54 protein-coding genes (1 of these 54 only partly in view) are annotated in these 55467 nt (G+C 66.5%); 23 read left to right on the top strand and 31 right to left on the bottom strand.

Going from position 1 to position 55467, the window contains the following annotated elements; all coding sequences use genetic code 11:
- A protein-coding gene (locus ACIPUB_RS05505) for a sodium:solute symporter family protein (RefSeq protein WP_407606448.1) crosses the window boundary here: on the bottom strand, positions 1–548 show its start. Its footprint begins 1135 nt before the window's first position; only the first 548 of its 1683 coding nucleotides appear in the window; the start codon lies at positions 546–548; its stop codon lies off the left edge, out of view.
- A 649-nt stretch (positions 549–1197) separates the two neighbouring features.
- Positions 1198–2058: a PHP domain-containing protein gene (locus ACIPUB_RS05500; RefSeq protein WP_310292857.1), complete on the bottom strand. Its 861-nt coding sequence runs from the start codon at positions 2056–2058 to the stop codon at positions 1198–1200.
- 219 nt (positions 2059–2277) lie between these two features.
- On the opposite strand from ACIPUB_RS05500, the gene ACIPUB_RS05495 reads away from it, so the two are divergent.
- A complete protein-coding gene (locus ACIPUB_RS05495) occupies positions 2278–3828 on the top strand; it encodes an aminopeptidase P family protein (protein WP_407606447.1) in 1551 nt (516 codons plus the stop codon).
- A gap of 122 nt (positions 3829–3950) precedes the next feature.
- On the opposite strand, the gene ACIPUB_RS05490 is transcribed toward ACIPUB_RS05495, so the two are convergent.
- A complete protein-coding gene (locus tag ACIPUB_RS05490; protein ID WP_407606446.1) occupies positions 3951–4835 on the bottom strand; it encodes a general stress protein in 885 nt (294 codons plus the stop codon).
- Between the two features lie 150 nt (positions 4836–4985).
- Here ACIPUB_RS05490 and ACIPUB_RS05485 point away from each other — a divergent pair, with 150 nt between their 5' ends.
- The 3 genes from ACIPUB_RS05485 to ACIPUB_RS05475 are packed head-to-tail and all read left to right on the top strand — an operon-like array spanning position 4986 to position 8048.
- Entirely contained in the window at positions 4986–6320 is a 1335-nt protein-coding gene (locus ACIPUB_RS05485; RefSeq protein WP_407606445.1) for a magnesium transporter MgtE N-terminal domain-containing protein, read from the top strand.
- A complete protein-coding gene (locus ACIPUB_RS05480; RefSeq protein ID WP_407606444.1) occupies positions 6313–6942 on the top strand; it encodes a DUF1003 domain-containing protein in 630 nt (209 codons plus the stop codon). The genes ACIPUB_RS05485 and ACIPUB_RS05480 overlap by 8 nt, the downstream gene beginning before the upstream one ends.
- Positions 6939–8048, top strand: coding sequence for an Mrp/NBP35 family ATP-binding protein (locus ACIPUB_RS05475; protein WP_407606443.1), 1110 nt, complete (start codon positions 6939–6941; stop codon positions 8046–8048). Before ACIPUB_RS05480 ends, ACIPUB_RS05475 begins: the two co-directional genes overlap by 4 nt.
- Positions 8049–8239: 191 nt before the next feature.
- On the opposite strand, the gene ACIPUB_RS05470 is transcribed toward ACIPUB_RS05475, so the two are convergent.
- Genes ACIPUB_RS05470 through sigE form a run of 3 tightly spaced genes read right to left on the bottom strand, consistent with a single transcriptional unit; the run spans position 8240 to position 10171 of the window.
- Entirely contained in the window at positions 8240–8617 is a 378-nt protein-coding gene (locus tag ACIPUB_RS05470; protein ID WP_407606442.1) for a sec-independent translocase, read from the bottom strand.
- 42 nt (positions 8618–8659) lie between these two features.
- Positions 8660–9559, bottom strand: a complete 900-nt coding sequence (locus ACIPUB_RS05465) for a zf-HC2 domain-containing protein (RefSeq protein WP_407606441.1) — start codon at positions 9557–9559, stop codon at positions 8660–8662.
- A gap of 3 nt (positions 9560–9562) precedes the next feature.
- Entirely contained in the window at positions 9563–10171 is a 609-nt protein-coding gene (sigE, locus tag ACIPUB_RS05460) for an RNA polymerase sigma factor SigE (RefSeq protein WP_264270970.1), read from the bottom strand.
- A gap of 232 nt (positions 10172–10403) precedes the next feature.
- Here sigE and ACIPUB_RS05455 point away from each other — a divergent pair, with 232 nt between their 5' ends.
- Positions 10404–11039, top strand: coding sequence for an O-methyltransferase (locus ACIPUB_RS05455; protein WP_407606440.1), 636 nt, complete (start codon positions 10404–10406; stop codon positions 11037–11039).
- Between the two features lie 146 nt (positions 11040–11185).
- On the opposite strand, the gene ACIPUB_RS05450 is transcribed toward ACIPUB_RS05455, so the two are convergent.
- The 3 genes from ACIPUB_RS05450 to ACIPUB_RS05440 all read right to left on the bottom strand — a co-directional run bounded on the left by ACIPUB_RS05450 (position 11186) and on the right by ACIPUB_RS05440 (position 12649).
- Entirely contained in the window at positions 11186–11353 is a 168-nt protein-coding gene (locus ACIPUB_RS05450) for a DUF3117 domain-containing protein (RefSeq protein WP_264270931.1), read from the bottom strand.
- 112 nt (positions 11354–11465) lie between these two features.
- A complete protein-coding gene (locus ACIPUB_RS05445) occupies positions 11466–11813 on the bottom strand; it encodes a DivIVA domain-containing protein (RefSeq protein ID WP_407606483.1) in 348 nt (115 codons plus the stop codon).
- A 47-nt stretch (positions 11814–11860) separates the two neighbouring features.
- Positions 11861–12649, bottom strand: a complete 789-nt coding sequence (locus tag ACIPUB_RS05440) for a TIGR00730 family Rossman fold protein (RefSeq protein WP_407606482.1) — start codon at positions 12647–12649, stop codon at positions 11861–11863.
- Between the two features lie 124 nt (positions 12650–12773).
- Between ACIPUB_RS05440 and ACIPUB_RS05435 the strand changes: the two genes are divergently transcribed.
- From ACIPUB_RS05435 to ACIPUB_RS05420, 4 genes are all read left to right on the top strand, one after another.
- Positions 12774–13550 carry an amino acid ABC transporter ATP-binding protein gene (locus ACIPUB_RS05435; protein ID WP_372342943.1) on the top strand — a complete coding sequence of 259 codons (777 nt, stop codon included), beginning with the start codon at positions 12774–12776 and terminating at the stop codon, positions 13548–13550.
- A 73-nt stretch (positions 13551–13623) separates the two neighbouring features.
- Entirely contained in the window at positions 13624–14451 is an 828-nt protein-coding gene (locus ACIPUB_RS05430; RefSeq protein ID WP_407606439.1) for a glutamate ABC transporter substrate-binding protein, read from the top strand.
- A gap of 85 nt (positions 14452–14536) precedes the next feature.
- Positions 14537–15217: an amino acid ABC transporter permease gene (locus tag ACIPUB_RS05425; protein ID WP_407606438.1), complete on the top strand. Its 681-nt coding sequence runs from the start codon at positions 14537–14539 to the stop codon at positions 15215–15217.
- The gene (locus ACIPUB_RS05420; protein ID WP_407606437.1) at positions 15214–16116 is read left to right on the top strand and encodes an amino acid ABC transporter permease; all 903 of its coding nucleotides are present in this window, start codon (positions 15214–15216) and stop codon (positions 16114–16116) included. Before ACIPUB_RS05425 ends, ACIPUB_RS05420 begins: the two co-directional genes overlap by 4 nt.
- A gap of 137 nt (positions 16117–16253) precedes the next feature.
- Here ACIPUB_RS05420 and dapE read toward each other — a convergent pair whose 3' ends face one another.
- Positions 16254–17393: a succinyl-diaminopimelate desuccinylase gene (gene dapE, locus ACIPUB_RS05415; protein ID WP_407606481.1), complete on the bottom strand. Its 1140-nt coding sequence runs from the start codon at positions 17391–17393 to the stop codon at positions 16254–16256.
- Between the two features lie 37 nt (positions 17394–17430).
- Between dapE and dapD the strand changes: the two genes are divergently transcribed.
- Positions 17431–18393, top strand: coding sequence for a 2,3,4,5-tetrahydropyridine-2,6-dicarboxylate N-succinyltransferase (dapD, locus tag ACIPUB_RS05410; protein ID WP_407606436.1), 963 nt, complete (start codon positions 17431–17433; stop codon positions 18391–18393).
- Positions 18383–19300, top strand: coding sequence for a hypothetical protein (locus tag ACIPUB_RS05405; RefSeq protein ID WP_407606435.1), 918 nt, complete (start codon positions 18383–18385; stop codon positions 19298–19300). Before dapD ends, ACIPUB_RS05405 begins: the two co-directional genes overlap by 11 nt.
- A gap of 13 nt (positions 19301–19313) precedes the next feature.
- Here the strand turns inward: ACIPUB_RS05405 and ACIPUB_RS05400 are convergent, their stop codons facing one another.
- From ACIPUB_RS05400 to fdxA, 4 genes are all read right to left on the bottom strand, one after another.
- Positions 19314–19913 (bottom strand): hypothetical protein, encoded by a 600-nt coding sequence (locus ACIPUB_RS05400; protein WP_407606434.1) that lies wholly within the window; start codon positions 19911–19913, stop codon positions 19314–19316.
- A gap of 226 nt (positions 19914–20139) precedes the next feature.
- Complete coding sequence (locus ACIPUB_RS05395) at positions 20140–21423, bottom strand: citrate synthase (RefSeq protein WP_407606433.1); 1284 nt, start codon at positions 21421–21423, stop codon at positions 20140–20142.
- 103 nt (positions 21424–21526) lie between these two features.
- Positions 21527–22636 carry a succinyldiaminopimelate transaminase gene (gene dapC, locus ACIPUB_RS05390; RefSeq protein ID WP_407606432.1) on the bottom strand — a complete coding sequence of 370 codons (1110 nt, stop codon included), beginning with the start codon at positions 22634–22636 and terminating at the stop codon, positions 21527–21529.
- Positions 22637–22647: 11 nt separating this feature from the next.
- Positions 22648–22971: a ferredoxin gene (gene fdxA, locus ACIPUB_RS05385; RefSeq protein ID WP_264270922.1), complete on the bottom strand. Its 324-nt coding sequence runs from the start codon at positions 22969–22971 to the stop codon at positions 22648–22650.
- Positions 22972–23167: 196 nt separating this feature from the next.
- On the opposite strand from fdxA, the gene ACIPUB_RS05380 reads away from it, so the two are divergent.
- Both ACIPUB_RS05380 and ACIPUB_RS05375 read left to right on the top strand, forming a co-directional pair.
- Positions 23168–23410 (top strand): hypothetical protein, encoded by a 243-nt coding sequence (locus tag ACIPUB_RS05380; protein WP_407606431.1) that lies wholly within the window; start codon positions 23168–23170, stop codon positions 23408–23410.
- Between the two features lie 78 nt (positions 23411–23488).
- On the top strand, positions 23489–24004 hold the full coding sequence (locus ACIPUB_RS05375) for a helix-turn-helix domain-containing protein (RefSeq protein WP_407606430.1): 516 nt from the start codon (positions 23489–23491) through the stop codon (positions 24002–24004).
- 105 nt (positions 24005–24109) lie between these two features.
- Here ACIPUB_RS05375 and ACIPUB_RS05370 read toward each other — a convergent pair whose 3' ends face one another.
- The 3 genes from ACIPUB_RS05370 to ACIPUB_RS05360 form a co-directional block, all read right to left on the bottom strand.
- Entirely contained in the window at positions 24110–24502 is a 393-nt protein-coding gene (locus tag ACIPUB_RS05370; RefSeq protein WP_407606429.1) for a hypothetical protein, read from the bottom strand.
- 28 nt (positions 24503–24530) lie between these two features.
- A complete protein-coding gene (gene typA, locus ACIPUB_RS05365; RefSeq protein ID WP_407606428.1) occupies positions 24531–26441 on the bottom strand; it encodes a translational GTPase TypA in 1911 nt (636 codons plus the stop codon).
- A 335-nt stretch (positions 26442–26776) separates the two neighbouring features.
- Positions 26777–27985: a mechanosensitive ion channel gene (locus ACIPUB_RS05360; protein ID WP_407606427.1), complete on the bottom strand. Its 1209-nt coding sequence runs from the start codon at positions 27983–27985 to the stop codon at positions 26777–26779.
- Between the two features lie 686 nt (positions 27986–28671).
- Here ACIPUB_RS05360 and ACIPUB_RS05355 point away from each other — a divergent pair.
- From ACIPUB_RS05355 to ACIPUB_RS05345, 3 genes are read left to right on the top strand one after another with little or no spacing between them, the layout of a single operon-like run.
- On the top strand, positions 28672–29364 hold the full coding sequence (locus tag ACIPUB_RS05355) for a histidine phosphatase family protein (protein ID WP_407606426.1): 693 nt from the start codon (positions 28672–28674) through the stop codon (positions 29362–29364).
- Between the two features lie 25 nt (positions 29365–29389).
- A complete protein-coding gene (locus tag ACIPUB_RS05350) occupies positions 29390–29950 on the top strand; it encodes a DUF3090 domain-containing protein (protein ID WP_407606425.1) in 561 nt (186 codons plus the stop codon).
- A complete protein-coding gene (locus ACIPUB_RS05345; protein ID WP_407606424.1) occupies positions 29950–30717 on the top strand; it encodes an SCO1664 family protein in 768 nt (255 codons plus the stop codon). The genes ACIPUB_RS05350 and ACIPUB_RS05345 overlap by 1 nt, the downstream gene beginning before the upstream one ends.
- Before the next feature lie 234 nt (positions 30718–30951).
- On the opposite strand, the gene ychF is transcribed toward ACIPUB_RS05345, so the two are convergent.
- Positions 30952–32037 (bottom strand): redox-regulated ATPase YchF, encoded by a 1086-nt coding sequence (gene ychF, locus ACIPUB_RS05340; protein WP_264270913.1) that lies wholly within the window; start codon positions 32035–32037, stop codon positions 30952–30954.
- A 54-nt stretch (positions 32038–32091) separates the two neighbouring features.
- Between ychF and rmuC the strand changes: the two genes are divergently transcribed.
- Positions 32092–33366: a DNA recombination protein RmuC gene (gene rmuC, locus ACIPUB_RS05335; protein ID WP_407606423.1), complete on the top strand. Its 1275-nt coding sequence runs from the start codon at positions 32092–32094 to the stop codon at positions 33364–33366.
- Positions 33367–33499: 133 nt separating this feature from the next.
- On the opposite strand, the gene ACIPUB_RS05330 is transcribed toward rmuC, so the two are convergent.
- Together ACIPUB_RS05330 and ACIPUB_RS05325 are read right to left on the bottom strand one after the other, a co-directional pair.
- Complete coding sequence (locus ACIPUB_RS05330; protein ID WP_407606422.1) at positions 33500–34600, bottom strand: 4-hydroxy-3-methylbut-2-enyl diphosphate reductase; 1101 nt, start codon at positions 34598–34600, stop codon at positions 33500–33502.
- Positions 34601–34654: 54 nt separating this feature from the next.
- Positions 34655–35581 (bottom strand): hypothetical protein, encoded by a 927-nt coding sequence (locus ACIPUB_RS05325; RefSeq protein WP_407606421.1) that lies wholly within the window; start codon positions 35579–35581, stop codon positions 34655–34657.
- Between the two features lie 130 nt (positions 35582–35711).
- On the opposite strand from ACIPUB_RS05325, the gene xseA reads away from it, so the two are divergent.
- Together xseA and ACIPUB_RS05315 are read left to right on the top strand one after the other, a co-directional pair.
- Entirely contained in the window at positions 35712–36983 is a 1272-nt protein-coding gene (xseA, locus tag ACIPUB_RS05320; protein ID WP_310292775.1) for an exodeoxyribonuclease VII large subunit, read from the top strand.
- Positions 36980–37213: an exodeoxyribonuclease VII small subunit gene (locus ACIPUB_RS05315; RefSeq protein WP_310292772.1), complete on the top strand. Its 234-nt coding sequence runs from the start codon at positions 36980–36982 to the stop codon at positions 37211–37213. The genes xseA and ACIPUB_RS05315 overlap by 4 nt, the downstream gene beginning before the upstream one ends.
- 67 nt (positions 37214–37280) lie before the next feature.
- On the opposite strand, the gene ACIPUB_RS05310 is transcribed toward ACIPUB_RS05315, so the two are convergent.
- The 4 genes from ACIPUB_RS05310 to ACIPUB_RS05295 form a co-directional block, all read right to left on the bottom strand.
- Complete coding sequence (locus tag ACIPUB_RS05310) at positions 37281–38156, bottom strand: PPK2 family polyphosphate kinase (protein WP_407606420.1); 876 nt, start codon at positions 38154–38156, stop codon at positions 37281–37283.
- Between the two features lie 196 nt (positions 38157–38352).
- On the bottom strand, positions 38353–39582 hold the full coding sequence (locus ACIPUB_RS05305) for a pyridoxal phosphate-dependent aminotransferase (RefSeq protein WP_407606419.1): 1230 nt from the start codon (positions 39580–39582) through the stop codon (positions 38353–38355).
- A 90-nt stretch (positions 39583–39672) separates the two neighbouring features.
- Positions 39673–40710: a glycine betaine ABC transporter substrate-binding protein gene (locus ACIPUB_RS05300; protein WP_407606418.1), complete on the bottom strand. Its 1038-nt coding sequence runs from the start codon at positions 40708–40710 to the stop codon at positions 39673–39675.
- A complete protein-coding gene (locus ACIPUB_RS05295) occupies positions 40707–41195 on the bottom strand; it encodes an NUDIX hydrolase (RefSeq protein WP_407606417.1) in 489 nt (162 codons plus the stop codon). Before ACIPUB_RS05295 ends, ACIPUB_RS05300 begins: the two co-directional genes overlap by 4 nt.
- Positions 41196–41274: 79 nt before the next feature.
- Here ACIPUB_RS05295 and ACIPUB_RS05290 point away from each other — a divergent pair, with 79 nt between their 5' ends.
- Positions 41275–41778: an Lrp/AsnC family transcriptional regulator gene (locus ACIPUB_RS05290; protein WP_407606416.1), complete on the top strand. Its 504-nt coding sequence runs from the start codon at positions 41275–41277 to the stop codon at positions 41776–41778.
- Positions 41779–41927: 149 nt separating this feature from the next.
- Here ACIPUB_RS05290 and ACIPUB_RS05285 read toward each other — a convergent pair whose 3' ends face one another.
- From ACIPUB_RS05285 to ACIPUB_RS05275, 3 genes are all read right to left on the bottom strand, one after another.
- Positions 41928–43163, bottom strand: coding sequence for a phosphotransferase (locus ACIPUB_RS05285; RefSeq protein ID WP_407606415.1), 1236 nt, complete (start codon positions 43161–43163; stop codon positions 41928–41930).
- Positions 43164–43188: 25 nt separating this feature from the next.
- Positions 43189–44010 carry a hypothetical protein gene (locus ACIPUB_RS05280; protein WP_407606414.1) on the bottom strand — a complete coding sequence of 274 codons (822 nt, stop codon included), beginning with the start codon at positions 44008–44010 and terminating at the stop codon, positions 43189–43191.
- Positions 44011–44353: 343 nt separating this feature from the next.
- Positions 44354–44974 (bottom strand): GNAT family N-acetyltransferase, encoded by a 621-nt coding sequence (locus ACIPUB_RS05275; RefSeq protein WP_407606413.1) that lies wholly within the window; start codon positions 44972–44974, stop codon positions 44354–44356.
- A 229-nt stretch (positions 44975–45203) separates the two neighbouring features.
- Between ACIPUB_RS05275 and ACIPUB_RS05270 the strand changes: the two genes are divergently transcribed.
- From ACIPUB_RS05270 to cpaB, 3 genes are all read left to right on the top strand, one after another.
- Complete coding sequence (locus ACIPUB_RS05270; RefSeq protein ID WP_407606480.1) at positions 45204–45797, top strand: 5-formyltetrahydrofolate cyclo-ligase; 594 nt, start codon at positions 45204–45206, stop codon at positions 45795–45797.
- 151 nt (positions 45798–45948) lie between these two features.
- Entirely contained in the window at positions 45949–46236 is a 288-nt protein-coding gene (locus ACIPUB_RS05265; RefSeq protein ID WP_407606412.1) for an FmdB family zinc ribbon protein, read from the top strand.
- A 161-nt stretch (positions 46237–46397) separates the two neighbouring features.
- Positions 46398–47102 (top strand): Flp pilus assembly protein CpaB, encoded by a 705-nt coding sequence (gene cpaB, locus ACIPUB_RS05260; protein WP_407606411.1) that lies wholly within the window; start codon positions 46398–46400, stop codon positions 47100–47102.
- A 67-nt stretch (positions 47103–47169) separates the two neighbouring features.
- Here cpaB and ACIPUB_RS05255 read toward each other — a convergent pair whose 3' ends face one another.
- From ACIPUB_RS05255 to ACIPUB_RS05240, 4 genes are all read right to left on the bottom strand, one after another.
- Positions 47170–47553 carry a hypothetical protein gene (locus ACIPUB_RS05255; RefSeq protein ID WP_407606410.1) on the bottom strand — a complete coding sequence of 128 codons (384 nt, stop codon included), beginning with the start codon at positions 47551–47553 and terminating at the stop codon, positions 47170–47172.
- Positions 47554–47555: 2 nt separating this feature from the next.
- A complete protein-coding gene (locus tag ACIPUB_RS05250; protein WP_407606409.1) occupies positions 47556–51335 on the bottom strand; it encodes a DNA helicase in 3780 nt (1259 codons plus the stop codon).
- A gap of 388 nt (positions 51336–51723) precedes the next feature.
- Complete coding sequence (guaA, locus tag ACIPUB_RS05245) at positions 51724–53310, bottom strand: glutamine-hydrolyzing GMP synthase (RefSeq protein ID WP_407606408.1); 1587 nt, start codon at positions 53308–53310, stop codon at positions 51724–51726.
- 198 nt (positions 53311–53508) lie between these two features.
- Positions 53509–55311 carry a DUF222 domain-containing protein gene (locus tag ACIPUB_RS05240; RefSeq protein ID WP_407606407.1) on the bottom strand — a complete coding sequence of 601 codons (1803 nt, stop codon included), beginning with the start codon at positions 55309–55311 and terminating at the stop codon, positions 53509–53511.
- Positions 55312–55467 lie beyond the last annotated feature (156 nt).

The following is a 55467-nucleotide window of genomic DNA, read 5'->3' as shown; positions in this document are numbered from 1 at the left end:
AACCCGGACCACAGGGTGTAAAGCAGGATGCCTGCAGCCACCGCGATGATGCCCTGGCGGAAACTAAAGGGAGAGAGCAACGCGATGAGTGCGCCACCGGCAATGAAGTTGGAGGTCAGCGAAATGACGCTACCGAGGATGTTGGATCCGGCCAGCATGAGTTGGCTGGAACGACCATGGCGGGCATACATGACCTCGGCAAGGGTGTGTGCCTTTGGCGCTACCGCACGGATCCTCCGGCCGAAGGGGTAGATGAATAGAATCATCAATGCTCCCCAAAGACCGTAGTGAATCGGCCCGGAAATGCCATAGGTATAGCCCGATGTCGCGGAGGCGTACATCGAGGATGCCCAGATCCATGTGGCGGTCATGCTTGCCGCGGAAACGCCGAAACCAATTTTGTTTCCGGCTGTCATATAACCGTCGGCGTTTTCTTTCTTTTTGCCAATCATAAGGGACATGACAAATGTCCCCCCGTAAAACAGCACCAACAACCCCAGGACAACCCATCCTGCGAGAAGCTGATAATCCCCGTTTTCGAGATCCATATCCATCCTCTCTTCGTAGGAATGCCGCCGGCAACAATTCCTAATTTGCGCGCTGGCCTACAAGGCACAATTAATCGAATTCGCATACACGAATCGAGCAGACATCCGGCGTGGACGCATTCTGAGCGCGCATAACCACCCGGGCTTCATGCCGGATACTTGGACATCGGACTATGGTCGCAGGGAGGTGTTCCTCACCAGTGCACGACACCGATTTACATCCAAATGACGGCTAAGTTCATACCGTCGTGGTTGCGAGTTGCTTCGTGAAACGTTGGAACTAGGCTCAACAAAAACATTTCAAACTGTGAAGCAACTACAACGATAGTAGCAGGTGTCCGGGCGCGCCCACCCCGGAGGACGATTACGCACCGATTCCAAAACCGCAAAATCCGTCCGTTCAGTGGGGCCGTTACGACCATCAACCGAATTATGATTGGCGGAACTCGTAATGTGTTTGCGACTGGATGACCACTTACCGAATAGCTATTGTCCATCCGCCAAACTCAAAATTAATCAACGCGCATAACGAGAAAAAGTACGCGTCTGACCACCACATCGGCAACTCAGGAAAGCCCTCACCGGGCATCAAAAAGGCGCACCGTCAGCGTCCCCTCCGGAACGGCAGCGGTGCGCATGATGGGGAAGGCTAGAACAGGTCGGGCATTCCGACCGGTGCGGAGCCGGTCCCGGCTTCCAGAATCCGCTGCAGCATCTCGGGGCTGGTGGTGTTTTCGCCCAGTCGGTTCGGTTTGCCGGTGCCGTGGTAGTCCGAAGACCCAGTGACGATCAAGTCGTGTTCCAGCGCAAGCGCACGCAGGTATTTGCGCCCCTCTTCGGGGTTGTCCCGGTGCTCGATTTCCAGGCCCAACAAACCAGCCTCGATCATCTGCTCGAAGGTCTCCTCCCCCACCACCCGGCCGCGGGCGGAGGCAACCGGGTGTGCAAACACCGGTACCCCACCGGCATCGCGCACCAGTTTGACCGCGGTCACCGGATCCATGGCGTAGTGGCCCACGTAGTAGCGCGAGCGAGCTGTCAGCACCTCAGCGAACGCCTCGGTGCGGGTCCGGACCACACCGGCCGTGACCAGGGCATCGGCGATGTGGGGTCGGCCGATCGTCCCGCCGGGGATCGAGTGGCGGGCGATCAGGTCCCAATCCACCGGATAATCCTCGGCGAGCAACTCGACCATGCGCCGTGCACGGGTAATGCGCGCGTCGCGGGCCTTTTCGATTTCCTCGATCAGTCCCGCATGCGCAGGGTCGTGCAAGTAGCAGAGCAAGTGGACGCTGACGCCGGCCTCGGTCTTGCAGGAGATCTCCATGCCCGGGACCAACCCCACGCCGATTTCAAGTGCGGCTTCCCCCGCTGCGGCCCACCCGGACGTCTGGTCGTGATCGGTCAGCGCCAGCACGTCAAGGCCCGCGGCCTTGGCCGCTGCCACCAATTCGGCGGGGTGCTCCGTCCCGTCGGAAACATGTGAATGAGCATGAAGGTCGATCCGCATGTCTCTCAGGGTAGCCCCTTGGCAGGACAGCGTCGGCAGTGCCCCGCGGTGTTCTTCCGACAACGAACAGCCGATGCCGCGCGGCACCTCGATGGGCAGCGGCCGTTCACCGCGAAAGCGTGCGGTTTGCGCCAGCCACACAACCAGTCCCCGGCACCGGCACCTAGTTGTTCTTAGGGCGTCTTGGCGTAAGTGTCCGGCCTTTGAGACGATTGGACAATGAGCACTGATGCAACCACCACCACCGGCAGCGACCAGCCCCTCGAAGAGCGCGTGAACAACCGTTCCCAGCGCCCCAACTCCGAGGCCTTCAAGAAGTTCATGGCCTCATCATGGGCCCCGGAAAACTCCACGCTTCCGGACGCGGATCAGGTCGCGCCGTATGCGGCCGCCCGCCGCGCAGCTATCTCGGCCAGATTCCCCGGCGAACGCCTGGTCATTCCCGCCGGGCCGCACAAGGTCAGGTCCAACGACACCGACTACCGCTTCCGTCCGCATTCAGGTTTCGCCCACCTCACCGGGCTGGGCCTTGACCACGAGCCGGAAGCCGTCCTGGTGCTGGAACCCACCGAGACCGGCGCGGGCGACAACGGCTCGAACCACGTTTCCACGCTCTACTTCTCCCCGATGGCGGGGCGCGATTCGGAGGAGTTCTACTCCAACGCCCGCACCGGAGAGTTCTGGATCGGACCCCGCCCGACCCTGCCCCTGCTGCAGGCGCGCCTGGGTCTGCCCACCGCCGACCTGACCGGACTCGAGGTTGCCATCACCAAGGACGCCGGCGTGGTGGAATTCGGCGGCATGCGCATCCGCCTGCTGCGCGAAGTGGACATGAACTGCGACGCGCTCGTCGACACCTCCCGCATCAACACCGGAGTGGACCTGGAGGTCTCGGACTCCCTGGACGGCGAGCTCTCCGAGGCCCTGAGCGAGATCCGCCTGGTCAAGGACGAGTGGGAAATCGCGGAGATGAAGAAGTCGGTGGCGGCCACGGTGAACGGCTTCCACGACGTCGTCCGCTCGCTGGACCGCGCCATGGGCCACGAACGCGGCGAGCGCGTGGTCGAGGGTGCGTTCTTCGCCCGGGCCCGCGAAGAGGGCAACGACCTGGGGTACGACACCATCGCCGCCGCGGGCAACAACGCCACGGTGCTTCACTGGATCAACAACAACGGCACCGTCAATGACGGGGACCTGCTGCTGCTGGATGCCGGCGTCGAGGCCGAGTCGCTGTACACCGCCGACGTGACCCGCACCCTGCCGGTCAACGGCAGCTACACCGAGGTGCAGCGCAAGATCTACCAGGCGGTGCTCGACGCCGCCGACGCCGCATTCGCCGTGGCCAAGCCGGGCACCCGTTTCCGCGACCTGCACACTGCCGCGGTGACGGTGCTGGCACAGAACCTCGACGCCTGGGGCTTGCTGCCGGTGCCACTCGAGGAGGCACTCTCCCCCGAGGGCCAGCAGCACCGCCGCTGGATGCCCCACGGCACCAGCCACCACCTCGGTCTGGACGTGCACGACTGCGCACAGGCCAAGGCAGAGCTGTACCTGGACGGAATCCTCGAGGAGGGCATGGTCTTCACCATCGAGCCCGGCCTGTACTTCAAGAACGAGGACCTCGCCGTACCGGAGGAATACCGCGGCATCGGCGTGCGCATCGAGGACGATGTGCTCATCACCGCCGACGGCTGCGTGAACCTCTCTGCGGCACTGCCGCGCACCCCGGCCGAGGTCGAGGAATGGATGGCACAGGTCCGCAAGGGCTGATCTGACGCACCTGCCACATAACGTGAAGGCGGCCCCCATCCTCGTAGGATGAAGGCCGCCTTCGCGTTTCGTGCTTGTTGGGCTTGCCGCCCGGGGCCGTGCCCCGGGTGCGTGGCCGCTGGCTAGAGGTGCTTGCCGTGTTCCGGGTGTTTCGCATCCTCCGGCGTGGATTCCCCGCTTGCGCTCCCGGCGCCGGTTTCGCGGTCCGCGTCCCCGGTGCCATCTGTCGATTCGGTTTCCTCGGGTGCGGGTGCGGCTGCCGGTGTGTCGGCTGCAGGCGCCGCCGAGGCCTCAGGCACCGGGGCCGCGGCCGGGGGCTGGTTGTCCTGGATCCGGATGCCGAATTGCGGGCGCCCGTCGGGCAAGTCCGAGTAGCTGCCGGAGGTCGGGGCGCTGGCGCCCTGGTCAGCGGGCGCCGCGGGCGCGGCGGCCTGGACCGGGGCCTGTGGCTGCGGCTGCGGCTGCGGCTGCGGCTGCGGGGTGTGTGCGCCCACGCCGTTGTCCGCCGCCATGCGGCTCATGGGCAGGTTGGCCGCCATGGCACGCGCCGCATGTGCGTGCGAGAAAGCCACCACCACGTCGTAGCTGGTGGCCAGCACCTGGGACTGCGAGGCGAAGTCGCGCTTGCCGCGCCGGAACGAGTAGCTCACCACGCCCACCAGCATCCAGATGGCCATGCCGATGCCCACCGAGGACAGGATCTGCGCCAGCGCGTTGGAGCCCGGGCTGAAGATCGTCAGCACCAGCCCCACGAAGACGCCGAACATCGCGCCCTGGGCGGCACCGGCGGCGGCAACCTTCGGGTAGCTGAGCTTCGCGGTGACCCGCTCCACCGACTTGAGGTCGTTGCCCACGATGGTGAGGTTGGCGACGGGGAAGTCGTGGTCGGCCAGGTAGTCAACCACCTTCTGGGCATCCAGGTACGTGCTGTAGCGGCCCAAAAGCTCACCGCGCGGCAAGCCGGGCAGGTTCGGGTTGGACGGGGACGCACCAAGTGGGGATGACATATATCCATTGTGCACGCTGCCGCACCCGAACACCTGGCTTGATCGCTGAAGGTGAAAGCGATGCCGCACACAACCGCGGTTTCACCACGTAGCACTCAACACATGGACCAAACCGCCGAAGGGTGCACCTCAGGCAGTAGCCTAGAGAGCGTGAGCAGCAATTCTACGAAGGTCTTCATCGCACGCCTGCTGGGCCTGGACGTCTTCGACCCGCTGGGCGACCGCCTGGGCCGGTTGCGTGACGTCGTGGTCGTTTCCCGCCTGGCCACCAAGCCCGCCCAGTGCGTCGGCGTGGTCGTCGAGGTGCCCGGCAAGCGACGCGTCTTCGTGCCCATGACCCGCATCCAGGCCATGGAGTCGGGGCAGATCATCTGTTCCGGCCTGGTGAACATGCGTCGCTTCCAGCAGCGCGGCGCGGAGATCCTGGTGGCTGCGGAGCTCTTCGACAGGCGCGTGGTGTTCGAGGACGGCTCCGGCAACGCGGTGGTCGAGGACATCGGCCTGGCCCGGGAACGCAACGGGGACTGGATCATCTCCGACTACTACGTGCGCCGCGGAGAACCCGCCGGCGGTCTGCTGGGCCTGCGCCGGGCGCGCGGCGAGCGGCTGCTGGTGCCCTGGGACGCGATCGTGCATACCGCACTGCACGAACCGCAGGCCGCCAGCACCTACGTCGCTGCCCACGACGAGATGAAGCCCGCCGACTTCGCCGACGCGCTGCACGAGATGAACCAAAAGCGCCGCGTCGAGGTCGCCTCCGAACTCCAGGACGAGCGGCTGGCCGACGTGCTGCAGGAGATGCCCGACGACGAACAGGTGCAGATCATTTCCGCCCTGGACATGGAACGCGCCGCCGACGTGCTGGAGGAAATGGACCCCGACGACGCCGCCGACCTGTTGGGCGAGCTCTCCGAGGACACCAAGCACGCACTGCTGGAATTGATGCAGCCCGAGGAGGCGCGCGACGTGCGCCGCCTGCTCGAGTACGCCGAGGGCACCGCCGGGTCGATGATGACCCCGGTCCCGGTGATCCTCTCCCCCGAGGCCACCGTCGCCGAGGCCCTGGCCTCGGTGCGCCGCGAGGAGCTGAGCCCCGCCCTGGCCTCCACCGTCTTCGTCACCCGGCCCCCGCTGGAGACGCCCACCGGCCGCTACCTGGGCGCCGTGCACATCCAGGCGCTGCTGCGCACCCCGCCGCCGGAGTCCCTGGGCAACATCCTGGATTCCGACGTCGAACCCATCGACGACCAGGCGGGGGTCGCCGACGTCGCGCGCACCCTGGCCAGCTACAACCTCACCTCGCTGGCCGTGGTGAACGACGACGGGCGCCTGGTCGGCGCGGTGACCGTCGATGACGTGCTTGACCACCTGCTGCCCGATGACTGGCGCACCCACGACGACCATCCCGACGACGCCGCACCCGATGCCCCGGCGCCGTCCACCGGCACCGACCTACCACCCCTGAACGGAGGTTCCCATGGCTGAGAAGCGCCAGGCCTCGACAGGCCTCGACACCCCCATGTCCGCCCGCAACCGCTTCTTCCCGCGCTTTGCCCCCAACCCCGACAGGTTTGGGTCCAGCACCGAGAAATTCGCGCGCTTCATGGGCACCCCGCAGTTCCTGTTCTACATGACCATCTTCTGCGTGTTCTGGCTGATCTGGAACACGCTGGCCCCGGAGGGCTGGCGCTTCGACTCCGCGGCCCTGGGCTTCACGGCGCTGACGCTGATGCTCTCGCTGCAGGCCTCCTACGCCGCCCCGCTGCTGCTGCTGGCGCAGAACCGGCAGGACGACCGCGACCGGGTCTCGCTGACAGAGGACCGCGGGCGGGCCGAACGCAACCTCTCCGACACCGAGTACCTCACCCGCGAACTCGCGGCACTGCGCATCGCCCTGCGCGACGTGGCAACCCGCGACTACGTGCGCTCCGAATTGCGCTCGGCCCTCGAGGACTTGCTGGAAACCACCGACGGCGAGGAACTGAACCTCCGCGCCAAGACCACCAAGCGCCGCGACCGCAGCTCGACCAACACCGGGCTCATCCCTCAGGTGCCCCCGCGGGCACCTGAGGGCCGCTCGCGGCCCCGGAGGAACGACACGCCATGACCCTCGAGCCCCGGCTCCTTGAAGCACTCTCCGCCGTCCAGGACCCCGAACTGCGCCGGCCCATCACCGAGCTCGGCATGGTCGAATCCGCCAACCTGTCCGAGGGCACCGCACGGGTCACGGTGCTGCTGACCATCGCCGGCTGCCCGATGCGCTCCACCATCGAAAACGACGTCGCGGCCGCCCTGTCCGCGGTGCCCGGCGTCGGCCACGTCGAGGTCACCCTCGGGGTCATGAGCCCCGAGCAGCGCGCGGCCCTGCGCGAGTCGCTCAAGGGCCGCTCCGTCCCGTTCTCGGACCCGGCCTCGCTGACCCGGGTCATCGCCATCGCCAGCGGCAAGGGCGGGGTCGGCAAGTCCTCGCTGACCGCCAACCTGGCCTGCGCGATGGCCGCCGACGGGCTGCGCGTCGGGCTCATCGACGCCGACGTGCACGGCTTTTCCATCCCCGGGCTGCTGGGCATCCCCGGCGCCAAGCCGACCCGCGTGGATGAGATGATCCTGCCGCCGGTGGCCCACGGGGTGAAGGTGATTTCGATCGGCATGTTCATCGACGACAACAAGCCGGTGATCTGGCGCGGCCCGATGCTGCACCGCGCGCTGGAGCAATTCCTGACCGATGTGCACTTCGGCGACCTGGACGTGCTGCTGCTGGACCTGCCCCCGGGCACCGGGGACATCGCCATCTCCGTTTCCCAGCTTTTGCCCGGTTCCGAGCTGGTGGTGGTCACCACACCGCAGGCGGCCGCGGCCCAGGTCGCCGAGCGCGCCGGGTCGATCGCCGTCCAGACCGGGCAGAAGGTCGTGGGCGTCATCGAGAACATGAGCGCCATGGTGCTGCCCGACGGGTCGCTCCTGGAGATCTTCGGTTCCGGCGGCGGGGCGGAACTCGCGCAGCGTCTGTCGCTGGTACTGGACACCGAGGTCCCGCTGCTGGGCCAGGTCGCACTTGACCCTCTGCTGCGCGTCGGGGGCGATACGGGTCTGCCGCTGGTGCTTTCCCACCCGGATTCCCCCGCCGCCGCACAGATCATCGAGATGGCCCGCAGCCTCACGCACCGCCCGCGCGGCCTGGCAGGACTGAAACTGGGCGTCACCCCGCGCTAGGAGCCCCCGGTCCCCACGACCGGCCCCCGGCAGCCGCAGCCGGCCACTCAGCACTGAGGCGTAACGCATGACCCGTCCCGATGCTTCCTGCCGGCCTCGAGGCCCCGGACAGGTCCCGGACAGCACAAAGGCGGCCTCCCCCGAAGGATGCCGCCTGAAGTGCCTGCCGTGGGTCCGCCGTCGGGCCTCGGCTACGTTGCCTCGTTGTCAAAGGGCGCCGGCTCGTGCGGGGCCAGCGGGGCGACCTTCGCGGTGGCCACCGAGCGTTGCCGCGCGGCCGGGGTTTCCTTCACGGCCGACACCGCGTCCTCGAAGTCCTCGAGTAGCGCCTCCTTGATGATCCTGCGCGGGTCGTATTGGCGCGGGTCAAGCTTGCGCCAGTCCATGTCGGCGATGTCGTCGCCGACTTCCTCGCGCAACTGCTCCTTGGCACCGGTGGCCATGCGGCGCAGTTCCTTGACCAGGCGCGCCAGTTGCGCGGCATACTCCGGCAGTTTCTCGGGTCCCAGAATAACCACCGCGAGCACCGCAAGCACCAGCAGTTCACTGCCATTGATTCCCAAAAACACCCTTGTAGACTACCTGCTTTCGAGCTGCGATGAGGCCATTGCCTATTTGAAGTCCAAAACCATGAGGCGGGAAAAGCCCCGCAGCAGGCGTTGCGATAATTTCTCGGTGGAGGGATCCAGCGACACGATGCGCGTATGTTCAGCGACCACCAGCCGCTGCAGGACCTGTTCCACGTCGGCCTTGGACATGTCGGAGGAAACTTCGTACCTCACGTCTTCCATGTTCAGCGTGGCGGTTCCCCCAGCATACGTGACGGCGGCAGCCGCCTTGGCACCCAAGCGCCGACCCAGTTCGGTCAGCATGCCGGAGGTCGGATCGGTGCTGGCCGACGCGGCCTTGGTGGTCTGCAGCGGCGCCTTCACGGCACTGGACAGGGTGCGGGTCTCGGCCAGCTCCACGGTGTGTTCCTCATCGCTGAGCACCAGCGTCACCGTCGCCTCGCCGCCCACCAGCACCCCGCTGGCCGAGGTAAGGGTGAACCCCGCAGCTTCAATGACCGGGCAGGTCCAACCGGCCTGGCGTAATTGGGTGATGGTATCCGTATCCAGCGTGCGGGCCGTGGCGTTCCAGGACTCCGCCGGATCGCCCTTGGCGGCACCCTGCGCGGCCTGTGCACCCAGGACCCAGGACATCGCCGCGATCGTGCCCACCAGGGCGAAGAGCAGCAGCAACACCACCATGGGCACGAATCCGTTCCTCCGGGAACCCCGCGCACCGCGCTCGTTGGGCAGCGCGTAGTGGGCGCCGAGCAGGGTCTGGGCGTTCAGCGGCACGACGGGAACAGCGGGGGAATTCGGCGCGGAAACAGGGCCGCGCTGCCAGGTGTTCAACGCAGCCGAGCACGCGGCGCAACCCGGGACGTGCTTCTCCAGGGCCTTGGCGCGACGACCGTTCAGCCGGCCGCCCACGTATTCGCCCATCCAGCGTTCATACCGATGCATGCCCTAGCGCACTCCCGGGATCGTCCGCCGGATCTTGGGCAAGGCCCTGGTTGCTGCGGGCCTGGTGGCCGGATTGCGGTGCGCCAGTTTTTCGCGCAGCATCCCACGGCCACGGTGAATGCGGGAGCGAACGGTGCCGAGCTTGACGTTCAGCGCCTCGGAGACCTCTTCGTAGGACAGTCCCTCGAGGTCGCACAGGACCACTGCCGCCCGGAATTCGGGACTCAGCCCGTCGAGTGCGGCCTGGACGTCGATATCCAGGTTGTTGTATTCAAAGCTGCGTTCCGGTCCGGGTGCGGTCCCGGGGATCTTGGCCTCGGCGTCCTCGGCAAGCCCGTCAAAGCGGATGCGGGACTTGCGCCGCGCCTGGTCCAGGAACAAGTTGGTGGTGATGCGGTGCAACCAGCCCCCGATGGTTCCCGGGGTGAAGGTGTGCAGCGAGCGGAAGACCCTCACGAAGGTTTCCTGCGCCAGGTCCTCTGCGTCCTGCCGGTTGCCCGTTAGGCGGTACGCGAGGCGATAGACGCGCGGCGAGTGGTCCTTGACGATCTCGTCCCACGTCGGCACTTCGAGCTCGGCAGGCTCGTCGAGGGAGCGTACGTCGCTGGCCAAGGAGAAATTCGATGCGTTCACGTCCACAAGTCTCGCGCAGGCTCCTGAGCGGAAGCTGAAAGCAACCTGTGCCGCTTCAATGTTTCGGTTTCACCCCTGACAGGGCCCGGTACAAGGATAGGATGGGGGCTGGCGGTGTCAGCTGGGATGCCGTCCCTTGCCACTGTCGCCTCCGGGTCGGGGCAAGGCCACCAGCCCGCAACGCACCACTCGAAGGATTTGCCGCACAACCATGAACCTGGACATCTTTAGCAGCTGGACATACGCGCAGGCCCAGACCCAGGAAGATGCGGTGCTGGAGCGGGCCCGCGAGCGCGGCCGCGAGCTGGGTGTGGAGTCCGTGGGAGCGGCCACGGCCAATTTCCTCTCCGTCCTCGCCGCCATCTCCGGCGCCAGGAACATGGTGGAAATCGGCACCGGCGTCGGGGTCTCGGGCACCAGCCTGCTGCGTGGGGCGGGGAAGCATTCCGCGCTGACGACGATTGACATCGATGTCGACCATCTGGCCGCCGCCCGCGCCGCCTTCCACGATGCGGGGGTCGACGGGTCACGCACCCGCGCCATATCGGGCCGTGCGCAGGCAGTGCTGCCCCGCCTCACCGACGGTGCCTACGACCTGGTCTTCATCGATGCGGACAAGACGCACCTCCTGGAGTACGTCAACCAGGGCATCCGCTTGGTCAAGGTCGGCGGCCTCGTCATCGTGCACGACGCCTTCGACCAGCATCGCGTTCCCAAGCCGGCCGTGCGCCAGCCCAGCACCGTGGCCACGCGCAATGCGACCCGCGTGCTGCGTGAGGATGAGCGCTTTGTCAGCTCTCTGGTGCCCACCGGGCTCGGCCTCCAGCTCGCCGCCCGCATCGGCTAGCGAGCACCCCGCGCTCCGCACCCCGGGAGCGTGCAAAGTGCCACCGGGAGTCCCGGCCTTGGTTTCGGCCGAAGCCCGACACACCAAGGGGCGGGCACCGGCCGTATCGGCCAAATCCCCGCCCCGCAGCATTCCGACACCAAGTCCTACTCGGTGGCACCTACCAAGCAATCGCGCAGCTCGGCGGCCTCGTCGGCATTGAGCTCAACAACCAGACGCCCGCCACCGTCAATCGGTACGCGCATGATCAGGCTACGGCCTTCCTTCGTGACCTCCATCGGACCATCCCCGGTACGTGGTTTCATCGCAGCCATTAGCGCTGTTCCCTTTCATTTGAGGTAAAGGATTTTTTTGGGCCTTCACCCGGTGGTGAGTTAATCGGCGAACCCGGAAATTCTTGATCCGCTTTCAACTTGCTACGTTCCATTATTCCGAAGAATGGCTCGTGTTGCTAATCACAAGCCCTTTTCCGTGTGCCGCGATGACCTCATGCAACCGAGAAATCTCGGCCGAAAGGACATCGAGGACCTCATCAACCTGGTCGCATCGATATCCGCGGAGCCCCAGCGAAAAGCTCACGTTCTCGACATCCTCGGCGCTCGGCCGCTCGGGAAGAAGCACCGGCGGCAGGCTGGCCACCGGTTCGACCAGCCCTTGGATCGGGACGTTGAAGGGCTCAAACCGTCGCCCGTCCTGGCCCGTGCGAGCCCGCCGGACTCCAACACCAAGCAACACTGCGGCACCGAGTATGACGATGGCGACCACCAGCAGCATGTAAACCAACTTGCGCTCCTCAGTAGTTTGCGATCGGCCGTCGGGTCTTAGTCCCCTGCGACAAAGCCATTGGGCCTGGCCGAATTAACAACAATATCCACGGCTTCTTCGACGTCGTCGGTGATGTGAACCAAGTCAAGGTCTGAAACGGAGATGGCACCTTCCACCGCAACGGTGTTTCGCAGCCATTCCAGAAGCGGGCTCCAATATGCGATGCCGACCAAAACAATGGGGAATCCGGTCACCTTTTCGGTTTGCACCAAGGTCAGCGCCTCAAAGAGTTCATCCAATGTTCCATAACCGCCAGGCAAGACGATGAACCCTTGTGAGTACTTGACGAACATTGTTTTTCTTGCGAAGAAGTAGCGGAAGTTGATTCCGAGGTCCACCCACTCGTTGAGTCCGGTTTCGAAGGGCAGCTCAATACCCAGCCCGACCGAGATGCCGCCGGCGGCAACCGCACCTTTGTTTGCTGCCTCCATGGCCCCGGGGCCGCCACCGGTTATCACTGCCACCCCGGCGGCCGCAATGAGCTCGCCGATCTTCTCGGCCTGGTTGTAGCGCTCCGACCCACGCGGTGTGCGGGCGGAACCGAAGACGCTGATCGCCGGCCCCAAGCCGGCAAGGGCACCGAAGCCTTCAACGAATTCACTCTGGATGCGCAAAACCCGCCACGGATCGGAGTGGGTGAAATCCTCATCCTCGCGCGTATCAAGAAGATAGGCATCCGACTGCTCGGTTTTGGCTTGCGAGCGACGCAACACCACCGAGCCTTTTCGGCGTGCCGGATCGGGCAGGGCATCAAAGTTCTTCGATTGCGAATTCTGGCGTTGCATGCCCTCCACTGTAATGGCAATTCCCGGTCCGACTGGCCGCGTCAGGGCCGCTTTAGGCAAAGATTTGGCATCGACTGGCCAAATCATGGTCGTGAAGCGCGTCACTTCGGATAGTGTTCTTGTCATGAGCACTGATTCCCACTCGAATAGCGCTAACCCGGACCTGACTCCCATCGTCAGGCTCTCCGGGGTTAACAAGCACTATGGCCACCTCCATGTTCTACAGAACATCAACCTTGAAGTCAGCAAGGGTGAAGTCGTCGTCGTACTGGGCCCATCCGGTTCGGGGAAGTCGACCCTATGCCGCACCATCAATCGACTCGAAACCATCGATACCGGATCCATCGAAATCGATGGCAAGGTGTTGCCCGAAGAAGGCAAAATGCTGGCCAAGCTGCGTGCAGACGTCGGCATGGTGTTCCAGTCATTTAACCTCTTTGCACACAAAACCATTCTGGAGAATGTCACCCTGGGCCCGATCAAGGCCAAGGGGATGAAGAAGTCGGATGCCGACAAGCTCGCGATGTCCTTGCTGGAACGCGTCGGTGTTGCCAACCAGAAGGACAAGCTCCCCGCACAGCTTTCCGGTGGCCAGCAGCAACGCGTGGCCATTGCCCGCGCACTCGCCATGCGTCCGAAGGTCATGCTCTTTGACGAGCCGACGTCTGCCTTGGACCCCGAAATGATCAACGAAGTCCTTGACACGATGATTGGCCTCGCCAAGGAAGGCATGACGATGATCGTGGTGACCCATGAGATGGGATTCGCCCGAAAGGCCGCCGACCGCGTGATCTTCATGGCCGATGGCCTGATCGTCGAGGAATCCACCCCCGATAAGTTCTTCACCAATCCGGAGAGTGCGCGGGCCAAGGATTTCCTCGGCAAGCTCATCACCAACTAAAGACGTTCAACGACACTCTTACTTCGATGGATGGGAAACTCGCTCTCATCCTTGATCACAACAAGGAGAAACGATGCGTAAGTCTCGCATTTCAGCAGTAGCAGCCATGGCAGCAGCCGGGGCCCTGGCCCTGACCGGTTGTGGCGGATCCGGCGGCGAAACCGCCGATGGTGACACCATCAAGATCGGCATCAAGTTCGACCAGCCAGGTCTCGGCTTCAAGGACGGCGAGGCCTACACAGGTTTCGACGTCGATGTCGCCAAGTACGTTGCCAATGAACTGGGCTTCGCGGAAGACAAGATCGAATGGGTCTCCGCCCCGTCTGCAAACCGCGAAACCCTGCTGGAAACCAAGCAGCTCGACATGATCTTCGCGACCTACTCGATCACCGACACCCGCAAGGAGCGAGTGGCCTTCGCCGGCCCCTACTTCGTCGCCGGCCAGGACCTCTTGGTCCGCCAGGACGACTCCTCCATCACCGGCCCGGAGACCTTGACCGGCAAGAAGCTTTGCTCGGTGACGGGTTCGACTTCGGCCCAGAAGGTCTCCGACTCCTACCCCGGCGTGGCACTGGTTGAACAGGGCGGCTATGCCGACTGCCTCGGCCTGCTGGAAACCGGTGGCATCGACGCAGTCACCACCGATGACATCATCCTGGCCGGCCTTGCAGCCACCGAGGCCAACAAGGGCAAGTTCAAGGTCGTGGGCAACACCTTCTCCGAGGAGAAGTACGGCGTCGGCCTGAGCAAGGACGCCACCACCTGTGCCGACATCAACACCGCCATCGCCAAGATGGTCGAATCCGGCGAATGGGAAAAGGCGCTCCAGGCCAACACCGAGGGCACCGGCTATAAGCCCAACGCCGACATGAACCCCCCGACGCCCGAGGCCTGCGCCTAGTCACTGATCGTTCTCATGGGTCCCATCCGGCGCGTGATCCGCGCCGGATGGGACCTACCTCAATCGCACCCTAAAGGAGTAAGCCATGCAAGGCTACCTTTCCCTATGGGATGAATACGGCGGACAAATGTTGTCCGCCTTCTGGGGCAACCTGCAGCTGACATTTTGGGCAGCCATCGGGTCGTTGGTCCTGGGCACGCTCTTGGCACTGATGCGCATTTCGCCGGTGCCAAGCTTCCGCGCCTTCGGAACCTCTTACGTGAACATCTTCCGAAACACCCCGCTGACCATCATCATGGCCTTTGGCGTGTTGGTTCTCTTTGGCGTGTTCAGGGTCCAGTTCAGCTCGGATTTCAATCTCAACTTCTTCCAGATCGCCATTCTCGGTTTGACGATCTACCACTCCGCCTTCGTGTGTGAAGCCATTCGTTCAGGCGTCAACACCGTGCCGCTGGGCCAGGCCGAGGCGGCCCGCGCCATCGGGCTAAGCTTCTTGCCCGCCGCACGCCTGGTCATCCTGCCGCAGGCCTTCCGCGGGGCCATTGCACCGTTGGGCAACGTGCTGATCGCGTTGATCAAGAACACGACGGTCGCCGTGGCAGGTTCGGTGGCCGAGATCTCGGGCCTCATGAAGACCATGCTTGAGTTCCGCGCCGATGTCGGGATCCTGATCTTCCTCACCATCGCCGTGTTCTTCGTGATCGTCGTGATCCCCGTTGGCTTGCTCACCACGTACCTATCCAAGAAGTTGGCGGTGGCACGATGAAAGTCTCCGAATCCGTTCTGTTCGACGCCCCCGGGCCCAAGGCCCGGCGTCGCGTGCTCATTGTCAACGTCCTCGGCGTACTGCTTGCACTCTTTCTGGTCTATTACCTGTTCAAGGTCATGAACGACGCAGGTCAGCTGGCTGCCGAGAAGTGGTCGGTGTTCGGCGAGGGCTCCATCTGGGAGAACTACATAGTCCCCGGCCTGCTGAACACGCTGAGGGCTGCGGCAGTCGCCATCGTCACCTCGTTGGTCTTCGGGTTCATCTTTGGCATCGGGCGCCTGTCCACCAACAAGGTGGTCAACTGGATCAGCTCCGTTGTCGTGGAGTTCTTCCGTGCGGTGCCGGTGCTGCTGATGATGATCTTCCTCTGGATCATCCTGGCTCGCTCCGGGATCGTGGCCCCGAGCGACTCGCCGTTCGTCGCGGTGGTCGTGGGCCTGACGCTGTACAACGGATCAATCGTTGCCGAGTTGATTCGCTCGGGCGTCTTCGGCCTGCCCAAGGGCCAGCGCGAGGCGGGTATCGCCATTGGCCTGACCCGCGGACAGTCGCTGCGCAACGTGGAGATCCCGCAGGCACTCATCGCGATGCTGCCGGCGCTGATCGGCCAGTTCGTGGTCATCCTGAAGGATTCCGCGTTGGGCTACATCATCAACTTCAACGAGTTGCTCTTCAACGGCAGGCTCATCGGCACGGGCAACGCCAACGTGCTGCAGGCGCTCGTGGTGGTGGCAGCGATCTTCATCCTGATCAACTTCGCGCTCTCGAAGCTGGCCTCCGTGGTCGCGGGCCGGCTCAGCAGCCGCGGCATCAGCGCGGGCAAGCCCCTGGACCCGGCAGTGCCGGTGGTGGTCGCCGACCTGAGCACCAAGGTTCCCGGAGGTCCGGCCACCTAGGCCAAACCCGGACAGGGCACAGCACGGCGAAAAGGGCCGGGCGGCAGTCGGTCTCGTGATCCACGAGACGTCGATTGTCGCCCGGCCCTTTTGCGCCGGTGATGGATCCCGGCGATGCACCGGGGTCCGGGGGGGTGCTATGCGGAGGGGGCTTCGCCGAGCCAGCGGCGCAGTGCGGCCAGGCAGTCGTGGATGGCGGTGCGGGTGACATGTTCGTCGTCCGAATGCGCCAGCAGCGCATCGCCCGGACCGAAGTTCACCGCGGGAATACCCAGCGCCGAGAAGCGGGCGACATCGGTCCACCCGAACTTCGGCTTCGGGGTCTGGCCCACCGCCTCGACGAAGGAGGCTGCTGCAGGATGCCGGAGCCCGGGCCGGGCGCCGCCGGCGCCGTCGGTGCGGACGATCTCGAAGCCCTCAAAGAGCTCGAACACGTGGGCTTCGGCGGCCTCCACGTCCTTGTCGGGGGCGAAGCGGTAGTTGACCTCGACCTCGCAGTAGTCAGGGATCACGTTGCCGGCGATGCCGCCGTTGATGCGCACCGCATTGAGCGACTCGCGGAATTCCAGCCCGTCCACCTCCACGGTCTGGGGCGTGTAGCCGGCCAGGACCTGCAGGATGGGTGCTGCGGCGTGGATGGCGTTCTCGCCCATCCAGGCTCGGGCCGAGTGCGCCGCGACCCCGCGGGTGCGCACCTTGTAGCGGCTGGTGCCGTTGCAGCCGCCCTCCACGGTGCCGTCGGTGGGTTCAAGCAGGATGGCGAAGTCGCCGCCGAGCAGTTCCGGGCAGTTGCGGAAGAGCCGGCCCAGGCCCGACTTGGAGCCCTCGACTTCCTCGTGGTCGTAGAAGATGTAGGTGACGTCCCGGTTCGGGTCCTGCAGCGTGGCCGCCAGGGCAAGCTGCACCGCCACACCGCCCTTCATGTCGGTCGCGCCGCGGCCGTAGAGCGTCTCGCCGTCCCAGCTCACCGGCACTGTCCCCCGGGCACCGGGGGTCGTGGGCAGCGGCACGGTGTCAAGGTGGCCGGCCAGGATCACCCGCTCCGCCCGGCCCAGCGTCGTGCGGGCCACGATCGAGTCCCCGTCGCGGTGCAGCGACAGACCCGGGATCTGGCGCAGGGCGGATTCGATGGCGTCCGCCAGGGCGGTCTCGTTTCCGGAGACGGACTCGATGTCCATCAGCCGGGCGGTCAGGTCCGCCACGTCTTCGCGCAGGTCCAGGTCAATGGGCGTGGCGGGGGCGGCGGGGTTTGCGGGGCTGGGTTTGCTGTGCACAATCCAAGATTAGTACCCGGGGCCGCGCTAGGATTGATTCATGACTCCGGTAGACACCCCATCCACGCACGCCTCCACACACGACCTCAGGATCGCCTCGGCCCACGGCCTGGCCACCTACGCCGCCGACGGCTCGGTGCTGGACGCGTGGTTCCCGAATCCCGTCGTCGGCGTCCTGGAAGACGCTGCGCAGATTTCCGGGGACCTGGCCGCCGCCGCCCGGGACGATGCCGGGCGTGGCACCACGCAGGCTGTGATCGCCCTTGAAATCAACCTCGACGTTGCCCCCGCGGACACCGCGGATGTCTGGCTGCGCCTGCACCTGCTCTCCCACCGACTGGTGACCCCCAACAACGTCAACCTCGACGGGGCCTTCGGCCTGCTGCAAAACGTCGTGTGGACGAACTTCGGACCCTGCGCAGTTGCAGACTTCGAACGCACCCGTCTGCGCCTGCGCCCGCGCGGTGCCCTGACCGTCTACGGGGTCGACAAGTTCCCCCGGATGCTCGACTACGTCGTTCCCGCAGGGGTCCGCGTTGCCGACGGCGGCCGCGTCCGTCTGGGCGCGCACCTGGCATCGGGCACCACCGTCATGCACGAGGGCTTCGTGAACTTCAATGCCGGAACCTTGGGCGCCTCGATGGTCGAGGGCAGGATCTCCGCCTCGGTCGTGGTGGGCAACGGTTCTGATGTTGGCGGCGGTGCCTCCATCATGGGCACCCTCTCCGGCGGAGGCAAGGAACGGATCGTCATCGGCGAACGCGTGCTGCTGGGTGCAAACTCCGGCGTGGGCATTTCCATCGGGGACGACTCGGTCGTCGAAGCCGGCCTCTACGTCACCGCCGGAACCCGCGTCCAGCTCGGGAACACCGTGGTCAAAGCCGTTGAACTTTCCGGGGTTCCGAACCTGCTCTTCCGCCGCAACTCGCTCACCGGTGCCGTGGAGGCGCTGCCGCGGGCCGGCCAACACGTGGAATTGAACAGCGTCCTGCATGCCAACTGACGCACACCAACGCGTGCTCTCGTTGGGCTCGCGGCATGCCGACCGGCATCATGGTCGGCACCGCGGGCCCCGACGCTGGGGCCGCACCTTTTTGGCCCTGGTGCTCGCCATGGGGCTCATCGGCGGTGGGCTCTACGCCGCGGTGAACTTCATCGGGATCGATGCCACGGTGGTACGCCAGAAATGCACCGCCCTGGTGGGCTCGACGCTGCACTCCCTGACACCGGACCAGGCCTCGAACGCCGCGGTGATCGCCGCGGCGGCCACCAAGCGGAACATGCCCACGCGCGCAGCCACCATCGGGATCGCCACCTCGATGCAGGAATCCAAGCTCACCAACATCGACTATGGCGACAACGCCGGCCCGGATTCGCGCGGCCTGTTCCAGCAGCGCCCGTCCATGGGCTGGGGCACCGAGGAGCAGGTCCAGGATCCGGTCTATGCCGCCAACCGCTTCTTCCAGGAGCTGGAGACCTTTGACTACGAGTCGATGGCCCTGACCGACGCGGCGCAGAAGGTCCAGCGCTCCGCCTACCCGCAGGCCTACGCCAAGCATGAGGAAGAGGCCACAGCCTTTGCCTCGGCGCTCACCGGGGCCTCCCCCTCGACGCTCAATTGCACGCTGCGCCCGACGGATGGTGCCGGCTCGGCCACGACGGTGGCAGCCGACCTGTTGGCGACCACGGGCCAGAAGGCCGACGACCTGGCCGGAAACCGCGTGCGCATCGCCGTACGCGGCGACCAGGGCTGGGCCATCGCCCAGTGGGCCGTGGCCAACGCGCAGAAGCACCAGACCGAGTCGGTCTCCTACGCGGGACTGGTGTGGAACCGCTCCGAGGGCCGCTGGGTGCCTGCGGCCACCACAGACGGCTACGTCATCATCTCCCTGGCCGGTTCCGCGAAATAGCGAAACACCGCGCCTAGATCATCAGGTCGATGATGGGCTGCAGGTAGCTGCGGAAAAGCGTCGCATCCCGCATCAGTTCCTGGCTCAGGATCACCGTGTCCGGTTCCACGAACCAGGCGCGACGCTCGGCCAGCGGCAGCTCGACCAGCTTCAGATGCAGGTCATCGAGGTTCTTGCCCTCCAACTCCCGTTCGGCGAAGAGATGCGCCAAGAGCTGGAGCCGTTCCTTGGTGTTGTCGACGCAGTAATCCTGGTACTCCCCCACCCTGTTCTGCGTCCAGGTGTAGGCGTTGCCGTAGTGGGCACGCAAGAGGTGTTGCAGGCTCGGTGAATCGGAGAAGCCCGGAAAGTCCGGTTCCGCGTGGATGTCGATGGTCGGTTGGCCGTTGGCCAGGATCTGCTCCCACCAGCTTTGCCATTCCTGGCGCAGTTCTCCGGCGGCATTTTCGGACAGCTCCCGCGCGGCAGCCGGCTTGACCCGGGGGCTCAGCGGCGCGAGCGACATTGCCCCCATCGGCTCGATGGCCGCCAAGTCCCGGAAATATAGCGCCAGCAACATCTCCTTGTCGATATCGGCCGAAACCTTCCAACCCGAACCAGACTCCAGCACCATATGTGCACACCCGTTTCCGTTAAATCCCATGCCTAAATCTAGGATAAGCCCGAAATGGCACAAAAGCCCCGAAAGTCCGGGGATCAGCGTGCAGGCGGCCGTTCACGGCAAAGGGGGGCCGGCACCGTTGACGGATACATCTCCTTCAACGGTGCCGGCCCCCCTCGGCTGGCATTGCTGCGGTTCGCGCGGCGGGATCCCTTCCCCGCTGCGGCTCCGGACAGGCCTAGCGGTTCGGGTAGTTGCGCTCCGACTCGCCGATGTAGAGCTGGCGCGGGCGCCCGATCTTCATTTCCGGATCCTGGATCATTTCACGCCACTGCGCGATCCAGCCCGGCAGGCGGCCGATGGCGAACAGCACGGTGAACATCTTCTCCGGGAAGCCCATGGCCTTGTAGATCAGGCCTGTGTAGAAGTCGACGTTCGGGTAGAGCTTGCGCGAGATGAAGTAGTCATCGTTCAGGGCGCGCTCTTCCAGGGACATCGCGATGTCCAGCAGCTCGTCGTTGCCGCCGAGCTTGCCGAGGATCTCGTGGGCCGTGTTCTTGATGATCTTGGCGCGCGGATCGTAGTTCTTGTAGACGCGGTGTCCGAAGCCCATGAGGCGGACGCCGTCTTCCTTGTTCTTGACCTTCTCCATGAAGTCGGCGGGCTTCAGGCCCTCGGACTGGATCTGGCGCAACATCTTGAGCACTGCCTCGTTGGCGCCGCCGTGGGCGGGGCCGAACAGCGCGTTGATTCCGGCGGAGACCGAGGCGAACATGTTCGCGTTCGAGGAACCGACCAGGCGCACCGTGGAGGTGGAGCAGTTCTGTTCGTGGTCCGCGTGCAGGACCAGCAGCTGGTCGAGGGCCTTGACCATGACCGGATCCATGTCATACGGTTCGGCGGCGAGGCCGAAGCTCAGGCGCATGAAGTTCTCGACCAGGTTCATCGAGTTGTCCGGGTAGAGCAGTGCCTGGCCGATGGACTTCTTGTGCGCGTAGGCGGCAAGCACCGGCATCTTGGCCAGCAGGCGGATGGTCGAGAGCTCGACCTGTTCCTCGTTGAACGGATCCAACGAATCCTGGTACCAGGTGGACAGGGCGGAGACGGCCGAGGAGAGCACCGGCATCGGGTGCGCGTCGCGCGGGAAGCCGCCGAAGAAGCCCTTGAGCTCTTCATGCAGCAGCGTGTGCCGGCGGATCTTCTGGTCGAATTCCTCCAGCTCGGTGGCCGAGGGCAGGTTGCCGTAGATCAGCAGGTAGCTGGTTTCCAGGAAGCTGGACTTCTCGGCCAGCTGCTCGATCGGGTAACCGCGGTAGCGCAGGATCCCCGCATCGCCATCGATGAAGGTGATCGCGGACTTGGTCGCCGCAGTGTTCATGAAGCCTGGGTCGTACGTCACGCCGCCTGTCGCCTTCAACAGGGGGGCGATGTTAAAGCCATTGTTGCCTTCTACCGCGGGCACAACAGGGAGTTCGATGCTGTTGCCGCCGAAGCTGAGCTGAGCAGAATTGTTTTCCGTCATTGTCTCTCCTAACCGGAATGCAGATGAATCCGATGGTCAGTAATCACTGTCACGCTACCGTTTAGTAGGCTCTTGACACTAATTGGTTGGTCACGTTTGCCGTTCAGGCTGCCGCATTAAGCCGTTCAACGGCGCTGCCGATCCGTTCGTCGCTGGCGGTGAGCGCGATCCTCACAAATTTCTCCCCGGCCGTCCCGTAGAACGCGCCGGGCCCTGCCACGATGCCCAGTTCCGCGAGCCGTCCCAGGGTGGTCCAGCAGTCCTCGTCCGCGGTGCACCACAGGTAGAGCCCTCCGACCGAGTCCACGATGCGCAAGCCGAAGGCGCCGAGGGCCGGAACCAGGAGGTCACGGCGTGCACGGTACAGATCTTTTTGCACCTTGACGTGCTCGTCGTCGTTCAGGGCGGCGACCATGGCAGCCTGGACCGGGGCCGGCACGATCATCCCCGCGTGCTTGCGGTTGTTGACCAGCGCGGGCATCAGGTTCGGTGCCCCGGCCACGAATGCAGCACGGTATCCGGCGAGGTTCGACTGCTTGGACAGCGAGTAGACGCACAGCAGGTCGCTCATGTCGCCGCCGGAGACCGAGTCGTGGAGGATGCTCGGCACCCCGTCCTCGTGCTCACCCCAGCCAAGCTCGGCGTAACATTCGTCCGAGGCCACGACGGCGCCCAGCGAGCGGGCGTCATCGACCAGCGCCTTGAGTTCGGCAGCGCCGCGGACGATGCCGGTGGGGTTGCCCGGGGAATTGACCCACACGAGCTTCACGCGCGCACGGTCGTCCTCCGAGAGTCCGTCCAGCGAGTCGGCCGCGATGGAGTCGGCGCCGGCCAATTGCGCACCGATGTCGTACGTCGGGTAGGCAACCAGCGGGCGGACCACCAGGTCACCCGCCCCCAGGCCCAGGAGCAGCGGCAGCCAGGCCACCAGTTCCTTGGAGCCGACGGTGGGCATGACGTCGTCTGAGGCCAGGCCACGCACGTCGCGTCGGCGTCCGAACCAGTCCACGATGGCCTCGCGCAGCTCCGGCGTGCCGTGGGTGGTGGGGTATCCCGGGGCGTTCGCGCTCTCGCGCAGCGCCCGGATGATGATTTCGGGTGTGGGGTCCACGGGAGTGCCGATGGAAAGGTTCACGGCACCGCCCTCGTGCTCGGCGGCGCGTGCCGCGTAGGGAGCAAGGGCATTCCACGGATAGTCAGGGAGCGTCAGCATGGTGGTGGCGTTCAGTCCTGGGCCTGGGGCGGAAGGACGGAAATAATGGGGTGGTCGATGCCCATGTTGCCCAGCTTGGCCGCTCCGCCCGGGGAACCGACCTCGTCGAAGAACTCCACGTTGGCCTTGTAGTACTCGGCCCACTGGTCGGGGACATCGTCCTCGTAGTAAATGGCCTCCACCGGGCACACCGGTTCGCAGGCGCCGCAGTCAACGCATTCGTCGGGGTGGATGTACAGCGAGCGTTCGCCTTCGTAGATGCAATCCACGGGGCATTCCTCGATGCACGCCTTGTCTTTGACGTCGACGCACGGCTGGGCGATGATGTAGGTCACGGTACCCGGGGCCTTCCTTTACAGCGGATCATGAACTGTCTGGTCATGCGGCACGCGGCGATGCATGCTCTCCAATAGCTTAGTCCCGTTTGGGCCGCTTTGCCCGGTCAAACGGCGCCCCCGCCACGAATGTGGCTTCGCACACATCCATCTCTGACTCACGGTGTCATGTTACGGCCCGGCCTAGACTCGAGACATGGATCCGGATCTCTTCACCACGATTCCCCCGGGCACCCGCGTGGTCATTCGCTATCGCCTGGCACCCCACGAGCAGGGAAGCGCCGGCGAACGGCTGTCCGATGCCCTGGGCAACGTGCAGTCGGTGACCGAGACCCACGTGGTCCTCGAGACCCGCGGCGGTACGGTGTCCGTCGAACGCGCCCGGATCACCCACGCCAAGGCGGTTCCTCCCCCGCCGCCCCGGCGGCAGCGCCACTGACAGCGACCCCCCCGAAACACACACGCCGAGCGATTTGAAAGATTCAATCAGTGGCGTGATTTCCCGTATGCTTAAACCATGGCCACAGATGAAGAAGTACAGGCCCGCGCCAGGGCGTTGAGCTCCCCGCTCCGCCTTCGCATCCTGCGACTTTGCTTGCACGAATCGCGTACCAACAAGGAAATTGCCGACATGCTGGATATCAATCCGGCGACGTCGCTGCACCATGTGCGCACACTGCTTTCCAACGGGTTCCTCGCCGCCGAGGAGACGCGCCGCGGCAACCGCGGGGCCAAGGAAGTGCCGTACCGAAGCACCAAGCTGTCGTGGGGCACCAAGCTGCCGGATGCCGCTCCGCTGCTCGTTGACACGTTCCTGCAGGAAATCGACGGGTTGGCTCCGCAGGAAATCCAGGTCATGCGCGTGGGTCTGAAGCTCAGCGAAAGCACCCAGAAGGAAATGATGTCACGCATCCATGCAGTGATCGAGGACTACGCCATGCGCGACTCGGATACCGACGGTGTGGCCACCTCGTTGTTCCTGGCACACCACCTGGACGTGAAGTCGGCCAAGAAGACCACCGGCGCGGCCTAACCTCCCGCCAACCAATGACAGGACCCCCGCAGAGCTCTGCGGGGGTCCTGTCATATATGTCCTGGTGTTGCGCTGGGTGAAGGCCTTATCGGCCCGCACCCGGGATCAGCCGCGGGTACGTGCTGCGGCGCGCAATTGCCGGGAGACCAGCAGGATCGCCACGATGACCGGGACGATGATGCCGTACACCCACATGCCGCCGGCCAATGCCGGGCCCGGAAGCATCTTGAAGAACTGGGTCGAGACGATCATGTGGTTGTTCGTGTCGGTCGAGATCAATGCCACGAACACGTACGTCGCCAGGCCGGCCAGGGCGCTGACCCACAGCTTGCCGCGCAGCAGGCCCACCCAGTAGACCAGGGCCCCCGTCAGCAGCAGCGCCACGGCGGCGCCCCAGGGAATCGGCACGTCCCCCGCATAGCCCAGCGAGGCATGCAGGATGGTTCCCACCACGGCGGCAAGCGCCCCGGCCGCCAAAGCGGCCAGGACGCTGCCCAAGGTGGAGGCGGTTAGCCCTGGTGCCTTGTTAGGACTTTGCCCGGGCACGGTTGGACTTCGCGCGGTCGCCAGCGTTCAGGATGAGCTTGCGGATACGGATTGCCTCCGGGGTAACCTCAACGCATTCGTCCTCACGGGCGAATTCGAGGGACTCTTCCAGAGTCAGGTTGCGCGGCGGGGTCATGTTCTCGAAGGTATCCGAGGAAGCTGCACGCATGTTGGTGAGCTGCTTTTCGCGGGTGATGTTCACGTCCATGTCATCGGCGCGCGAGTTCTCGCCAACGATCATGCCCTCGTAGACCTCGGAGGTCGGTGCCACGAAGAAGGACATGCGCTCCTGCAGCTTGATCATCGCGAACGGGGTGACGACGCCGGAGCGGTCGGCCACGATCGAACCGTTGGTGCGGTATTCGATCGGACCGGCCCATGGCTCGTAGCCCTCGGCCAACGAAGCGGCAATGCCTGCACCGCGGGTGTCGGTCAGGAAGCGGGTACGGAAGCCGATCAGGCCACGTGCCGGAACCATGAATTCCATGCGGCACCAGCCGGTACCGTGGTTGGCCATGTTGGTCATGCGGCCCTTGCGGGCTGCCATCAGCTGGGTCACGGCGCCGAGGTATTCCTCGGGTACGTCGATGGTCATGTGCTCCATCGGCTCGTGCAGCTTGCCGTCGATCATCTTGGTGACAACCTGCGGCTTGCCGACGGTCAGCTCGAAGCCTTCACGACGCATCTGCTCAACGAGGATGGCCAGTGCCAATTCGCCACGGCCCTGGACTTCCCAGGCATCCGGACGCTCGGTCGGAAGGATGTTCAGCGAAACGTTGCCGATCAGTTCCTTGTCAAGGCGGTCCTTGACCTGGCGGGCGGTGACCTTGGCACCCTTGACCTTGCCGGCCAGCGGCGAGGTGTTGATACCGATGGTCATCGAGATGGCCGGCGGGTCAACGGTGATCAGCGGCAGCGGCTTCGGGTTTTCGATGTCGGTGAGGGTCTCGCCGATCATGATGTCTTCGATGCCGGCAACTGCGACGATCTCGCCCGGTCCAGCGGACTCCGCCGGAACGCGGGTCAGGCCCTTGGTGGCCAGCAGTTCGGTGATCTTTACGGTCTTGAGCTCGCCGTCCTGGCGGGCCCAGGCAACCTGCTGGCCCTTGCGCAGGGTGCCGTTGAAGATGCGCATCAGCGCCAGGCGACCCAGGAACGGGGAGGCGTCAAGGTTGGTGACGTGTGCCTGAAGGACTTCGCCCTCGGTGTAGGTCGGGGCCGGAACGTGCTTGATGATGGTCTCGAACAGCGGCTCGAGGTCCTCGTTGTCCGGCATGGTGCCGTCGGCGGGCTGGTTCACTGAGGCGAAACCGGCCTTGCCCGAGGCGAAGACGATCGGGACGTTGAGGATCTTGTCCAGGTCCAGGTCCGGGGCTTCGTCAGCCAGGTCGGAGGCCAGGCCCAGGAGCAGGTCCATGGAATCGGAGACGACGCCGTCGATGCGTGCATCGGGGCGGTCGGTCTTGTTGACCACGATGATGACGGGCAGGTTGGCAACGAGTGCCTTGCGCAGCACGAAGCGGGTCTGCGGCAGCGGACCTTCGGATGCGTCCACGAGCAGCACAACGCCGTCGACCATGGACAGACCGCGCTCGACCTCGCCACCGAAGTCGGCGTGGCCGGGGGTGTCGATGATGTTCATGGTCATGTTGTGGCCGTTGGCCGCCGGGCCGCTGTAGAACACCGTGGTGTTCTTGGCCAGGATGGTGATGCCCTTTTCGCGTTCCAGCTCGCCAGAGTCCATCACGCGGTCTTCGGTTTCACCGTGGCTGTCGAAGGCACCGGTCTGCTGGAGCATTGCGTTGACCAAGGTGGTCTTGCCGTGGTCAACGTGCGCAACGATGGCTACGTTGCGCAGGTCTTCACGAGCGATGATGGTGGTATCTGACATGCGAAAAGGCTCACTTCTTCTAGAGAATTTGGGTCTCGGGGGTCGGGGCCACGACTGACCCAATTAACCATTCTAGTCCTAATGGGAAATCTGGTGTTAAACGTGCCTTATCTCACGCATGAACACTTGTTGGCGGGGCGCCGGGAGCCACCCGCCCGCAGCGTCAACGGGGGCAAAGATTCACGCCTGATCCCACTGTCACTGTGGTCCTGCGGCAACCCGCGCTGGGGCGTGTCCCCCGGCAACAAACAGGGCGGTCCCGGGGTGGATACCCAAGACCGCCCTGCTTGTTCGCAACACCGCGTACCGGCGTCGCTGTTAGTTGATGTCGGCGCCTAACCCAGCGGGTTCACCGGCCCGGCATGTGCCGGCGGTGCAGGAGGCGGCTGCTTGTGTTCCAGCTTTTCCAGTGTTTTTGCTGCCGCATCGCGTCCACCCAGACCGAAGGCGAGGGCCGCGGCCAGTGCGCCGCCGATCACCACTGCGCCAAAGGCCATGTTGATGATGGAATCCGCAATGCCCATGTACTTCAGGCCCATGGCGATGAAGAGCGCAATCGTTGCCCACCGGATCACTGTCGCCGCCGTTCCCGGACCGACGATCGACACGACGATGTTGGCGATCAGGAATCCTGCGGCGATGATCAAAGCGCCGAAGAGTACGTTGCCGCCCAGTGCCAGAATGTCGTTGAGGATGTTGGTGACTTCGGGGAAGTTCAGCTGACGTGCTGCCATGATGCCGAAGAACAGCATGATGGCGATCTTCACCAGCAGCGCGATGATGCCCGAGGCGCTCCTGTCGGCGGGGACGATCCCCCACCTGTGCACAACCGAATCGGTGCCGATCCCCTGCAACGTGCTTTCCAGGATCGTGCCGACAAACTTTGCGATGACGTAACCAATGGCCAGCAGGATCAGCGCGGCGATGATTTGCGGGATCGCGCTCATGATCATGGTCAGCATCTGCTGGGCCGGATCGGAGATTGCGGCGATGCCGAGCACCTGCAGGGCGCTGATGCCCACCACAATGATGATGATCGCGAAGAGCAGGTTTCCGATGATGGAAATGATCTTGGCGTTCTGTTCATGAGTGGCAACGGGATCGACTTCAGGCTGCCCCTTCTTGAACCTGGCAGTCAGCCTGCTGAAATCGACAGCTCCCAATGCCGTGGTCACCAGCTGCCGCACGATCTTGGCGATCATGTAGCCGATGAAGAAAATGATGCCCGCACCGATGAGGTTCGGAATGAAGGCCATGACCTTACCCAGCAGATCTTGAACCGGCGTCAGGACCTCGGTAAGTGCGAAGACCTGCAAGATGGCGACCAGTCCAAAGAGCCAGATGATCAGTCCCGCAATCTTGCCCAGTGATTCCCCAAGTTGTTGCCCGTCATTCCCCTGACGTTGCAACCCCTTTACCCGCCCCACGAGTTTTCCAATGACCCACTTGACCAACTTGGCCAATAGCCAAGTCACCAGCAGGATTATTATGGCGATGGCGACCTTCTGCGCCATGCCCGCCCAATCGAAACTTTCCATGTTCATGAGAAATCCTTCACTTGGTGGAAACGTACCTGAGAACCGCTGTCCTTTCCGATTAGTGTTCTGACTATAGGAAACATGCTTCGTGGCACTAAAACAACCAATGATTGCAACGGGATTGCTGCGGTTTCAGCGGGTCCAAGCGATCAGTGCTGCGGAATCCACATAAATGGAGCCTGCTAACGCAGCAAATGCTGTTTACGGGCTCCGGTCCATGACGAATCGAGCGTTTTTCGAATCGGAATTTGCCACCCGCCGGTCGCCGGACAAATTCCCTTGATCCATAGACCGCACAGGCGCAATAAACCTCCCCTGTTCCGCAGAAAATTTCACTTGGACGAAGGAACTTCATGCGCGGGCTGGTCAATTGCCGCATTCCGGTGCGGCGTACTAAGCGGCGAAGCCGAAAGCCACCGACTACTGCGATGGATTAATATCCCTGAAATCGTTGAGGTTCCGTATCGCGGGCACACTCCCCGCAGTGTTACCCCCGGGTCGAAAACTCATCGAGGCTTTTGGAATTCGACTCAGATCCCGAGGTCACGAGATATTTGGGCGCAGGGCGCGCGAGAACGCATGACGAGATCAAGTGCCTACACCTGAACCGGATAGCTCGGATTGGGCCATCAGGTTGGTGACACTCGGCGTCCGGGCTGTGTTCGTCGACGGCAGGTGGATAGGCTGGGTGGATGGCGACAGTTATTCTCGTGCGGCACGGCCGCTCCACAGCCAATGCCACTGGACTGCTGGCCGGTCGGGCTGTCGGCGTCGGCTTGGACCAGATCGGTCGGGACCAGGCGGCCTTGACCGGAGACCGGCTCGCGCCCGTGCCCTTGGTCGGGGTGGTGTCGAGCCCTCTTGAGCGTTGTCAGCAGACCGCCCAGTTCATTCTGGATCGCCAGACGGGCGCGCCGCACGCGCCAGTTGACCTCGATCTCACCGAGTGCGATTACGGCCAGTGGCAGGGCCGCTTACTCAGTGATCTCGCGACCGAGGATTTGTGGCCGGTTGTCCAGTCGCAGCCGTCCGCCGTCGTCTTTCCGGGCGGTGAATCCTTGGCCGCGATGCAGGCTCGGTCAGTGGCAGCGATTCGACGCCACGATGCAGCATTCGAAGCCGAGCACGGGCCAGGGGCCGTGTGGGCGGCAGTGAGTCACGGCGACATCATCAAGTCGATCCTCGCTGACGCGCTCGGCATGCACCTTGACCTGTTCCAGCGAATCAACGTGGGCCCCGCCTCCATATCGATCGTGCGATACGGCGTTAGTCGGCCGAGCGTCTACGCGACCAACACCGATGCGGGTGATCTGTCGTGGTTGTCGAACGGCATCCACTCTGGCGATGCGCCGGTGGGCGGCGGTGCAGGGCACAAGGCGCCATGAGCCTCATGGGCCTAGAATGATTGACATGCCTACAAGTGTTCACGAATTTTCCTGGCCTGATCGGGTCGTCGTTGGCACCGTTGGCCTTCCGGGGGCGCGTACGTTCTACCTGCAGGTGCGCGCAGGGACGCAGGTCGTGAGCATTGCCTTGGAGAAACAGCAGTCGGCACTGCTCGCAGAGAAGATCGACGAAATCCTCGACCAGCTCATCACCGTCGAGGGCAACCGCTTCAGCGTTCCCACGGGTACTCACATTGAACTTGTCGACAATGACCCGCTCGAGGCCGTCCAGGAGCAGTTTCGCACTGGGGCCATGAGCTTGGGATGGGACCCAACCACGGCCCAGATCGTCATTGAGGCCCACCCCATCACCGATGACGATTCTGATGCTGATGACAACGACAAATCGCTTCAGGAGGACGGGGCTAAGGAGCCCGAAATGCTGCGCGTGCGAATGCCGGTCGGCACCGCCCGCGCATTCGCCAAGCGCACCCGCGAGATCGTGGGTGCTGGGCGTCCGATGTGCCCGCTCTGCGGTTATCCCGTGGACGCTGATGGCCACACCTGCACCCTTCCCGAAGTCTGATGCCAACACCGGACCTAGTGGCCGCCGAGCTGACTCTCACCGGCCGTATCACGACGGCTTCAAACGCCACGTTTCTCGGCAGCATCGGCGACGTGGTGGTCGTCTATAAGCCGATAGCCGGCGAAAGTCCGCTGTGGGATTTTCCCCGGGGTACGTTGGCCCACCGGGAGGTGGCCGCCTATCTGGTCTCGCAGGCCTTCGGCTGGGGCGTCGTGCCGCAGACCTGGCTGCGCGATGGTCCGCTGGGCGAAGGAATGGTGCAGCTCTGGCAGGAGCAGGATCCCGCCCAAAACGCCGTGAACCTGATCGCGGCGGACCACGTGCCGGAGACTGGTTGGAAACACGTTCTCCAGGGACGAGATGAGGACGGACGGATGGTCGCCCTCGTTCACGAAGATTCGCCAGCGCTCAGACGCATGGCGGTGTTCGACGTCATCGTCAACAACGCCGACCGCAAAGGCGACCACATCCTTGCCCTGGCTGACGGACACCGGCATGGCGTGGACCACGGGCTCACCTTTCACCGTGACCACAAGCTGCGCACGGTGCTGTGGGGATGGCTAGGAGACGCCCTAACCGCCGACGAAGAAGACGGCATAGATCGTGTCAGCGAAGGACTGCATGGTGAGCTGGGCCGAAACCTGGCGGACTTGCTCAGCGCCGAAGAAATCGCATCGCTCGCCGCGCGCTGCAACCGGTTGCGCTTGGCAGGGCGGTTTCCGGCCCCGAGCGGGGAGATGTCTGCGGTGCCCTGGCCGCTGTTCTAAGGGAACTACGGCTACTTGCTTAACAGTCCTTGTCCCGATGGGTCGTCCTTTGCCGGCGCGTCCGCGGGGCGGATCCAACGCAAGTCAGAAATGATGCCTTCGAGTTTGGTCACTGGTTCGCCACGCAGAAAAATTCTGGCTGCCTTGAGGTGGCAACTACTCGTAAAAAGCGCATGGCCGCCAAGAACACGTGTTCAAGGCGGCCATCGCAAAAGGATTCAAGGAGGTCAGGACCTACACATTGAACCTAAATTCAACGACGTCGCCGTCCTTCATGATGTATTCCTTGCCTTCAATGCGTGCCTTGCCGGCGGACTTGGCCGCGGCGACGGATCCGGCCTCGACCAATTCCTCGAAACCGAAGACCTCGGCCTTGATGAAGCCGCGCTGGAAGTCGGTGTGGATCACGCCGGCTGCCTCCGGTGCGGTGGCACCCTTGGCGATGGTCCACGCACGCGTTTCCTTCGGACCTGCGGTCAGGTAGGTCTGCAGTCCCAGGGTGTCGAAGCCCACCCGGGCGAGTTTGTCCAGGCCGGACTCGGTGTAGCCGGCGTCCTCCAGCATTTCCTCGGCTTCTTCCTCGGTCAGCTCGGCCAGCTCGGACTCGAACTGCGCATCAAGGAAGATGGCCTCGGCCGGTGCGACCAGGGCGGACAGCTCGGCCTGCATCTCGGTGTTGGCCAGACCCTCTTCGTCGGTGTTGAACACGTAGATGAACGGCTTGGTGGTCATCAGCTGCAGCGGGGCCAGCTCGTCGATGTCGATTCCGGCGGCCTTGCCGGCGGAGTAAAGGGTCTTGCCCTCTTCAAGGACCTTCTGCGCGGCCTTGACCGTCTCGATGAAGGAGGCCTCGATCTTCTTGGCGCGCAGTTCCTTCTCGAGGCGCGGCATTTGGTTCTCGATGGTCTGCATGTCGGCGAGGATCAGCTCGGTGGCGATCGTCTCGATGTCCGAGGCAGGGTCGACCTTGCCGTCGACGTGGATCACGTCGGGGTCCGAGAACGCGCGCGTCACCTGGCAGATGGCCTCGGCTTCGCGGATGTTGGCCAGGAACTTGTTGCCCAGGCCTTCACCCTCGGAGGCACCCTTGACGATGCCGGCGATGTCCACGAAGGACACGGTTGCCGGAAGGATGCGCTCGGAGCCAAAGATCCCGGCGAGCACCTTCAGGCGCGCATCGGGCAACGGCACGACACCCACATTGGGTTCGATGGTCGCGAACGGATAGTTGGCCGCGAGGACCTGCGCGCGGGTAAGAGCATTGAACATTGTTGACTTGCCGACATTGGGCAGTCCGACGATTCCGATTGTAAGAGCCACGGGAATAGAGTCTACCGTCCAAAACCGTCGGTGGGTGCTGGCATGGTTTGTGTCATGGATGCTTTGGTGTGGGTTGCGGCCCTTTGCTCGCTGGTCGTGGGATTCATTTTGGGTGTCGGCACGTGGTGGTTCGTGAACCGCGCTCCGCTCTCGGCCGCACGTGCACAGGCCTTAATTGAGCGCGATGAACTGGCACAAACCGCGCAGCTGTTGGCAGGGGCCCAGGCCCAGGTGGCGGAATTGCGCGAGCGGGTCACCGAGGACCGTGCGCGCGGGAGCCAGGACCAGTCGGTGCTCCAGGCCCTGGCTCCGGTCGCCGAACAACTGCGCCGGGTAGGTGCGCAGGTCTCGACGCTGGAGCGGGACCGCGTGGAGCAATTCGGCCAGCTCAGCGAGCAGTTGGTGCAGGCCGCCCACAACGACTCCGAGCTCTTGCGCACCACCGGTTCGCTGGCCGCGGCGCTGGGCAACAATGCCGCACGCGGCACGTGGGGCGAGCTGCAATTGCGCCGCGTCGTCGAGGCCGCCGGCATGCTGGCCCACGTCGACTTCAGCGAACAACTGCGCACTTCCGAGGGACTGCGTCCCGACATGGTGGTTCGGCTGCCGGGAAACAAGATGATTGTGCTGGACTCCAAGGTCCCGCTGGCGGCCTACCTGAAGGCCCAGGAGCTCTCGGCGGCCTCGGATGCCGCCTCGCGCGCCGGGGCCAGGGAACAGATGCAGGAGCATTCCAAGGCGCTGCGCCGCCACGTCGACGCCCTGGCCGCCAAGTCCTACTGGACTGCCGTGGACGGCAGCCCCGAGCTGGTGGTGTGTTTCCTGCCCGCCGAATCCTTCCTCGCCGACGCGCTGGGCGCGGATCCGGCGCTGCTGGACCATGCCTTCGGCAAGAACGTCGCCCTGGCGTCCCCCGCCACGCTGCTGGCCATGCTCAAGGGGCTGGCGTTCGCGTGGCGGCAAGAGCTTTTGACGGAGAACGCGCGCGAACTGTTTGTGCAGTCCCGTGAGCTGTACGAACGGCTCGGGACCATGGGCGGGCACGTGTCGAAGCTGGGCGCTTCGCTGCGCGGCAGCGTGGAGAAGTACAACGCGTTCGTCGGTGCCCTGGAATCCCGGGTTTTGCCCAGCGCCCGGCGCATCAGGGACCTCGATCCCGGGCTCGGTTCCGAACACGATCCGGCCGCGGCGCTGCACGGCCTACCGGTCATCGAGGCGACACCGCGGGCGCTCGGAGCCGGTGAGCTGCTCGAGGCGGCCGACGCGGATACGGTCGAGGCCACGGCGCCGGGCGTGCTTCCGCTGGCACGGCGCGACGCCCGGGACTGAGGCGGCCATCGGTTGATCGGCCATCTACAGGCGGCCCTTGGGTGGTTAATGGGCAGTGGCGCGGAGCCCACCAAGCGGTGGGGACCGCGCCACGAGTCCGGTTACAGCCCCGTTGCGGGAGCCATGCGGGAAACTAGCTGCTGATGTCAGACTTGGTAATGCGGCCGCCCGGGCCGCGGGAGTCGTCGCCGGCCTCCTTGAGCTTGGCGCGGATCTCCTTGGGCAAAGAGAAGAGGATGTCTTCCTGCGCCGTGGTGACTTCCTCGACGGTGCCGTAGCCGTACTCGGCCAGCAGGGCCAGCACATCGCGCACCAAGACCTCGGGGACCGAGGCGCCGGAGGTCACCCCGACGGTGGCCACGCCCTCGAACCAGGTCTCGTCGACCTCGGAGGCGTAGTCCACGCGGTATGCGGCCTTCGCCCCGTATTCCAGGGCCACCTCGACCAGGCGCACCGAGTTCGACGAGTTCGAGGAACCGACGACGATGACCAGTTCACTCTGCGGGGCCACTGCCTTGATCGCTGCCTGGCGGTTGGTCGTCGCGTAGCAGATGTCATCGCTGGGCGGATCCTGCAGGTTGGGGAAGCGGGCGCGCAGGCGTCGCACGGTCTCCATGGTCTCGTCCACGCTCAGGGTCGTCTGCGAGAGCCAGATGAGCTTATCGGGGTTCTTGACCTCGATGGTGTCGGCCTCGTCGGGGTTGTTCACGATCTGCGTGTGCTCCGGCGCCTCGCCGTAGGTGCCCTCGACCTCTTCGTGGCCTTCGTGCCCGATCAGCAGGATCTCATAGTCGTCCTTGGCGAAGCGGACGGCCTCCTTGTGCACCTTGGTGACCAGCGGGCAGGTGGCGTCGATGGTGCGCAGGTTGCGGTCCGCGGCGGACTGCACCACTGCCGGGGAAACGCCGTGGGCGGAGAATACGACCAGTGCGCCCTCGGGCACCTCCTCGTTTTCCTCCACGAAGATCGCGCCGCGCGCCTCAAGGGTGGAGACCACATGGAGGTTGTGCACGATCTGCTTGCGCACGTAGACCGGCGCGCCGTAGTGCTCCAACGCCTTTTCCACCGCGATGACGGCTCGGTCGACGCCGGCGCAGTAGCCGCGCGGGGCGGCCAACAGGACGTTGCGTTCCCCGCTCACCGGTGCTGCGGCGGCGATGTCGGCCGGTGTGCGACGGGTTCGCGGGATCTTGGGCATCGGAAGGGAGACCTGAACGGTGGAACTGGTAGCCATGGCTCCAAGTCTACTGGGGCACGCAAAATCGGGGGTGTGGATTCAGCCACCGGCCTAGCCGCGGTGCGGGGCCCGACGCGCGGCGAGGCCGGCCATGATGGCCCACCCGATTCCCGCGATCACCAGCACGATGCCGCCGCCGCCAAGGATCGCGGCGATTCTCCCGACCTCTTCCTCCAGTGCGCCCAGCAGTCTGCCGGTGACCAAGCTCTCCACGGCGGCTCCCTGCGCCGGGGCGATATCCGGTCCGAGGACGGCGAACCACAGGCGCGCCGCGCCGCCCAGTGCCAGGGCCGTGCACCCGGCGGCGAACACCGCCCATGGCCGCCCGCCCCTGGAGGCCAGCAGCAACCCGGCCGCGGCCGCAACCAGCGCCCCGGCCAACAGCCAGGGCCAGCCGCGCGCCACGGCCAGCCAGGTGTTCAGGGTCTGGGTTGGCAGCTGTTGGGCGTCGGGCCAGCCGGTCTCCAGCACCGCCGGCGGCATCGAGACGTCGGTGGGCAGCAGGGCGCCGAGCACCGAGCCCTCGAGGGATGCTTGCAGCGTGTCCCATCCGCTGCCCAGCAGCGGGGCCAGGTCAAGGCGCAGCGTGACCTGCTCGGTGCCCTTCGCTTCGGCCATGCGGGCGGTGAAGTCGGCCCTGGCCTCTTCGATGGTCTGCTCCCACGCGGCGGGGAACCCAGGGTCATCGAGCATCGCCGCACCGGCGGCGGCGATGGCGTTTTGCAGCGCGCCGGCCAACTGCGGGGGCACCGCGGCGCCCCCGGTGATCCGCTCTTCCAACGCGGCGCCGAGTTCACCGGGCAGCACCCGGCGCAGCTGGGGCTCGGTGGCCAGTGGGCCTAGGATGCGCTGGAGCGGTTCGGGGGTGTCGACCACGGTGGTGGCCGCGGACCCGAGCAGCGACCCGGTGCCCAACAGCACGGCGAGCACCAGCAGGACGATGGCGAGGATATTGCGGGCGGCTGTTGCGATTCTCACGTTGCTCCTGCTGGTTCGGCGCCGGTGCGGGGGCACTGGTGCCCGGCAGCAGCGTTTTGTCCCACGTTACTGGTATCAATGGGAGTTGGTGTAGTTTCGAAATCCAGCACCAAGGAAGGCGCGCACCCACGTGGAGCAAGCACAAGAAGCACAAGGTTCGCTGCCGCGCACCGCCGCGGCGACCACCCCGCAGAACCCCTGGCCGCTGCGGGTGCTGAGCGAAAAATTGAAGCAGCACATTGAGAACTCCCCCGAATCCTGGGTGGAGGGCCAGCTGCTGGAGGCCAATGTCCGCAACGGCCACGCCTACCTGACGCTGCGCGACGTGGATGTCGACTACTCGTTTTCGGTGACCGTCTGGGCCTCGGTGATGCGCTCGCTGGACACGCCCCCGGAGGTCGGCTCCCGCGTGGTGGCGCGGGTGAAGCCCAGCTTCTACGCCAAGACCGGCCGGCTCTCGCTCAACGCCTCGGATCTGCGCCCCGTGGGGCTCGGCGACCTGCTGGCCCGCCTGGAGCGCCTGCGCCGCGCGCTCTTCGACGAGGGCCTCTTCGACCCCGCGCGCAAGCGGCCGTTGCCGCTGCTGCCTGGCCGCATCGGGCTGGTCACCGGGCGCGACTCGGACGCGGAAAAGGACGTGGTGCGCAATGCCACGCTGCGCTGGCCCGCCGTCCAATTCGACATCCGCAACACCGCCGTCCAGGGTGTCAACGCCGTCGCGGAGGTCACCGCCGCGCTGCGCGAGCTGGACGCCAACCCCGACGTCGAGGTGATCATCATCGCCCGCGGCGGCGGCGCGCTGGAGGACCTGCTGCCCTTCAGCTCCGAGGACCTGGTGCGCGCGGTCGCCGCCTGCACGACCCCCGTGATCTCCGCCATCGGGCACGAGGCCGACCGTCCGATCCTTGACGACGTGGCCGACGTGCGCGCCTCCACCCCCACCGACGCCGCCAAGCGCGTGGTGCCCGACCTCGCCGAGGAGCTGGCCAACCTGGCCCAGGCCCGGAACCGGCTGGACCGCGCGGTGCGCGCCAACGTGGAGCGCGAGACCCAGCGCATCGCCTCGCTGCGGGCACGCCCGGTGCTGTCCAACCCGGAATCCATGGTGCAGGGACGGCGCGAGGACCTCGTGCGGCTGGGCCAACGCAGCACCCTGGCCATGCGCGCCTCGCTGGCCCGCGGCCACGATTCCATTGCGCACCTGCGCGCCCAGGTCCGCGCCCTGTCCCCGCAGCAGACCCTTGACCGCGGCTATGCGGTCATCCAGCTGGAATCCGGGGACATTGTCCGCTCCGCCGAGCAGGCCCCGACCGGCAGCGAGGTCCAGGTGCGCCTGGCCCGCGGGCGGCTCGCCGCCACCGTCACCCACAGCCACACCCCGGAAGAAGGAAACACCCCATGAACCCCGAAGCAGCAACCAACGACATCGCCGCGCTGAGCTACGAGCAGGCGCGCGAGGAACTCGTGGCCGTCGTCGCGCAGCTCGAGGCCGGTGCCGCCACACTGGAGCAGTCCCTGGCTCTGTGGGAACGCGGCGAGGCGCTGGCCGCCCGGTGCGAGGCCTGGCTGCAGGGTGCCACCGCGCGCCTGGACGCCGCGCGCAAGGACAACGGGGCGTCCTCCCCCGAGTGAGGTTACCGGGTCCCGCGGCGTGAATTTTGCGGCGTGTGTTTTGCGGCGCGTGTTTTGCGGCAGGTCCCTAGGAAGCGGCCAGCCGGCGGCGCTGCTCTGCGACATCGAAGTCTGCTGCCGGCCACTGCGGGTCGATGGCCTCCAGTGCCTCGCGCAACAGCGTGGCCACCGCCAGCCGGGCGTACCATTTCCGGTCCGCCGGGACGACGAACCACGGCGCCGCGACGGTGCCGGTGCGCTGGATGGCGGCCTCGTAGGCGCCCATGTAGTCATCCCAGTACCCGCGCTCGTCGATGTCCCCGGGATTGAACTTCCAGTGCTTGTCTTCACGCTCCAGGCGTTCGGACAGGCGCGCGCGCTGCTCGTCCTTGGAGATGTGCAGCATGACCTTGATGATCGTGGTGTTCTTGTCCGCCAGGTTCTGCTCGAAGTCGTTGATGGCGCCGTAGCGGCGCTCGATCTCCTCCGCCGGCGAAAGCTCCCTGACCTTGTGGATCAGCACGTCCTCGTAGTGCGAGCGGTCAAAGACCCCGATATACCCGCTCTTGGGCAGCTGGCGCGCGATGCGCCAGAGGAAATCGCGCTTGGCCTCGGCGGCGGTGGGTGCCTTGAAGGCGTGGTGGCTGACGCCCTGCGGATCGACGGTCCCGACGACGTGGCGCACGATGCCGCCCTTGCCCGAGGTGTCCATCCCCTGGAGCACCAGCAGGATCTTGTGCGGGGCACCTGCCCGCGAGGCGGCGAAGAACCGCTCCTGCAATTCGCCCAGCGCCGCGCCGACGGCCGCCAGGTCCACGGCGCCGCTCTTCTTGTCGCCGAGGTAGCCCGGCTTCGCGGTCGGGGCGACATCGGCCAGCCGGAAATCCGCCCCGGCCGCGAACAACCGGTGCGCGGGTTCATCGAAGGGAACGGAGGGAACCGCGATCTTAGTCTTCTTGCTCATGCGTGCCGCTTTCGGGATGGGGGGCCAGGGCTTTCAGCGTACGACACCTGGCGGCGCCATCCCGTCAATGACCTGCGCCAATGACCTGTGCCGATGACCGGCGTCACCACCTGCTCGGCAGGGGGGGACGTGCCGTGAACCGGCCGGTGCCGGGGTCCTCGCCCGGGCACCGGCGGCAGCGGGGCCGGTGCCTGACCTAGACGCCGACCTTGCCCTCGCGCAGGTCCTCGAGGAACTCGCCGATGCGGCCGATGGCGTCCTGCAGGTCGCGCACCGACGGCAGGGTAACCAGCCGGAAGTGGTCCGGGGCCACCCAGTTGAACGCGGTGCCGTGGGAGACCAGCAGCTTCTGCTGCTTGAGCAGTTCCAGCGCGAAGGCCTCGTCGTTGTGGATGGGGTACATTTCCCGGTCCAGCTTCGGGAAGAGGTACAGCGCGCCCTTTGCCTGCTGGCAGCTGACCCCGGGCAGCGCGTTGAGCATGTCGAACGCGATGTCGCGCTGTTCCTTCAGCCGCCCGCCGGGCAGGATCAGGTCGTTGATGGACTGGTAGCCGCCCAGCGCCGTCTGGATGGCGTGCTGGCCGGGCACGTTGGCGCACAGGCGCATGTTGGTGAGCAGGTTGATGCCCTCGATGTAGTCGCTGGCCAGGTGCTTGGGCCCGGAAATGGCCATCCACCCGGAGCGGAAGCCGCAGACCCGGTAGGCCTTGGAGAGCCCGGAAAAGGTCAGGATGAGCACGTCGTCGGCCAGCGCGGCGGTGTTGATGTGCACCGCGTCGTCGTACAGGATCTTCTCGTAGATCTCGTCGGAGAACACCACCAGGTTGTGCTTGCGTGCCAGCTCCAGGATCCCCTCAAGGGTCTCCTTCGGGTAGACGGCACCGGTGGGGTTGTTCGGGTTGATGATCACCACGCCCTTGGTGCGGGGGGTGATCTTCGCTTCCATGTCTTCAAGGTCCGGCAGCCAGCCTTCCTCCTCGACGTTCAGGTAGTGCACCGGGGTGCCCCCGGCCAGCGACACCGAGGCGGTCCACAGCGGGTAGTCCGGGGCCGGGATCAGCACCTCGTCGCCGTTGTTCAGCAGCGCATTCAGCGACAGCGTGATCAGCTCGGAAACGCCGTTGCCCAGGTAGATGTCATCGACGCTGATCGACTGGATGCCGCGGGTCTGGTAGTACTGGGAGACCGCGGTGCGGGCGGAGAAGATGCCGCGGGAGTCCGAGTAGCCCTGCGCCTGCGGCAGGTTGCGCATCATGTCCACCAGGATCGCGTCCGGTGCCTCAAAGCCGAAGGGCGCGGGATTGCCGATGTTCAGCTTCAGGATCCGGTGGCCCTCGGCCTCCATCCGCTGGGCGTGTTCCAGCAGCGGCCCGCGAATGTCGTACAGGACGTTGTGGAGTTTCGTGGACTGCTTGAATTCTGGCATGCTCTTACTTTCTCATTGTGGGCCGGGGGCGGGCGCGGACTGTGAGCAAGGCAACCTCGCGGGGCTGCCGAGTGTGAAGCCCGCGCGTCATCATGGGGCGCTGACCAGCGATTCGTCGGCGAGCCAGTCGGCGGCGGCCTTTTTGGGGTGCAGCGCGTCGCGGCCGGAGACCATGCGGTTGATGTCCTGCAGGTCCTCCTGCTTCAGCGCGGCGGAGAGCTTGTTGATGGCCTCGATCGCATCCTGACCCACCCCGTCGGTGGTGGTCACCGGGGTCAGGGCTTCCGGGGCGAAGAGCGAGGCGGAACCTTGCAGCACCACCAGGGCGTTGTCTTGGATCCCGGAATTCGCGAGCGTCGTCGCCTGCACCTGGACCGCATCGCTGATCACCGGCAGGACGCCGCGCGCCTGGTCATCGGTGAGCTCGACGATCGCCCGGGGGGTGCACGATGCCTTCAGGCCAAGCGCCGGCAGGAGCGTGGCCCGCACCGTACGGGTCATGCCGAAGTCCAGCTCGGGGCAGAGCGGGCCGAGCTGGTCGATGGTCGCCAGCTTTTCGCCCGCGGCGGTGGCGGCGGTGACGACCAGGGTCCCGGTGCGCTCGGCCTCGGCGGTGTCCAGCACGGCGAAGCCCTCTGGAGTCAGCGTATGCAATCGGGTGTTGACGGCAGCTGCGTCCAGGTCTCCGGGTGCAGCCGGGGACCCCGGGGCACCGGACGCACCGGACGCGTCGGACGCGTCGCCATCGTTCTGCGGGTCCTGGTCGTCCTTGGCACCCGGGACCTCGCCCAGGGCCGCGAGCAGCTCGCTGGATCCGGCCACGGCGACGTCGGCCCGGCCGGCCAAGACCTCCGCGACCGGATCCGCCGCGGGTTCCGCCAGGCGCGCCGACACCCCGGCGTCGACCAAGATGTCCCTGTAGGCGTGGCCCAGGGCCTGGGAGGTGGCATCGGGCCGCTGCACGAGCACCAGCTCACGTTCCGTCTGCTCCTGCGAGATGGGCACCTGGGCGTCCGGGGTGCACCCGGCCAGGGCCAGCAGCGCGGCGCCGAGCCCGAGCGCGCGAAGCCCCGGGGCACGAAACCACCGGGCGCGGCGGTGGCGATGCGGGTGGTTCGTTTCGCTCATCTGGTGCTTTCCTTGCGCAGGTGTTCGCTGTATAGCCCGATGGCGGCGTCCACGCGGTCCACGCGGTTCAGCCCGGCGACGTCTTCGAGCCGGAACCAGGCCGCCTGGCTGGTGGTGCCGTTGGCCTCGTGCCGTAGCTCCCCGCCGGTCACCGTGGCCGCATAGATGACCGCGACCGTCTGCATGGGGTACTCGGTGCCGCTGTAGCGCTTGTGTGCCGGGATCAGGCCCGAGTCCACGGAGAGCAGCGAATCGATGCGCACCGTGTAGCCGGTCTCTTCCTCCACCTCGCGCACGGCTCCGGCATCGATGTCCTCGCCGAGTTCCACGCCGCCGCCGGGCAAGGTCCAGCGCGGCACGAATCCGGCATCGCGCTCGCGCATGTCCCACAGCGCCAGCAGGATGGCTCCGTCGCGGATCACCACGCAGTAGGCGGCAAGCCGGGTGTCAAAGCCGCGGTGGACCTGGGGTTCGGGGGTAGTCATGAGTCCATTTTAGGGTGTGCAGGGGTTTTCCCCGGGGTCCAAATCTCCCGATCGAGCACAACTGTGATGGAATATCAGCATGGCACCTTCAACTTTTCCGCAACAACCGGTTGAACTTGACGCCGTTGACCGTCGGATTATTCAGGAACTGGTCAATGACGCACGCATCAGCAACGCGTTGCTGGCGCAGCGCACCGGGATCGCACCGTCCACGGCGCTGCTGCGGACCCGCGCCCTGGTGGAGCGCGGGGTGCTCACCGGCTACCACGCGGAGGTCAGCCTGCCGGCAGTGGGGCGCAGCGTGCAGGCGCTGATCTCGGTGAAGCTGCGCGTGCACGACCGCGTGCAGATCGACAGGTTCACCGAGAAGATGCCGCGGCTGCCGGAGGTCCTTTCGATGTTCCATGTCTCCGGGGTCACCGACTACCTGCTGCACATCGCCGTGAGTTCCACCGAGGCCCTGCGCGACTGGGTGCTGGACAACCTGGCCACCGACGAGTCCGTGGGACACACCGAAACGACGCTGGTCTTCGGCCACCACAAGGGACTGGGCGGGCCGATCCCCGAGGACCTTCCGAACTAGGGCGGTGCCCTGCCGGCGGTTCCGGCGCGCAGGTTCCGGGTGCGGGTCCCGGAGTGCGGGTTCCGGAGTGCGGGTTCCGGAGTGCAGGTCCCGGGTGCTTGTGGACCTAGACGTGGACCAAGACGTGGACCCAGACGGTGCGGATCCTCTCAGGCGAACGCGTCGGAGCGTCGCACCAGCTCCTCCACCGTCCGCAGCCGGGCCTCGGCCACCTGCTCCCACGTGTCGGCACCGAGCCCTCGGGAACCGGCAATCAGCGTCAACGCCACCCCTGCCGACCTCGCCCACAGGGCGCGGGGATCGACGTGGCGTTCAAAGACCGCGCCGAAGCGCTCCAGCGCCGGGCCGGCCTCCCGGTTCTTCTCCCCCAACGACGGCAGGATCGCCAAGTGCCCCAGCAGGCAGGCCAGGTCATCGACCCGGTACCCCGGCCCCAGCGAGTCGAGGTCAAGCAGCGCACTGATCGATCCGGCCTCCAGCAGGATGTTGGCGTCGTAGTAGTCCCCGTGCGCCGGCACCAATTCGCCGCGGTCTGAGGCGGAAAGGTGCGCCGCGATCCGCGCCGCGAGCGTCTCCAGCTCCGCGGCCCGGTGCGGGAGAGCCAGCGTGGCCGCCTGGCGGTAGCGCTGGATCGAATCGCTCCAGGCAGCCCTGGCGTCCAGCTGCATCACCCCTGCCGGCAGCGCATCGAGCAGCGCGATGAAGTCGTTGGGGTCAAGGTCCGCTCCCGAGTGCCGGCGGATGGCCGCCCCGAGCGATTCGCCGCGGCCGGCCTCCAGCGCCAGGATCCCGGGGTTGCGCGGGCCCAGCATTGCAGGGACCGGGATGCCGGTGCCGGCGAGCAGTTCGTGGCGCAGGCGCAGCCCGGTGATCGCGGGGGCGTGTCCCACCTTCAGGAAGACGGTGCGTGGGATGCGCAGCGGTCCCAGCGTGGTGAACGTCGCGCGCAGCACCGCGCGGCGCAGTGGCCGGTAGGCGACGGTCTTCAGTCCCGTGAGCCGTTCTCCCTCGCCCCAGGTCCGCTGCACGTGCGCCCGGTCGGCGGCGGAGGCCAGGTCGGGCAGCATGGGGTCGCGGGGGTGGATCCAGCCGCTGACGGTGATCCCGGGGGTGTGCGGGCCGGCGCCGATGGTGGTGGCTGCGACGCCGGGGACGGCGATCTTCTCGGTGGTGGCGCCCAGCTCGTTGAATCCGGTGCCCGCGGGCATGCGGTACATCGCGCTGATCCCGGCCCCGGGCCGATGCTGGATGCGCAACCGGTTGGCCTCAAGGTCCCAGGTGCCGATGGGTCCGCTGCCGCCGAGTCGGCGGACCAGCTCGGGGACGGCCGCGGCCAACGCGGCAAGCTGCGCCGCGTCGGCCGGGCCCGGTGCGCTGGCGCTCATCGGTGCAGACGGGGGGTGTGGCGGCTCAGGCTCGGCGACGCTGCATGACGTCGTCGAGGTTGATGCGGTCGGTGGCCTCGGCGCGCGGTGCCCGGACGGCAGTGTTCTCCGCCGCCGGCTTCCCCACGGGATCGGAGGTGCCGGTGGGCTGGGCGCCGGTGTACCCCGGATCCGTGGACACCTCAGAGGTGGTCCCGGTTGCCTCGACGGGCCGGGCCGGCTGGACCGGCTGGGTCAGCGGGGCAGCCGGGATGGCGGGAATTTTCTGCACGTCGTCGGTGCCGTCGCCTTCGGTCCCGGCGGCTTCGGCCAGGCGGGCGGCGGCCTCCTGGGCACGCAGCGTAGCGGTGCTGGACGCCTTCAGCTCGGCAGCTGCCTGCAGCGGGGCCGGGGCCGGACGCTGGACGGTGTTGGCCACGACGTATTGCGGCAACGGGATCTCGGTGGGCTCCCAGCCCTCGGGGCGCTGGAGGGCAGCACCCTTGTGGGCGATGCGCAGTGCCTCGGCACGCAATTCCTCCACGGTCAGGCGCGGGGCACGCTTGTTGGAGTTCGGCTGGGCGTCGAAGACGACCGCGGTCTTGCGGGCCGGTTCGGGGCTCGGGGCGCGACCAGTTTCCATGGCGCGGGTCCGCGTGGTTTCCAGCCGGGCGAGCAGCTTGGCGCGCCTGTCCCGCACGGCCAGGCCGCGCAGCGCGGAGAAGCTTGCAAAGGCCAGGAGCAGGGCAACCAACGGCACCCATCCGGAGAACACGCCCGCCAAGGCCAGCACGCCGCCGATGGGCAGGGCCAGCACGGAGAGGCAGCCGAGCAGGGCGATGGCCACCCGGTCGTAAAAAATCCGCAAGGGTCGCTGCCCAGTCGATGGTGACGCGACTGAAGCGTTGGATGCTACCGGTGCCATGTTGCTCCTCCGTCGGCTGGCGACTGACTTCTCCTGCGGATTGCCACGGCGTCGCCTTGCAGCGGCCGATTTACCCCGTTGTGGCGCTTCCATCCAGTGCAACTCCCCCCGGCGTCCTGCTTCGTCGCCCAAAATTGTTGTCAATGTGAAACGTCCACGTCAACCACATTAAGCATGCTTCGGCGGATGGTGCCGCATTCAACCCGGTGTGTCCGGCAATACTCTGGACTAATTTGCGATATCGCCACATTTTGACCTTGCCGGCGTCCTCGCTACGGCGTACTGGCTACGGCGTCCTGGCCAGCCATTGGTTGAGCATGCCCTCCGGGACTTCCGCTGCGGTCAACGCGAAGCTGCGGTGGTCGGCCCACTGCCCGTTGATGTGCAGGTAGTCCTTGCGCACGCCCTCGTCGCGGAAGCCCAGCTTCTCGACCACGCGCAGGCTGGCGCCGTTTTCCGGGCGGATGTTGATTTCGATGCGGTGCAGCCCCATGACCGTGAAGCAATGGTCCACCGCCATGGCGACGGCTTCGGGCGCAATCCCGGTCCCGGCGTGCTGCGCGTCGACCCAGTATCCGATGGAACCGCTGCGCGCCGCGCCCCACACGATCGAGGAGACCGTCAGCTGCCCGACGATCGGGGCGCGTCTGGTGTGGATGGAGGGCAGGGCGATGGCCCAGGGCAGGCACTGGCCTTGGCGCGCCGAGCGGTTCTGCGTGGCGACCATCTGTCCGAAGTCCGCCGGGTACCCGGTGCCCTCGGGCAGGGTCGCGTCCCAAGGGGCGAGCCAGCGGTCGTTGCTGCGGCGCAGATGCATCCATTCGGCCTTGTCACGGCGGCGCAGAGGGCGCAGCAGCAATCGCGGCCCCTGCACGGTGACGGGCCAGTGGCGATCAAATTCGGACATGCACCAATCTTAGCTATTCCCCCGGTGCCGACCGGGCCGACCGTGCCGACCGACGGCGCACTGCCGGGAACTTGCCCGTGGCGACCCGCCGGGCCGCCGCGGGTAGCAGGGGGGATGCTTGGCTCGGGGGCTCCCGCGCTCCCACCCGGTTTCCGCGTCGCCCGATTTCCAGGTCGCGCGGTTTCCACCTCGCGCATCTCACGGACCTAGACTGTGGAATGTGAGCGAGATGAACCCCAAGGATGAAGTCCGAAACCTGTTGCGCGCCCGCCGCCGTGCCATGGGACCTGCCCTGCGCGAATCGGAGATGGCGTCGTTGGCCGGCCACCTGATCCCGTGGCTGGTGCACAACGCGCCGCGGCGGACGCTGACCTTCTTCCTGTCCTACGGCTCCGAACCGCCCACCGCCTCCCTGTTGGTGGAACTGCACACCGCCGGCTACACGATCTACGTCCCGATCTGCGAGCCTCTGCGACGCCTGTCCTGGTCCCGCTGGTACCCGGGGGTCCAGATGGCCCGCAGTGCAGCCGGGCCCATCGATGAACCGGTGGGCGAACGCCACGGCTCCGAGCTGATGGCGGAGGTCGACGTCATCCTGGTCCCGGCGCAGGCAGTGGATGAAAACGGGGACCGGCTGGGGCAGGGCGGCGGCTACTACGACCGCTTCATCCAGTCCCTGCCGGAATCCGCGCGCCGCCCGAAGCTGCTGAGCATCGCCTTCGAGCACGAGTTCGTACCGGCCGGCCACTTCCCCGTCGAACCCTTCGACCAGCGCGTCGAGGCCGTCGCGCTGCCCTCCGGCGTGCGTAACCTCACCAAGTAGCCGCCGGGACGTGCGATAGAATTGGTGTAGGCGGGCGCCCCCGGTGCCCGCATTCCCCTCTTCAACAGTCGCTTGTCCGGGTGACCGGCCGCGCCGCCAGGTGCTCCGGCCCCCGCGGCCAGGCACGCATCGCCCGTGCGAAAGGATCAATATGCCTACCTATGTTTATGCCTGCAAGGACTGTGGCCATGCCATGGAGGTTGTCCAGTCCTTCAGCGACGAGGCACTGACCATCTGCCCCGAATGCCAGGGAGCGTTGCGCAAGAAGTTCAACAGCGTTGGCGTGGTGTTCAAGGGTTCCGGGTTCTACCGCAACGACTCGCGCTCCACCACAAGCTCCAGCACCCCGGCCGCCAGCAGCACCAGCAGCACCAGCAGCAGCAGCACCGGCAGCAGCAGCCCGAGCAAGGTTTCCGCCTCGGCGTCGACTTCCGCTTAGGCGCGGTCCTCCTGGGTGCCGAATGCCGCCCGACCCGCATTTCCCCCGGGTCCCGGGGAACCGGGATGCACTTCCTCGCACAGGATTGTCGCTACCCGGCGGCATAACAACCTCGTCAAGGGCCTCATCCGTTTGGGTGGGGCCCATGCGTTGCTTAATGCATGTCACTTTTTCGCCGTACCGAAGTACCGCGCCAGTTTCCGTCTGCCCGGGTTCCCCGCCGCTCGGGCAGGGAATTGTTTGCCAAGTACCGCAGGCACCTTGCCGCGGCGCTCGCCATGCTCTCGCTGGCGGTGTCCCTGGCGGTGCTCGCCCCCGCAACGGAGGAACGCATCGATGTGCTGGTGGCGGGCCGGGACCTGCCCGTCGGCTCCCTGTTGCGGCCAGAGGACCTGAGCCGCGAATCGGTTCCGCGTTCGCTGGCGCCAGAGGGCACCTACGGGAACCAGCCGCCGGCCGCCGGCTCCCGGCTGGCGATTCCGTTGTTGGCCGGGACGCCGGTGTTTCCCACGATGGTCATCGGGCCCGGGCTCCTGGCCGGACTCGCACCCGGATCAGTCGCGGTGCCGCTGCGCCTGGATGACGAGCAAACAGCGTCCTTGGTGCGGGCGGGGCAGCGCGTCGACGTGGTGCTGACCGAGGGCAATGGATTTGAGACGAAGCTGGAGTCGCGGGTGCTGGCGCGGGCGGTGCCGATCCTGTGGACCGAGGCGCAGGTCCAGCCCGACGGCCAGGAACCGTGGAGCGTTTCCACCGCGTCCGGGCAGGGCGGCTTGATCGTGGTGGGAGCCGGGGCTGGCAGTGCCGAGCAGCTCTCCACGGCGGCGCAACGGGGCAAGGTGTCGGTGGTGCTGGTCAACCCGTAGGCCGCTTGGATGGCGGACGGCCGTCGGTGGGGAGGTCGGGCGGCTGTCGGCGGGAAGTGCGGGTGGATCAGTCCCAGTGGGGCGGACGCTGGGACTTTAGCCAGTCGCCGAGGTCGTCGTCCCCATCTCCCCAGCGCCGCGGATCGTCTTCCGCCGCCTGCTGGTCAAGGACCGGCCGCTTGTCGCCGGGCTTCGCCGGTGTCGGGGTGGTTGCAGGCGCAGCATCGGCGGTGGCCCCTGCATCTGCCCCTGCATCTGCCCCTGCATCCGGCCCTGTATCTGCCGCTGCTTCCACCCCTGTGCCGGCATCCGTGGACGGGAGCGTCGCCGGGCGTCCGGCTCCGTGCGGCAGTTCGAAGACGCCGACCAGTGCCGACTCGCTGACCTGTTGCGGGGGTGCGGTGAAGCGCCGCGGTTTCTTTCGCCGCGGCGCTTCGGGCTCATCGGACATGGCTACGCATCGGCCAGGTCCGACTCCCGGCGTCCGGCATTCCGCGAACCGCCGGTCGATGGACCGGTGGAGCCGCCGGGGGCTGCGTCGTTGCCCGTGGCTGCGTCAAGCGCCAGGAAGCCGGCGAGCTCGTTGGCGACCTTGTCGGGGTCGGAGAACACGTCGATGGTCCACAGCGGCACATAGCGCCAGCCCAGGGCCTCGAAAAGCTGCGGGCGCAGGCGGCTGCGCTCGCGCACCGAGAGTTCCCGGTAGCCCTGGGTGCCGTCGTACACCACGGCCAGCGGCACGGCCGCACCGTTGCCGGTGACGTCCAGCGCGTGTGCGGCGATGTCCAGCACGCCGCGGTAGTGCTGGGTGACGATGGCCCCGCGCTCGGCGAGCCGGGACATCAGGTCGGTGACCAGCGGGTCCTGTAGCGGCGTGGCGGTCGAGGACATGCCCGAATCCCCGCCGAGCACCCGGCCGAAGAGCTCCAGGAAGCGGTAGGCGCCGAAGCGCATGCGCGCCAGGTCCATGTCCTGCGGGCGCAGCGCCGAGACCAGCACCATCGACTCGCGGGCGCGGGTGACGGCGTTGACGAACAGCTCGTCGCCGCCGGGCTGCGACAGGGCGCCGAAGTCGTGCACCGTCTTGCCGTGGGTGGTGCGGCCGTAGCCCGCCGAGAGGATGATGGCGTCGCGCTGCAGCCCGGCCAGGCGGTCGACGCTGGTGACCAGGAAGCGTTCCTTGGCGGCGCGGAAGTACTTCGTCGCCCAGGGGTGGTTGGGCAGCTGCACGCGGATGCCCTCGGCGATGGCGGCGGCGTGCCGGCGGTTGCCGGCGATGACGGCCAGGGTGGTGTCGCCGCGGCGGGCCAGGTGCGTGAAGACCAGGTCGACGACGCGTTGCACCTCCGCCACGGTGGTCTCGACGGATTCACCGTCGGCGCCCAGGGACCCGGTGCCGTCCGGCACGTACTCGGCCTTCAGGGCCGGGGTGCCGGCGCCCAGCGAGCGGGCGGCGGGCAGCCGGGAGAGCGAACCGGCGTAGAAGTCGTGCGAGAGGGACTCGGTGAGCCCCTCGTCGATGCCGCGGTAGGCGGTGGAGAGCCGGATGAGCGGCAGCACCTCCTGGAGGGATTCCATCGCGGAAATCGGGGCCGATTCGACGCGGGTGTGCGCCGTGGGATCCACCGAGACCTCGAACGGGTTCGGGGCGCCCATCATGGTGTCGCCGAACGCGATGACCTGCCCGGAGCGCGAAATGGAGCCCAGCACCGAGCGCAGCGAGAGCGAATCGGCATCCAGCAGGATGACCGCGTCGAATTCCATTCCTGCAGGCACGGTGGCGGGGATCAGCAGCGGGGAACCGACCCAGACCGGGCACAGCGAGTTCAGCAGGGAGTCCCCGAGTGCGGCGAGGTCGGCGACGGAGGGCTCCCCGTCCTTGAGCATGGCCCGCAGCTCGCGCGATGCCGCCCGGTGGTCGGCCAGTGCGGCCTTCCACGCCTTGGCCAGCGCCCAGCGTAGGCGCGAGGAGCCGGAGGAAACGTGCGCGGAGTCGGCCAGCCGGTAGTCGGCCTCCAGCCGGCGCAGCTTGTCCCCGTCGTTCATCGCCAGGAAGTCGTCGCCGGAGATCATGGCCTCCAGCGCCGACTGCCACCAGGCCAAATCCAGTTCCGCGGCGACGGCCTCGGGGGCGACATTGCGCGACCGGAAGTCGTCCATCAGCTCGCCCAGGCCGTGTTCGGCCAGCTGCTCGGTGATCAGCGTGCGTTCGGGCAGCTGGTCCAGCTCGCCCTTGTGCTCCAGCAGCTCGTCCATGCGTTCCTGCAAGGTGGTGACGGGCTCGTCGCGCAGGGAGCGGCCGGCGGCCTCGGGCAGCAGCGTCGCCAGCTTGTCGAGGCGCGAACCGGCGTCCTGGTAGCCGGCGTTGACGTCCAGCAGCCCGGCGGGAACCATCGGGTGGCGCTGGGAGGTTGCGTGGTGGCGCCAGGCCAGGTGCTGTTCCTGGACGGCCTCGAGCGCGGACTGCAGGTCCGAGACGTGCACGCCGGGGCGCACGTAGTCCTTGGCGACCTTGCGCAGCCGCGAGCGGGTCATCGAGCTCATCTCGATGCCGCGCTCCCGGCGCCAGGAGGAGGAGGCGGTGGCGGAGATCAGGTCCTCCACAGACTTGTCGAAGATGTCGGACTCGAACTTGTCCAGCGACGAGCGCACGGCCACCAGCAGGTCCAGCTGCTCGCCCCACTTGTTGTAGGAGTCGGCCAGGCGGATCTCGGAGTGCGCGGCGACCTTGAGCATGTGCTCGCGCAGGATCGGCAGGTCCCGCTGCAGGCCGGTGACCAGGTCAAGGGCGGTGTCGGTGTCGCGCTTGTTGCGCAGCCGCGCCCCGTACCAGGGGCTGGAGGCCGAGGCCCGGACAAAGGCACCGAGCTCCGCGGCGCGCTTGAGCTCCTCGGCGGTGGCGGTGCGGCTGGTGATCGAGTCGAGCACCGAGCGCTTCAGCCGCACCTTGGTGGCGGGCGCGGGGTCCAACGACGTGAGCCGGGCCAGTTCCTGCATGGCCCGGTAGGGCGAGCAGCCCCAGCGGGCGCGGGTGGAATGCAGCGAACGCACGTGGTCAAGCAAGGCGTGGCGGTGTTCGCGCAGCGAGGCGTGCAGCTTGCCCAGCTGCGGTTCGGTGGCGCGCTCGTTGCGCAGGATCGCCCGGGTCAGCAGGTCGCGCAGCGCGTCGGGGTCGTCCTCCGGGCTCAGCAGCAGCGCGGTTCCGGCCAGGTCCAGCCCGGCGAAGCGGGCCACGAATTCCTCGGCGCTGGAGCGCCTTTCGGCCACCACCAGCACGCGCTTGCCCGCGGAGGCCAGCACGCCGGCGGCGTTCAGCGCCGTCTGGGTCTGTCCGCTGCCGGCCGGGGCGCTGACGGCCACCGACTCCCCCGCCTCGACGAGGTCCAGCACCGCCTGCTGGGACTCGTCGGCATCCAGCAACAGCAGCTCGTCGGCGGGGTTGCGCTCGTCGCTGCTGCGGGCGGGGCGGGTGTGGCCTGTCTTGGCCGTGGAGCTGGAGGTGGTGCCGGGGCCGCGTTCGCCGCGGCTCAGCTCCGCCTCGAAAAGCTTTTCCAGCACGGGGTGCCGCATGTCGATGCTGCCCGGGTCCGCCGGGTCGGCGAGGTCGGCGAAGGTGGAGATCAGCAAGCGGTGGGCGATGACCATGCCGGAGACGTCGGCGACCTGGGTGCGCAGCGCGTCCATCGCGCGGGTCGGGTCGAAGCGGGCGATGGAATAGGCTGCGGCGTTGATCGCCTCGACGTCGATGTCCAGGCGGTGCTGGCGTCGCAGGTAGCGCAGCAGCGCGGGTGAGAACTCCGCCCGGCCCATGAGCTGGATCTCGAAGTCGTCCTGGTCATCGCGCACCGAGAGCACGATGCGCCCGAGCATGATGGGGGCGTTGAACTGCTCGCTGCGACCTTCGTGCACGGCGCGCCAGTTGGCCTGGCCGGCGGAGAGGTAGCCGACGTCGATGCCGCGCTCGTCCCAGAGCTCGCGGATCTTGCCGCGCAGTGCGTCGGCGGTGCGTCGGGCGGAATCGTATTGGTCCGAGTCGCGCAGCAGCGTGGAGAGCCGGGTGCGTCGTCCTGCCAGGAACTGGGCAAGCCCCGAAGGATGCGCGTGGGTGATGTCGATGCTGTTGGACACCGAGGGGGCAAACCGCAGCAACGTGTCGGTTCCCACCCCTGGGCCCAGGGAGTCAACCCACGTGGAGACCAATTCATCTGTGTGCTGCTGGTGCTCTGCCACCATTCCGTCCCTTCACCTCTTGCCTGAATGCTGCCGCACCCGCGCGGCGAGTTGCCACGTGGATACATTCAGCCCTTACCAACCTAGTCCAAAACGGGCGCGCGATGACGAACCAAAACACGTTCGGCGCCGGTCTATTCGGCCGCGGGGCCACATTGCGCCGCGCCGGGCCGCCGGCGGGGTTAACCCCGTGCGTCCGAAGGTTGAACAGCCGGTGCGCGGCGACCGCGGCGGCAGCGCCGTGCGCCGACGGAATGCAGGGGGGCCGCGGACGGCACACCCCCTTTGAAAACAGCTCAGCTTGAAACAGTTCAGCGTGAAAACAGGTCAGGGGGAAGCCCGCGTAGGCTTCCCCCTGAACTGTGCCGCCGGCGCGTCTACGCCGTCGGGCCTACTCCCATTCGATGGTTCCCGGCGGCTTGGACGTCACGTCCAGCACCACGCGGTTGACCCCGTCGACCTCGTTGGTGATCCGGTTGGAGATCCGGGCCAGCAGGTCGTAGGGCAGGCGCGACCAGTCTGCGGTCATGGCGTCCTCGGAAGACACCGGGCGCAGCACGATCGGGTGGCCGTAGGTGCGGTGGTCGCCCTGCACGCCCACGGAGCGCACGTCGGCCAGCAGGACGACGGGCATCTGCCAGACGTCCTCGTCCAGGCCGGCGGCGGTGAGCTCGGCGCGGGCAATCGCGTCGGCCTTGCGCAGCAGTTCCAGGCGTTCCTCGTTGACCGCACCGATGATGCGGATGCCCAGGCCCGGGCCGGGGAACGGCTGGCGCATGACGATCTCGGCCGGCAGGCCAAGCTGCTTGCCCACGGCACGGACCTCGTCCTTGAAGAGCGCGCGCAGCGGCTCGACCAGCTCGAAGTCCAGGTCCTCGGGCAGCCCGCCCACGTTGTGGTGGCTCTTGATGTTGGAGGCACCCTCGCCGCCGCCGGATTCCACGACGTCCGGGTACAGGGTTCCCTGCACCAGGAACTTCACCGGCTGGCCGGAGTCGGCAGCTTCGGCAAGGATCGCGGTTTCCGCCGCCTCGAAGGCGCGGATAAATTCGCGGCCGATGATCTTGCGCTTGGTTTCCGGATCCGTCACGCCGTCAAGGGCGGTCAGGAAGCGTTCGCGCTCGTCGGCGATGTAGAGCTTCGCACCGGTGGCGGCGACGAAGTCCATTTCGACCTGTTCGGCTTCGCCTTCGCGCAGCAGTCCGTGGTTCACGAACACGCAGGTGAGCTGGTCGCCGATGGCGCGCTGCACCAGTGCGGCCGCCACCGCGGAGTCAACGCCGCCGGACAGGCCGCAGATGGCCCGGCCGTCGCCGACCTGGGTGCGGATCTTTTCGACCTGCTCGTCCAGGATGTTGGCAGCGGTCCACGAGCCGTCAAGGCCGGCACCGTGGTACAGGAAGTTCTCCAGCACCTGCTGGCCGTGGGCCGAGTGCTTGACCTCCGGGTGCCACTGCACGCCGTAGAGGCGCTTGGCCTCGTTGGCGAAGGCGGCAACGGGGGCGCCGGCCGTGGTGGCCAGGACCTCGAAGCCCTCGGGGGCAACGGAGACGGAGTCGCCGTGGCTCATCCAGACGTTCTGGTTTTCCGGGATGCCGGCCAGGATGGAGCGTGCGGCTCCGCTGGAGCTGGCGTCGGTTGCACCGTATTCGCGCAAGCCGGTCTCGGCGACAACGCCGCCGAGGGCGTTGGCCATGGCCTGGAAGCCGTAGCAGATGCCCAGGACCGGCACACCTGCCTCAAAAAGGTCGGCACCGACACTCGGGGCACCGTCGGCGTATACGCTCGAGGGGCCTCCGGAGAGGATGATTGCCGCCGGGTTCTTGGCGAGAATCTGTTCGGTGGTGAAGGTATGCGGGACGATCTCCGAATACACGTTGGCTTCGCGTACACGCCGAGCAATCAGCTGTGCGTACTGGGCCCCGTAATCGACGACCAGAACCGGCTGGTGCTCTGGGGTGCTGGGTGTGTTGGTCACGCGCCTAAGCTTAGCTGCCCGGGGAGCCCGCTTGCATCTTGAAGCGGCCGAGGGTGACGCAAACTACTTTGGGCGTGGCCCCGGGCGCGTCATGTTGGCACTTTGGAGGATTCCCGCGGCCCATCGACCCGTGGGCCGATGGGCCTGCCGCGGAGGTTGCGGCGGGGATTTGCGGCGGGTGGATCCGTCGGGAGGAACTCAGTCGGAGAACAGCGGCGGGGTGTAGCCGGCGGTGCGCAGCTCCGGGTGCCAGAAGAGGTTTCGTTCCGGGTCGCCGCGGGGTTGGCCGGCGCGGGCGATGACATAGGGAATCCCGTTGATCATCTTCAGGGTGATGAGTCCGGCGTGCACCATCAGGTGGTGGTGTTGGCACAGACTTGCTCCGTTGTCGACGCTGGTCGGGCCGCCTTCCATCCAGGGCACCACGTGGTGGACCTCGGAGGTGGAGGCAGGGCGGTGGCAGCCGGGGACGGCGCAGCCGCGGTCGCGGAGGGCGATGGCCTTGCGCTGGGCCGGGGAGAAGCTGCGGGATTCGCGTCCCAGGTCCAGGATCTCCCCGTCGGTGCCGAGCACCGCGGGCAGGATGTCGCCGTTGCAGGCGAGGCGGCGGATGTTGGCGGCGGAGATCGGGCGGCCGTGGGCGGTGATCCCGGCGTCCTCGCACTGGCCCAGCAAGGCGCGGTAGCCGATCAGCACACCGATTTTCACCGGCATCCCGCCGCTTTGCAGGGGCGCGGAGCCTGAGAGTGCCCCGGAGACCGCGGCGAGGACGGCGTCGAGCAGCAGCTGCGGGGAGGTGCGGGAAGCCGCCTCCGAAGACGAGGCTCCGGGGGTGTCGGAAGCAGGCGTCCCGCAGGCCAGTTCGCTTAGGGGCGCCAGGGCCGGGTCGATGCCCGGGGCCAGGGCCCATTCCGGGGCCGGGAGGCCCGCGGTTCCGGGGGCTCCGGTGACCGAGGTGGCCTTGCTGTTGCCGGAGGCCGGTGAGCCCTGTCCGTTTTCCGCGGCCGGACCGGGGACCGAAGTGGCCGAGGACGCTGTGCCCGGACCCGAAGGGGGTCCGGCGGTGGAAGCGGAAGCGGGCGGGACCCGGTCGGTGCGAGGGTTGCTCCAGGCCTCGGCGAAGGCGAGGAGAGTTTCGGAGTCGATTGGGTCGCAGCGCAACAGGTACTCGTCGCAGCCCTCGCGGTAACCGCGATAGACCATGCCGCGCTTGGCGCGGATCTCCTCGTCGGTGATCGGCGCGCCGTTCTCCTGGAGGTAGGCCGTCCAGTCCGACAGCGCCTTGTGGCAGCTGCGCGGCGGCGCCGTGCGTGCCTCGTGGGCCAGGGATTCCTCGATGGCGGTGTTCAGGTTCGCCGCGTCGGGTCGGGCGGCAATGCGCGGCCGCAGGGACTCGAGGCGGCCGGCCAGCTGGGCCACGGTCCCCACGTCCGCGCTGCCGTCGGCCGCGGTGCCGGCCAGCACCGGGAAGCTCGGCGCCGAACCCGCGGTGCCGGTGCCGGAATGCCCGGGTTGCGCGGCTTCGTCCCCGTCGGCGGGAATCGGCGATGCCGGGGCAGGGGCGATGAGCAGCCGGGCACCGGTCAGCCGACTGCGGGCCTCGGTCGCGGAGATGTGCAGGTGCGCCTGCAGGTACTCGGCGGTGTTGCGGTGCACGGCCATGCCGGGGACGAAGCGCTCCGGCGGGGCCGCTGCGCTGCCGTCGGCCAGGTTCCGGGGATCGGCGGCCAGGTTGTCGATGGCCGTGGCGGTTTCCGGGTCCAGCCGGTGGATGCCTGTCGCGTCGGCCTGGAACGTCGCCTGAAGCTGGGCGTAGCCGATGGTGCGCCGGCCGTGCTCGAGAAGGCCCAGCACCATGGCGCTGGAGGCCGCGTCGAGCCCCATCCCGCCGGCCCTTTGCGCGGCGGCCCGAAGCGCCAGCACCGCGGTGGCCAGGTCGCTGACCGCGATGTTGGTGCCCTCGTGCCCCCTCGGGCGGATCGGTGCGGCGGAAGTGCTCATGCCCTAGAGTGTGCGCCACCCAAGGCCCGGACCGCTGCCGGCACCGACAAATGTGGGGGAAAGTGGATCACGGCGACGCGGGCGGGTCTGTTGGCGTCGAGGTTGATGGAAATCGGCGACGAGTACGGGCGGGGAATGCGCGGGATCGGGCGGGGA

The organism is Paeniglutamicibacter sp. ORCA_105 (assembly GCF_045798545.1).
GTDB lineage: Bacteria > Actinomycetota > Actinomycetes > Actinomycetales > Micrococcaceae > Paeniglutamicibacter > Paeniglutamicibacter sulfureus.
Note: the sequence above shows the minus strand (reverse complement) of the source record. Positions and strands in the feature narration are given on the sequence as shown.

Bases quoted from the DNA above. Each gene is read 5' to 3' on its own strand.
- ACIPUB_RS05435 (WP_372342943.1), top strand. From the start codon at position 12,774: ATGAGCACTGATTCCCACTCGAATAGCGCTAACCCGGACCTGACTCCC.
- ACIPUB_RS05455 (WP_407606440.1), top strand. From the start codon at position 10,404: ATGAACCTGGACATCTTTAGCAGCTGGACATACGCGCAGGCCCAGACC.
- ACIPUB_RS05395 (WP_407606433.1), bottom strand. From the start codon at position 21,423: ATGACGGAAAACAATTCTGCTCAGCTCAGCTTCGGCGGCAACAGCATC.
- ACIPUB_RS05360 (WP_407606427.1), bottom strand. From the start codon at position 27,985: ATGAACATGGAAAGTTTCGATTGGGCGGGCATGGCGCAGAAGGTCGCC.
- ACIPUB_RS05265 (WP_407606412.1), top strand. From the start codon at position 45,949: ATGCCTACCTATGTTTATGCCTGCAAGGACTGTGGCCATGCCATGGAG.
- ACIPUB_RS05495 (WP_407606447.1), top strand. From the start codon at position 2,278: ATGAGCACTGATGCAACCACCACCACCGGCAGCGACCAGCCCCTCGAA.
- ACIPUB_RS05350 (WP_407606425.1), top strand. From the start codon at position 29,390: ATGCCTACAAGTGTTCACGAATTTTCCTGGCCTGATCGGGTCGTCGTT.
- dapD (WP_407606436.1), top strand. From the start codon at position 17,431: ATGACTCCGGTAGACACCCCATCCACGCACGCCTCCACACACGACCTC.
- ACIPUB_RS05480 (WP_407606444.1), top strand. From the start codon at position 6,313: ATGGCTGAGAAGCGCCAGGCCTCGACAGGCCTCGACACCCCCATGTCC.
- ACIPUB_RS05375 (WP_407606430.1), top strand. From the start codon at position 23,489: ATGGCCACAGATGAAGAAGTACAGGCCCGCGCCAGGGCGTTGAGCTCC.
- ACIPUB_RS05250 (WP_407606409.1), bottom strand. From the start codon at position 51,335: ATGGTGGCAGAGCACCAGCAGCACACAGATGAATTGGTCTCCACGTGG.
- ACIPUB_RS05310 (WP_407606420.1), bottom strand. From the start codon at position 38,156: ATGAGCAAGAAGACTAAGATCGCGGTTCCCTCCGTTCCCTTCGATGAA.
- ACIPUB_RS05285 (WP_407606415.1), bottom strand. From the start codon at position 43,163: ATGAGCGCCAGCGCACCGGGCCCGGCCGACGCGGCGCAGCTTGCCGCG.
- ACIPUB_RS05380 (WP_407606431.1), top strand. From the start codon at position 23,168: ATGGATCCGGATCTCTTCACCACGATTCCCCCGGGCACCCGCGTGGTC.
- ACIPUB_RS05305 (WP_407606419.1), bottom strand. From the start codon at position 39,582: ATGCCAGAATTCAAGCAGTCCACGAAACTCCACAACGTCCTGTACGAC.
- ACIPUB_RS05240 (WP_407606407.1), bottom strand. From the start codon at position 55,311: ATGAGCACTTCCGCCGCACCGATCCGCCCGAGGGGGCACGAGGGCACC.
- ACIPUB_RS05345 (WP_407606424.1), top strand. From the start codon at position 29,950: ATGCCAACACCGGACCTAGTGGCCGCCGAGCTGACTCTCACCGGCCGT.
- ACIPUB_RS05475 (WP_407606443.1), top strand. From the start codon at position 6,939: ATGACCCTCGAGCCCCGGCTCCTTGAAGCACTCTCCGCCGTCCAGGAC.
- dapC (WP_407606432.1), bottom strand. From the start codon at position 22,636: ATGCTGACGCTCCCTGACTATCCGTGGAATGCCCTTGCTCCCTACGCG.
- ACIPUB_RS05255 (WP_407606410.1), bottom strand. From the start codon at position 47,553: ATGTCCGATGAGCCCGAAGCGCCGCGGCGAAAGAAACCGCGGCGCTTC.
- ACIPUB_RS05270 (WP_407606480.1), top strand. From the start codon at position 45,204: ATGAACCCCAAGGATGAAGTCCGAAACCTGTTGCGCGCCCGCCGCCGT.
- ACIPUB_RS05420 (WP_407606437.1), top strand. From the start codon at position 15,214: ATGAAAGTCTCCGAATCCGTTCTGTTCGACGCCCCCGGGCCCAAGGCC.
- ACIPUB_RS05295 (WP_407606417.1), bottom strand. From the start codon at position 41,195: ATGACTACCCCCGAACCCCAGGTCCACCGCGGCTTTGACACCCGGCTT.
- typA (WP_407606428.1), bottom strand. From the start codon at position 26,441: ATGTCAGATACCACCATCATCGCTCGTGAAGACCTGCGCAACGTAGCC.
- ACIPUB_RS05430 (WP_407606439.1), top strand. From the start codon at position 13,624: ATGCGTAAGTCTCGCATTTCAGCAGTAGCAGCCATGGCAGCAGCCGGG.
- ACIPUB_RS05315 (WP_310292772.1), top strand. From the start codon at position 36,980: ATGAACCCCGAAGCAGCAACCAACGACATCGCCGCGCTGAGCTACGAG.
- ACIPUB_RS05405 (WP_407606435.1), top strand. From the start codon at position 18,383: ATGCCAACTGACGCACACCAACGCGTGCTCTCGTTGGGCTCGCGGCAT.
- cpaB (WP_407606411.1), top strand. From the start codon at position 46,398: ATGTCACTTTTTCGCCGTACCGAAGTACCGCGCCAGTTTCCGTCTGCC.
- ACIPUB_RS05465 (WP_407606441.1), bottom strand. From the start codon at position 9,559: ATGCATCGGTATGAACGCTGGATGGGCGAATACGTGGGCGGCCGGCTG.
- ACIPUB_RS05275 (WP_407606413.1), bottom strand. From the start codon at position 44,974: ATGTCCGAATTTGATCGCCACTGGCCCGTCACCGTGCAGGGGCCGCGA.
- ACIPUB_RS05450 (WP_264270931.1), bottom strand. From the start codon at position 11,353: ATGGCTGCGATGAAACCACGTACCGGGGATGGTCCGATGGAGGTCACG.
- ACIPUB_RS05300 (WP_407606418.1), bottom strand. From the start codon at position 40,710: ATGAGCGAAACGAACCACCCGCATCGCCACCGCCGCGCCCGGTGGTTT.
- ACIPUB_RS05400 (WP_407606434.1), bottom strand. From the start codon at position 19,913: ATGGTGCTGGAGTCTGGTTCGGGTTGGAAGGTTTCGGCCGATATCGAC.
- ACIPUB_RS05290 (WP_407606416.1), top strand. From the start codon at position 41,275: ATGGCACCTTCAACTTTTCCGCAACAACCGGTTGAACTTGACGCCGTT.
- ACIPUB_RS05330 (WP_407606422.1), bottom strand. From the start codon at position 34,600: ATGGCTACCAGTTCCACCGTTCAGGTCTCCCTTCCGATGCCCAAGATC.
- rmuC (WP_407606423.1), top strand. From the start codon at position 32,092: ATGGATGCTTTGGTGTGGGTTGCGGCCCTTTGCTCGCTGGTCGTGGGA.
- ACIPUB_RS05490 (WP_407606446.1), bottom strand. From the start codon at position 4,835: ATGTCATCCCCACTTGGTGCGTCCCCGTCCAACCCGAACCTGCCCGGC.
- ACIPUB_RS05500 (WP_310292857.1), bottom strand. From the start codon at position 2,058: ATGCGGATCGACCTTCATGCTCATTCACATGTTTCCGACGGGACGGAG.
- ACIPUB_RS05440 (WP_407606482.1), bottom strand. From the start codon at position 12,649: ATGCAACGCCAGAATTCGCAATCGAAGAACTTTGATGCCCTGCCCGAT.
- ACIPUB_RS05355 (WP_407606426.1), top strand. From the start codon at position 28,672: ATGGCGACAGTTATTCTCGTGCGGCACGGCCGCTCCACAGCCAATGCC.
- ACIPUB_RS05445 (WP_407606483.1), bottom strand. From the start codon at position 11,813: ATGCTGCTGGTGGTCGCCATCGTCATACTCGGTGCCGCAGTGTTGCTT.
- ACIPUB_RS05425 (WP_407606438.1), top strand. From the start codon at position 14,537: ATGCAAGGCTACCTTTCCCTATGGGATGAATACGGCGGACAAATGTTG.